This is a genomic window from Tardiphaga robiniae (assembly GCF_001618955.1).
Lineage (GTDB): Bacteria > Pseudomonadota > Alphaproteobacteria > Rhizobiales > Xanthobacteraceae > Tardiphaga > Tardiphaga robiniae_A.
Window position 1 is genome coordinate 56,411 of record NZ_LVYV01000054.1, and the last position, 57,671, is coordinate 114,081.

Annotated in this window: 51 protein-coding genes (2 of these 51 running past the window's edge); 24 read left to right on the forward strand and 27 right to left on the reverse strand. The window is 62.8% G+C overall.

All coding sequences use genetic code 11. The features are described 5' to 3' along the window. The 3 genes from A4A58_RS25740 to A4A58_RS25750 form a co-directional block, all read right to left on the reverse strand. On the reverse strand, positions 1–430 hold the 5' end (the start) of the coding sequence (locus A4A58_RS25740; RefSeq protein WP_068737591.1) for an Hsp33 family molecular chaperone. 569 nt of this gene lie to the left of the window's left edge; only the first 430 of its 999 coding nucleotides appear in the window; it begins with the start codon at positions 428–430; its stop codon lies off the left edge, out of view. A gap of 272 nt (positions 431–702) precedes the next feature. After that, the gene (gene argF, locus A4A58_RS25745) at positions 703–1,641 is read right to left on the reverse strand and encodes an ornithine carbamoyltransferase (RefSeq protein ID WP_068737593.1); all 939 of its coding nucleotides are present in this window, start codon (positions 1,639–1,641) and stop codon (positions 703–705) included. Continuing rightward, positions 1,641–2,879 carry an aspartate aminotransferase family protein gene (locus A4A58_RS25750; RefSeq protein WP_068737595.1) on the reverse strand — a complete coding sequence of 413 codons (1,239 nt, stop codon included), beginning with the start codon at positions 2,877–2,879 and terminating at the stop codon, positions 1,641–1,643. Before A4A58_RS25750 ends, argF begins: the two co-directional genes overlap by 1 nt. A 446-nt stretch (positions 2,880–3,325) precedes the next feature. Here A4A58_RS25750 and A4A58_RS25755 point away from each other — a divergent pair, with 446 nt between their 5' ends. After that, on the forward strand, positions 3,326–3,835 hold the full coding sequence (locus tag A4A58_RS25755; RefSeq protein ID WP_068737968.1) for a GcrA family cell cycle regulator: 510 nt from the start codon (positions 3,326–3,328) through the stop codon (positions 3,833–3,835). A 104-nt stretch (positions 3,836–3,939) separates the two neighbouring features. On the opposite strand, the gene phoB is transcribed toward A4A58_RS25755, so the two are convergent. The 6 genes from phoB to pstS all read right to left on the reverse strand — a co-directional run bounded on the left by phoB (position 3,940) and on the right by pstS (position 9,253). After that, entirely contained in the window at positions 3,940–4,644 is a 705-nt protein-coding gene (phoB, locus tag A4A58_RS25760; RefSeq protein WP_068737970.1) for a phosphate regulon transcriptional regulator PhoB, read from the reverse strand. A gap of 37 nt (positions 4,645–4,681) precedes the next feature. Next, positions 4,682–5,395: a phosphate signaling complex protein PhoU gene (gene phoU / locus A4A58_RS25765; RefSeq protein WP_068737597.1), complete on the reverse strand. Its 714-nt coding sequence runs from the start codon at positions 5,393–5,395 to the stop codon at positions 4,682–4,684. Between the two features lie 28 nt (positions 5,396–5,423). Beyond that, positions 5,424–6,251, reverse strand: a complete 828-nt coding sequence (gene pstB / locus A4A58_RS25770; RefSeq protein WP_068737599.1) for a phosphate ABC transporter ATP-binding protein PstB — start codon at positions 6,249–6,251, stop codon at positions 5,424–5,426. Beyond that, positions 6,248–7,093, reverse strand: a complete 846-nt coding sequence (pstA, locus tag A4A58_RS25775; RefSeq protein WP_068737601.1) for a phosphate ABC transporter permease PstA — start codon at positions 7,091–7,093, stop codon at positions 6,248–6,250. Before pstA ends, pstB begins: the two co-directional genes overlap by 4 nt. A 1-nt stretch (position 7,094) precedes the next feature. After that, positions 7,095–8,093 carry a phosphate ABC transporter permease subunit PstC gene (gene pstC, locus A4A58_RS25780; RefSeq protein ID WP_086937148.1) on the reverse strand — a complete coding sequence of 333 codons (999 nt, stop codon included), beginning with the start codon at positions 8,091–8,093 and terminating at the stop codon, positions 7,095–7,097. Between the two features lie 149 nt (positions 8,094–8,242). Then, positions 8,243–9,253 (reverse strand): phosphate ABC transporter substrate-binding protein PstS, encoded by a 1,011-nt coding sequence (gene pstS / locus A4A58_RS25785; protein ID WP_068737605.1) that lies wholly within the window; start codon positions 9,251–9,253, stop codon positions 8,243–8,245. Positions 9,254–9,420: 167 nt separating this feature from the next. Here pstS and A4A58_RS30515 point away from each other — a divergent pair, with 167 nt between their 5' ends. Then, the gene (locus A4A58_RS30515; RefSeq protein WP_158005745.1) at positions 9,421–9,612 is read left to right on the forward strand and encodes a hypothetical protein; all 192 of its coding nucleotides are present in this window, start codon (positions 9,421–9,423) and stop codon (positions 9,610–9,612) included. A gap of 81 nt (positions 9,613–9,693) precedes the next feature. Here the strand turns inward: A4A58_RS30515 and A4A58_RS25790 are convergent, their stop codons facing one another. The 4 genes from A4A58_RS25790 to A4A58_RS25805 form a co-directional block, all read right to left on the reverse strand. Continuing rightward, positions 9,694–11,010: an ATP-binding protein gene (locus A4A58_RS25790; RefSeq protein ID WP_068737607.1), complete on the reverse strand. Its 1,317-nt coding sequence runs from the start codon at positions 11,008–11,010 to the stop codon at positions 9,694–9,696. Positions 11,011–11,049: 39 nt separating this feature from the next. Next, the gene (locus A4A58_RS25795; protein ID WP_068737609.1) at positions 11,050–12,096 is read right to left on the reverse strand and encodes a lysylphosphatidylglycerol synthase domain-containing protein; all 1,047 of its coding nucleotides are present in this window, start codon (positions 12,094–12,096) and stop codon (positions 11,050–11,052) included. Between the two features lie 329 nt (positions 12,097–12,425). Next, positions 12,426–12,725 carry a hypothetical protein gene (locus tag A4A58_RS25800; protein ID WP_068737611.1) on the reverse strand — a complete coding sequence of 100 codons (300 nt, stop codon included), beginning with the start codon at positions 12,723–12,725 and terminating at the stop codon, positions 12,426–12,428. Next, complete coding sequence (locus tag A4A58_RS25805) at positions 12,722–14,125, reverse strand: OmpA family protein (protein WP_068737613.1); 1,404 nt, start codon at positions 14,123–14,125, stop codon at positions 12,722–12,724. The genes A4A58_RS25800 and A4A58_RS25805 overlap by 4 nt, the downstream gene beginning before the upstream one ends. A 162-nt stretch (positions 14,126–14,287) precedes the next feature. Between A4A58_RS25805 and A4A58_RS25810 the strand changes: the two genes are divergently transcribed. Beyond that, positions 14,288–15,346 carry a polysaccharide deacetylase family protein gene (locus A4A58_RS25810; protein WP_068737615.1) on the forward strand — a complete coding sequence of 353 codons (1,059 nt, stop codon included), beginning with the start codon at positions 14,288–14,290 and terminating at the stop codon, positions 15,344–15,346. Positions 15,347–15,394: 48 nt separating this feature from the next. Here A4A58_RS25810 and A4A58_RS25815 read toward each other — a convergent pair whose 3' ends face one another. Further along, positions 15,395–16,120: a CBS domain-containing protein gene (locus A4A58_RS25815; RefSeq protein WP_068737618.1), complete on the reverse strand. Its 726-nt coding sequence runs from the start codon at positions 16,118–16,120 to the stop codon at positions 15,395–15,397. 182 nt (positions 16,121–16,302) lie between these two features. Between A4A58_RS25815 and A4A58_RS25820 the strand changes: the two genes are divergently transcribed. The 4 genes from A4A58_RS25820 (at position 16,303) to atzF (ending at position 21,611) form a co-directional block, all read left to right on the forward strand. Further along, positions 16,303–17,109, forward strand: coding sequence for an SDR family oxidoreductase (locus A4A58_RS25820; RefSeq protein ID WP_068737620.1), 807 nt, complete (start codon positions 16,303–16,305; stop codon positions 17,107–17,109). Positions 17,110–17,376: 267 nt separating this feature from the next. Next, positions 17,377–18,111, forward strand: coding sequence for a cysteine hydrolase family protein (locus A4A58_RS25825; RefSeq protein ID WP_068737622.1), 735 nt, complete (start codon positions 17,377–17,379; stop codon positions 18,109–18,111). Beyond that, on the forward strand, positions 18,108–19,751 hold the full coding sequence (locus A4A58_RS25830; RefSeq protein WP_068737624.1) for a regulator: 1,644 nt from the start codon (positions 18,108–18,110) through the stop codon (positions 19,749–19,751). The genes A4A58_RS25825 and A4A58_RS25830 overlap by 4 nt, the downstream gene beginning before the upstream one ends. 54 nt (positions 19,752–19,805) lie before the next feature. Continuing rightward, positions 19,806–21,611, forward strand: coding sequence for an allophanate hydrolase (gene atzF, locus A4A58_RS25835; RefSeq protein WP_086937151.1), 1,806 nt, complete (start codon positions 19,806–19,808; stop codon positions 21,609–21,611). A gap of 181 nt (positions 21,612–21,792) precedes the next feature. Here the strand turns inward: atzF and A4A58_RS25840 are convergent, their stop codons facing one another. The 3 genes from A4A58_RS25840 to A4A58_RS25850 form a co-directional block, all read right to left on the reverse strand. After that, positions 21,793–23,838, reverse strand: a complete 2,046-nt coding sequence (locus A4A58_RS25840) for a methyl-accepting chemotaxis protein (RefSeq protein WP_068737625.1) — start codon at positions 23,836–23,838, stop codon at positions 21,793–21,795. A gap of 315 nt (positions 23,839–24,153) precedes the next feature. Then, the gene (locus tag A4A58_RS25845; protein ID WP_068737627.1) at positions 24,154–24,858 is read right to left on the reverse strand and encodes a 3-oxoacid CoA-transferase subunit B; all 705 of its coding nucleotides are present in this window, start codon (positions 24,856–24,858) and stop codon (positions 24,154–24,156) included. Next, positions 24,855–25,523 carry a 3-oxoacid CoA-transferase subunit A gene (locus A4A58_RS25850; protein ID WP_199712009.1) on the reverse strand — a complete coding sequence of 223 codons (669 nt, stop codon included), beginning with the start codon at positions 25,521–25,523 and terminating at the stop codon, positions 24,855–24,857. Before A4A58_RS25850 ends, A4A58_RS25845 begins: the two co-directional genes overlap by 4 nt. 383 nt (positions 25,524–25,906) lie before the next feature. On the opposite strand from A4A58_RS25850, the gene A4A58_RS25855 reads away from it, so the two are divergent. From A4A58_RS25855 to A4A58_RS25870, 4 genes are all read left to right on the forward strand, one after another. Continuing rightward, entirely contained in the window at positions 25,907–26,392 is a 486-nt protein-coding gene (locus tag A4A58_RS25855; protein ID WP_068737631.1) for a (2Fe-2S)-binding protein, read from the forward strand. Between the two features lie 88 nt (positions 26,393–26,480). Continuing rightward, positions 26,481–28,835, forward strand: a complete 2,355-nt coding sequence (locus tag A4A58_RS25860; RefSeq protein ID WP_068737633.1) for a xanthine dehydrogenase family protein molybdopterin-binding subunit — start codon at positions 26,481–26,483, stop codon at positions 28,833–28,835. Between the two features lie 12 nt (positions 28,836–28,847). Further along, complete coding sequence (locus A4A58_RS25865) at positions 28,848–29,648, forward strand: FAD binding domain-containing protein (RefSeq protein WP_068737635.1); 801 nt, start codon at positions 28,848–28,850, stop codon at positions 29,646–29,648. A gap of 264 nt (positions 29,649–29,912) precedes the next feature. Then, positions 29,913–31,022, forward strand: coding sequence for a CaiB/BaiF CoA transferase family protein (locus A4A58_RS25870; RefSeq protein ID WP_068737637.1), 1,110 nt, complete (start codon positions 29,913–29,915; stop codon positions 31,020–31,022). A 179-nt stretch (positions 31,023–31,201) separates the two neighbouring features. On the opposite strand, the gene hppD is transcribed toward A4A58_RS25870, so the two are convergent. Further along, the gene (gene hppD, locus A4A58_RS25875; protein ID WP_068737639.1) at positions 31,202–32,326 is read right to left on the reverse strand and encodes a 4-hydroxyphenylpyruvate dioxygenase; all 1,125 of its coding nucleotides are present in this window, start codon (positions 32,324–32,326) and stop codon (positions 31,202–31,204) included. Between the two features lie 133 nt (positions 32,327–32,459). Here hppD and A4A58_RS25880 point away from each other — a divergent pair, with 133 nt between their 5' ends. The 3 genes from A4A58_RS25880 to A4A58_RS25890 all read left to right on the forward strand — a co-directional run bounded on the left by A4A58_RS25880 (position 32,460) and on the right by A4A58_RS25890 (position 35,912). Further along, positions 32,460–32,936 carry an Lrp/AsnC family transcriptional regulator gene (locus tag A4A58_RS25880; RefSeq protein ID WP_068737641.1) on the forward strand — a complete coding sequence of 159 codons (477 nt, stop codon included), beginning with the start codon at positions 32,460–32,462 and terminating at the stop codon, positions 32,934–32,936. 140 nt (positions 32,937–33,076) lie between these two features. Continuing rightward, complete coding sequence (locus tag A4A58_RS25885) at positions 33,077–35,509, forward strand: methyltransferase domain-containing protein (protein ID WP_068737643.1); 2,433 nt, start codon at positions 33,077–33,079, stop codon at positions 35,507–35,509. A gap of 91 nt (positions 35,510–35,600) precedes the next feature. Further along, positions 35,601–35,912 (forward strand): DUF1272 domain-containing protein, encoded by a 312-nt coding sequence (locus tag A4A58_RS25890; RefSeq protein WP_068737645.1) that lies wholly within the window; start codon positions 35,601–35,603, stop codon positions 35,910–35,912. Positions 35,913–35,941: 29 nt separating this feature from the next. Here the strand turns inward: A4A58_RS25890 and hmgA are convergent, their stop codons facing one another. From hmgA to A4A58_RS25910, 4 genes are all read right to left on the reverse strand, one after another. After that, the gene (gene hmgA / locus A4A58_RS25895) at positions 35,942–37,288 is read right to left on the reverse strand and encodes a homogentisate 1,2-dioxygenase (RefSeq protein WP_068737646.1); all 1,347 of its coding nucleotides are present in this window, start codon (positions 37,286–37,288) and stop codon (positions 35,942–35,944) included. A gap of 1 nt (position 37,289) precedes the next feature. Beyond that, positions 37,290–38,243, reverse strand: coding sequence for an MBL fold metallo-hydrolase (locus A4A58_RS25900; protein ID WP_068737649.1), 954 nt, complete (start codon positions 38,241–38,243; stop codon positions 37,290–37,292). Positions 38,244–38,427: 184 nt separating this feature from the next. Next, positions 38,428–38,643, reverse strand: a complete 216-nt coding sequence (locus A4A58_RS25905) for a DUF2783 domain-containing protein (protein ID WP_068737650.1) — start codon at positions 38,641–38,643, stop codon at positions 38,428–38,430. Beyond that, positions 38,640–40,253, reverse strand: a complete 1,614-nt coding sequence (locus tag A4A58_RS25910; protein ID WP_068737652.1) for an FAD-dependent oxidoreductase — start codon at positions 40,251–40,253, stop codon at positions 38,640–38,642. Before A4A58_RS25910 ends, A4A58_RS25905 begins: the two co-directional genes overlap by 4 nt. Positions 40,254–40,397: 144 nt before the next feature. Here A4A58_RS25910 and A4A58_RS25915 point away from each other — a divergent pair, with 144 nt between their 5' ends. Continuing rightward, positions 40,398–40,871, forward strand: a complete 474-nt coding sequence (locus tag A4A58_RS25915; RefSeq protein ID WP_081422068.1) for a MarR family winged helix-turn-helix transcriptional regulator — start codon at positions 40,398–40,400, stop codon at positions 40,869–40,871. A 4-nt stretch (positions 40,872–40,875) separates the two neighbouring features. Here the strand turns inward: A4A58_RS25915 and A4A58_RS25920 are convergent, their stop codons facing one another. Beyond that, a complete protein-coding gene (locus tag A4A58_RS25920) occupies positions 40,876–41,688 on the reverse strand; it encodes an N-acyl homoserine lactonase family protein (protein WP_068737656.1) in 813 nt (270 codons plus the stop codon). 267 nt (positions 41,689–41,955) lie between these two features. On the opposite strand from A4A58_RS25920, the gene A4A58_RS25925 reads away from it, so the two are divergent. The 5 genes from A4A58_RS25925 to A4A58_RS25945 all read left to right on the forward strand — a co-directional run bounded on the left by A4A58_RS25925 (position 41,956) and on the right by A4A58_RS25945 (position 49,449). Further along, the gene (locus A4A58_RS25925; RefSeq protein ID WP_068737657.1) at positions 41,956–43,449 is read left to right on the forward strand and encodes a caspase family protein; all 1,494 of its coding nucleotides are present in this window, start codon (positions 41,956–41,958) and stop codon (positions 43,447–43,449) included. A gap of 224 nt (positions 43,450–43,673) precedes the next feature. Further along, positions 43,674–44,330 carry an OmpA family protein gene (locus A4A58_RS25930; RefSeq protein ID WP_068737975.1) on the forward strand — a complete coding sequence of 219 codons (657 nt, stop codon included), beginning with the start codon at positions 43,674–43,676 and terminating at the stop codon, positions 44,328–44,330. 230 nt (positions 44,331–44,560) lie between these two features. After that, entirely contained in the window at positions 44,561–45,424 is an 864-nt protein-coding gene (locus A4A58_RS25935; RefSeq protein ID WP_068737977.1) for an efflux RND transporter periplasmic adaptor subunit, read from the forward strand. Beyond that, complete coding sequence (locus A4A58_RS25940; protein ID WP_068737659.1) at positions 45,424–48,534, forward strand: efflux RND transporter permease subunit; 3,111 nt, start codon at positions 45,424–45,426, stop codon at positions 48,532–48,534. Before A4A58_RS25935 ends, A4A58_RS25940 begins: the two co-directional genes overlap by 1 nt. A 9-nt stretch (positions 48,535–48,543) precedes the next feature. Continuing rightward, complete coding sequence (locus tag A4A58_RS25945; protein ID WP_068737661.1) at positions 48,544–49,449, forward strand: efflux RND transporter periplasmic adaptor subunit; 906 nt, start codon at positions 48,544–48,546, stop codon at positions 49,447–49,449. 15 nt (positions 49,450–49,464) lie between these two features. On the opposite strand, the gene A4A58_RS25950 is transcribed toward A4A58_RS25945, so the two are convergent. Then, on the reverse strand, positions 49,465–50,331 hold the full coding sequence (locus tag A4A58_RS25950) for a caspase family protein (protein ID WP_068737663.1): 867 nt from the start codon (positions 50,329–50,331) through the stop codon (positions 49,465–49,467). 350 nt (positions 50,332–50,681) lie between these two features. On the opposite strand from A4A58_RS25950, the gene A4A58_RS25955 reads away from it, so the two are divergent. The 4 genes from A4A58_RS25955 (at position 50,682) to A4A58_RS25970 (ending at position 55,427) form a co-directional block, all read left to right on the forward strand. Next, complete coding sequence (locus tag A4A58_RS25955; protein ID WP_068737669.1) at positions 50,682–52,418, forward strand: hypothetical protein; 1,737 nt, start codon at positions 50,682–50,684, stop codon at positions 52,416–52,418. A gap of 114 nt (positions 52,419–52,532) precedes the next feature. Then, on the forward strand, positions 52,533–53,258 hold the full coding sequence (locus tag A4A58_RS25960) for a thermonuclease family protein (protein WP_068737979.1): 726 nt from the start codon (positions 52,533–52,535) through the stop codon (positions 53,256–53,258). A gap of 53 nt (positions 53,259–53,311) precedes the next feature. After that, positions 53,312–54,163 carry an LssY C-terminal domain-containing protein gene (locus A4A58_RS25965; protein WP_086937149.1) on the forward strand — a complete coding sequence of 284 codons (852 nt, stop codon included), beginning with the start codon at positions 53,312–53,314 and terminating at the stop codon, positions 54,161–54,163. An 85-nt stretch (positions 54,164–54,248) separates the two neighbouring features. Beyond that, positions 54,249–55,427: a pyridoxal-phosphate-dependent aminotransferase family protein gene (locus tag A4A58_RS25970; protein ID WP_068737671.1), complete on the forward strand. Its 1,179-nt coding sequence runs from the start codon at positions 54,249–54,251 to the stop codon at positions 55,425–55,427. Here A4A58_RS25970 and A4A58_RS25975 read toward each other — a convergent pair. From A4A58_RS25975 to A4A58_RS25985, 3 genes are all read right to left on the reverse strand, one after another. After that, positions 55,424–56,689: an MFS transporter gene (locus tag A4A58_RS25975; RefSeq protein ID WP_068737983.1), complete on the reverse strand. Its 1,266-nt coding sequence runs from the start codon at positions 56,687–56,689 to the stop codon at positions 55,424–55,426. The two genes, A4A58_RS25970 and A4A58_RS25975, sit on opposite strands and share 4 nt — an antisense overlap. Before the next feature lie 87 nt (positions 56,690–56,776). Further along, entirely contained in the window at positions 56,777–57,433 is a 657-nt protein-coding gene (locus tag A4A58_RS25980; RefSeq protein ID WP_081422069.1) for a PRC-barrel domain-containing protein, read from the reverse strand. Positions 57,434–57,492: 59 nt separating this feature from the next. Next, a protein-coding gene (locus A4A58_RS25985; protein ID WP_068737673.1) for an amylo-alpha-1,6-glucosidase crosses the window boundary here: on the reverse strand, positions 57,493–57,671 show its final stretch. Its footprint extends 2,026 nt past the window's final position; the window shows 179 of its 2,205 coding nt (coding positions 2,027–2,205); its start codon lies beyond the right edge, outside the window; it ends in the stop codon at positions 57,493–57,495.

The window sequence follows — 57,671 nt, forward strand, 5'->3', positions numbered from 1 at the left end:
TCATGTCCGGCCCCTGATCGACGGTCATCGCGAGATGGCCTTTGCCGAGCAGCGCCGCGGTGCCGAGACCGGGCACCAGGCGCTCGGCATCGAACCGCGCATAGGCGCGCATTTTGTCGGGCGCGCGGAAGTCAACGATCATCAGCGATACCGGACCATCGGTCTGAGTCTGCAGGATGAAGCGGCCGTCGAATTTCAGCGAGGAGCCAAGAAGCGTGGTCAGCACGATGGCCTCGCCGAGCAGCTTGGCCACCGGCGCGGGATAATCATGCTTGGCGAGCAGCTCGTCGAGCGCCGGGCCAAGTCGCGTCAGCCGCCCCCGCAGATCGAGCGGGGCAACCTCGAAGGGCAGCACCGCGTCATCGACCGGAACGGAGGACGGCGCGCGGATGGGGGCGTCGGGCTGGAGATTTGGATTTGATGGGGTCATGGCGCTCTATTTGGGGGCGGAGGGCCGCAAGTGAAAGGTGCAGGGAACCGGGAAAATGGAGCGTATGCAGCTGCGCTTTTCTTCCCTCTCCCCCGCGCGAAGCGAAGCTTCGCCAGGTGGGAGAGGGTGGATCGAACATGCGAAGCATGTTCGAGACGGGAGAGGGGGCGCCACAAACACCGCGCTTTGCCGCTACCCCTCTCCCGCCCTCGCTTCGCTCAGGCACCCTCTCCCGCAAGGGGAGAGGGGAAGAAAGAAAGCTCCGTGCTGTCTCACGCCACCGCGTTGAGGCACCAGGCCAGAATGCCCTTTTGCGCATGCAGACGGTTTTCGGCCTCGTCGAACACCACCGACTGCGGACCGTCGATCACCTCGTCGGTGACCTCCTCGCCGCGATGCGCCGGCAGGCAGTGCATGAAGAGTGCGTCCGGCTTGGCCAGCGACATCAGACGCGCATTGACCTGATAGGGCTTGAGCAGGTTGTGGCGGGTCTCGCCGTCCTTGTCGCCCATCGACACCCAGGTGTCGGTGACGACGCAGTCGACGCCCTTCACCATCGCATCGGGATCGTCGCTGAAGGTGATCGGCGCGTTTGCCGCCTTGACCCAGTCCTTGAATGGCTTCTTCGGCGACAGCTGCGGCGGCGTCGCGATATTGAGTTTGAACTGGAAGCGCTCGGCCGCATGCGCCCAGGACATCAGCACATTGTTGTCGTCGCCGGTCCAGGCCACGGTGCGGCCCTTGATCGGACCGCGGTGCTCCTCATAGGTCATGACATCCGCCATGACCTGGCAGGGATGCGAGAAGCGCGTCAGGCCGTTGATGACCGGCACGGTCGCATTTTCCGCGAGCTCCATCAGCGAGTCATGATTGAGGATGCGGATCATGATGATGTCGACGAAGCGCGACAGCACGCGCGCGGTGTCGGCAATGGTCTCGCCGCGACCGAGCTGCATTTCGGCGCCGGTGAGCATCACGACTTCGCCGCCGAGCTGGCGCATGCCGACCTCGAATGACACGCGGGTGCGCGTCGAGGGCTTTTCGAAGATCATCGCCAGCGTCTTGTTCTTGAGCGGACGATCGGGCTCGGCATTCGAGCCATCCCGCCCCTTCAGCTTCGCCTTCATGGCGGCAGCCGCGTTCATGATATTGCGCAACTCGCTGGCCGGCACGGCCGTGAGATCGAGGAAGTGCCGCGGTGACGTGCTCATCACGCGGCTCCCTGCGTCTTTGCAGATGTCTTGGCGGATGAGCCGAGAGCCACGCAAGCCTGTTCCAGCCGCTGCACGGCCTGCTCGATCTCGGACTCGCTGACGATCAGCGGCGGCAGGAAGCGCACGACATTGTCGCCGGCGCCAACCGTCAACAGCTTCGCGTCACGCAATGCGGCCACGAGATCGCCCGCCGGCACCACAGCCTTGAGGCCGATGAGAAGACCTTCGCCGCGCACTTCGCTGAGCACGTCTGGATGGCCGTCGACCACGCCCGCGAGTTTCTGTTTCAGCAGCAGCGACATCTTCTTCACATGGTCGAAGAAGCCGGGCTTCAGCATGATATCGAGCACGGAATTCGCAGCAGCGACCGCCAGCGGATTGCCGCCGAAGGTCGAACCATGGGAGCCGGGCGCCATGCCTTCGGCCGCTTCCGCCGTGACGAGGCACGCGCCGATCGGGAAACCGCCGCCGAGCGCCTTGGCCAGCGACATGACATCCGGCGTCACACCGATGCGCTGATAGGCGAACAACTCGCCGGTGCGGCCCATGCCGGTCTGCACCTCGTCGAAGATCAGCAGGATGCCGTTCTTGTCGCAGAGTTCGCGCAGCGCGCCGAAGAACGCGTTGCTCGGCGCGCGCACGCCACCCTCACCCTGCAGCGGCTCGATGAGAATGCCGGCGGTGTTCGGACCGATCGCCTTCTTCACGGCTTCGATATCGCCGAGCGGCAACTGATCGAAGCCGTCGAGCGGCGTGCCGTAGCCTTCGAGATATTTGGCAGCGCCGGTCGCCGCCAGCGTGCCGAGGGTCCGGCCATGGAACGCGCCTTCAAAGGTGATGATGCGCGTGCGCTCGGGGTGGCCCTTGGAGAAATGATAGTGGCGGGTCACCTTGATCGCGCATTCCATCGCTTCCGCACCCGAATTGGCGAAGAACACGAAGTCGGCAAAGCTCTGTTCGCACAGCCGCGCGGCGAGGCGCTCACCGTCCGGGCTCTTGAACAGGTTCGACATGTGCCAGAGCTTGGTGGCCTGCTCCTGCAATGCGGCGACCATATGTGGGTGCGCATGGCCAAGTGCGTTCACGGCGACGCCGCTGGTGAAATCGAGATAGCGCTCGCCATCGGTTCCAATCAGCCACGCGCCTTCACCGCGCTCGAAAGCGACATCCGCACGCGCGAAAACAGGCAGCAAGTGAGCCTGAGAGAGGGGCGAAGACGTTGCGTTGCTGGTCATAACCGATCCGATCGAAAAGACTGCGGCCGCGTCGATGACAACTGTGCGAAATCGAACAACGGACCCTAGAAACGAAACGTGCCGCCCTTCTCGGGCGGCACGTGGGCATTATTCTATGTGTGCTGTGAAGACTGTCAACCGCGCACTGCGGCTTTCGAGTCACACGGAGTCGCAGAAAAAGCCGATTTTGCAGCTTTATTTGCAGAAGCATGTGGACGCGGCATGCCCGACTCTTGCGCGCGAGTCACGGCATATTGTAGCTTTTGCCTCGTCGGATACGACATCTCGTGCGGCGGTAGATCCTTTTGACACATCCAGTGCGGCGTAACAGCCGGACGCGAAATTCGCGCCCGGTGAGCGCTAAAGGATTCTGACCGCAGGGATTTTTGAAGTCTCAACTCGCAGCGCTGCCCGGTCAGGCCGGCGCTCACGAAGGGAAAACGGCGATGACGGTAATGACATGGACCGACGATCGCGTCGAACAGTTGAAGAAACTCTGGGAAGGCGGCCTTTCCGCCAGCCAGATCGCTGCGGAACTCGGCAACGTGACCCGCAACGCCGTGATCGGCAAGGTTCACCGCCTTGGCCTGTCCGGCCGTGCCAAAAGCCCCTCCTCGGCAGCTCCGCGGCAGCGCAAGGCGCGCCCGGCGCAGCAGATGGTGCGCGTTGCCCGCCCGATGGCACGCGGCAACACCGCGCTGGCCCATAATTACGAGATCGAGGCCGAGCCCGACCCGATCGCCTATGACAACATCGTGCCGATCAGCCAGCGCCTGTCGCTGGTCGAACTCAACGAAGCCACCTGCCATTGGCCGATCGGCGATCCGTCGAGCGCGGACTTCTATTTCTGCGGCGGCAAGGCCCTGGCCGGCGCCCCCTATTGCGCGCATCACTCGCGCATCGCCTATCAGCCGGCAAGCGACCGCCGCCGCGCGGTGCCGAAGCCGACGCGCTGAGGTGGAAAGCATCTAAACCAAATGAAAATGCCCGGTGATGAGCCGGGCATTTTTTTGTTTGGGGGCTTCTAACCTCTCCCCGCAGGCGGGGAGAAGGAAGATACCTACTCCGCCGCCTTGTCGAACCGGTCGTCCAGCGCGTAGCCGGCACCGCGCACGGTGCGGATCGGATCCGGCTCACCGGCGGGATTGAGCAGCTTGCGCAGGCGGCCGATATGCACGTCGACGGTGCGCTCGTCGATATAGATGTCGCGGCCCCAGACGCTGTCGAGCAACTGCTCGCGGCTGAACACGCGGCCCGGATGTTCCAGGAAGAACTCCAGCAGGCGATATTCGGTCGGACCGAGATCGATCGGGCGGCTCGAGCGCACAACGCGGCGCTTGTCACGGTCGAGTTCGATGTCGCCAAACGCCAAAACCGTGGCGAGACGCTCGGGAGCTGCACGACGGAGCAGGCCCTTCACGCGGGCCAGGAGCTCCGGCACCGAGAACGGCTTGACGATGTAGTCGTCAGCGCCGGTGGCGAGACCGCGAACGCGCTCGCTCTCTTCGCCGCGCGCCGTCAGCATGATGATCGGCAATGCCTTGGTTTCAGGCCGTGCGCGCAAGCGGCGGCACAGTTCGATGCCGGACAGACCCGGCAGCATCCAGTCGAGCACCACGAGATCCGGCACCCGCTCCTTCAAGCGGGTGTCGGCATCGTCGCCGCGCGCGACGGTTTCGACGTCATAGCCTTCGGCGTCGAGGTTGTAACGAAGCAGCGTCGTTAGTGCCTCTTCATCTTCCACAACCAGAATGCGTGCATTCACAGCCATTTTGATCAATACCCTCAGTGTACCCGATCGGTCAGACCGTCGGCGTATTCGCGAATGTGGTCATGTCGCCCTTCGGGCGCTTGTCGAGGATCTGTTGGCCCTCGATCATGTAGAACACGGTTTCCGCAATATTGGTGGCATGGTCGCCGATCCGCTCGATGTTCTTGGCGCAGAACATCAGGTGGATACAGAACGAAATGTTACGCGGGTCTTCCATCATATAGGTCAGGAGTTCGCGGAACAGCGAGGTGCAGATCGCGTCGATTTCCTCGTCGCCCTTCCACACCGTCATCGCGGCGGGCAGATCGTGTGCGGCATAGGCGTCGAGCACGGCCTTGACCTGGGTGGTCACGAGGTCGGTCATGTGTTCGAGGCCGCGGATCAGCTTCAGCGGATGGAAGTCGCTGTCGAGCGCATTGACGCGCTTGCCGATATTCTTGGAGAGATCACCGATCCGCTCCAGATCGGTGGCGACGCGCAGCGCGCCCACGATCTCGCGCAAATCGACAGCCATGGGCTGGCGCTTGGCGATGGTCAGCACGGCGCGCTCTTCGATCGTGCGCTGCAACTGGTCGATCTCGGCATCGGTGGCGACGACGCGTGCACCGAGTGCGACGTCCCGGCGGACCAGCGCATCGACGGATTCGACGATCTGCCGTTCTGCGAGGCCACCCATCTCGGCGACGAGACGGGTCAGCTCCTGCAGATCGTCGTCAAATGCCTTGGTGGTGTGTTCAAAAGCCATTTCTAAATCCTCCCGCGAATATGTCGCGTCAGCCGAAGCGGCCGGTGATGTAATCCTGGGTGCGGCGATCGGTCGGCGACGTGAAGATCTTGTTGGTCTGATCGAACTCGATCAACTCGCCGAGATACATGAAGGCTGTGCTGTCGGAGACGCGGGCAGCCTGCTGCATGTTATGGGTCACGATCGCGATCGTGTACTGATCCTTCAACTCGTCGATCAGCTCCTCGATCTTCGCGGTCGAGATCGGATCCAGCGCCGAGCACGGCTCGTCGAACAGGATCACTTCCGGCCGAACCGCGATGGTGCGCGCGATGCACAGACGCTGCTGCTGACCACCCGACAGGCTGAGGCCCGAGGCGTTGAGCTTGTCCTTGACTTCGTTCCACAGCGCACCGCCGCGCAGCGCCCTCTCGACGCGGATGTCCATCTCCGACTTGGAGATCTTTTCGTAGAGGCGGATACCGAAGGCGATGTTTTCGTAAATCGTCATCGGGAACGGAGTCGGCTTCTGAAACACCATGCCGACGCGGGCGCGCAGCAGGTTGAGATCCAGCTTCGGATCCAGAATGTTCTGGTTGTCGAGCATGAGCTGACCTTCGGCGCGCTGGCCGGGATACAGATCATACATCCGGTTGAAGATGCGCAGCAGCGTGGACTTGCCGCAGCCCGACGGGCCGATGAACGCGGTCACGCGGTTCGCCATCAGCGTCAGGTTGATCTTCTTCAGGGCGTGGTGTTCGCCATAGTAGAAGTTCAGGTCGCGCACGGTGACCTTGGGACGGGTCTCGCCCTGCAGGGCCGACGGCGGCGGCATCGAGACGGAAGGAACGCCAGACGACACAGAAAGCTCACTCATTTTGCTGTCCTCTCGGCGCCGAGAATGCGCGCGCCAATGTTAAGGGCAAGTACGGTCAAGGTGATGATCAGGGCACCGCTCCAGGCGAGCTGCTTCCAGTACTCGTAGGGGCTCTGCACGAAGTTGTTGATGGTCACCGGCAGGTTGGCCATCGTCTTGGTGAGATCGAGGCTGAAGAACTGGTTGCTCAGCGCAGTGAACAGCAGCGGCGCCGTTTCGCCGGCGACACGCGCGGTCGCCAGCAGCACGCCGGTGATGAGACCGGCGCGGGCTGCACGATAGGCGATCCGCTTGATGACCAGGGAGCGCGGCAGGCCGAGCGCCGAGGCCGCTTCACGCAGCGGGTTCGGCACGAGACCAAGCATATCTTCAGTGGTGCGGACCACGACGGGGATCACGATCACGGCGAGCGCAAGCGAACCGGCGAGAGCCGAGAAGCCACCCATCGGAACCACCACCGCACCATAAACGAACAGGCCGATGATGATGGACGGGGCCGACAGCAACACGTCGTTGATGAAGCGGATCACCGAGGTGAGTTTGTCGTGCTTGCCGTATTCCGCGAGATAGGTGCCGGCAAACAGGCCGAGCGGCGCGCCGATGCCGACGCCGATGACGGTCATGATGACCGAACCGACGATGGCATTGAGCAGGCCGCCTTCCATGGAGCCGGGCGGCGGCGTGTTCTGGGTGAAGATCTGCAGGCTGATGCCGGCGATACCGTTGTAGAACAGCGTGAACAGGATCAGCGCGAGCCAGGTGACGCCAAAGAGAGCGGCACCCATGCAGAGCCCGCGGATGATCGTGTCGTTGCGACGGCGTGAAGCGTAAATCGGGTTCATATTAGTTGCCCGCCTTCTTTTCCAGACGCAGCAGCATCAGGCGCGCTGCCGAGAGCACGAAGAATGTCAGCACGAACAGCAGGAGACCGAGCAGGATCAGACCCGATTGATGCAGACCGTCGCTCTCCGCGAACTCGCTGGCGATCGCCGCCGAGATCGTGGTGCCCGGGCCAAAGATCGAGCCTGTGATCCGGAACGAGTTGCCGATGATGAAGGTCACCGCCATCGTTTCACCGAGCGCACGGCCGAGCGCCAGCATGACGCCGCCGATCACACCGACGCGGGTATAGGGGATGACGACGTTGCGGACGACTTCCCAAGTGGTGCAGCCGACGCCGTAAGCGGCTTCCTTGAGCACCGGCGGCACCGTCTTGAACACGTCGACCGAGATCGAGGTGATGAAGGGCAGCACCATGATGGCGAGGATCAGCGACGCGTTGAACAGGCTGAGATAGGACGGCGGGCCGGCGAAAATCACGCCGAGGACCGGGACGCCTTCGAAGGCGTTGATCATGAACGGCTGCACATGGTTGGCCAGGAACGGGCCGAGCACGAAGAAGCCCCACATGCCGTAGATGATCGAGGGAATACCCGCGAGAAGCTCGACCGCCATGCCGATCGGGCGGCGCAGCCAGTTCGGGCACAGTTCGGTGAGGAAGATCGCGATGCCGATGCCGACCGGGATGGCGATCGCCATCGCGATCACCGAGGTGATCAGCGTGCCGTAGATCGGGCCCAGCGCGCCCAGCACCGGCGGATCAGCCGACGGTGCCCAGCGCTGCGTCGTCAGGAACGAGAAGCCGAATTCGCGGAGCGCCGGCCACGCACCAACGATAAGCGACAGAATGATGCCGCCGAGAATAAACAAAACGGACAGCGCCGAGATGCGGGTGATCCAGTAAAACGCCTGGTCCCCCGTCTTGAAGGCATTCAAAGCCTTCGCACGATCATAAGGTCCGGCAGCGTCCATCGAAGAGCTCTGTACGGCCATGTCTGCCACGCCAGTCCCCTGTAATTGTTACAATACCCAAAAGCATTGCCCTGGATGGGCTTGTCAGGGCGCGAAGTCAGAAGAGAAGATAAAGATAAGAAATTCAGTCCTGTAGCAAGCGGAGGAGAGATGCCCCTCTCCTCCGCCCACACACCAGATCAGCTCTTGATGTCAGCCGACCAGGTCTTTTCGATCAGCTTGACGACGGGTTCCGGCATCGGAATGTAATCGAGCTCTTCAGCCATCTTGGCGCCCTTCTCGAACGACCACTTGAAGAACTTGATCGCTTCAGCCGAGGCCGCCTTGTCGGTCGGGGTCTTGTGCATCAGGATGAAGGTCGCGGCAGTGATCGGCCACGAGGTTTCGCCCGGCTGGTCGGTCAGGATGACATAGTAGCCAGGAGCCTTGGCCCAATCGGCGTTCGACGCAGCAGCCTGGAAAGCCGCGACGGTCGGCTGCACGGCCTTGCCAGCCTTGTTGATCATGCCGGCATAGGTCAGCTTGTTCTGCTTGGCGTAAGCATATTCAACATAACCGATGGCATTCTTGGTCTGGCCGACGTTGCCGGCAACGCCTTCATTGCCCTTGGCGCCGACGCCAACCGGCCACTCGACAGCCGTACCGGTGCCGACCTTGGTCTTCCAGTCAGCCGAGGCCTTCGACAGATAGTCGGTGAAGTTGAAGGTGGTGCCCGAACCGTCCGAACGACGAACGACGGTGATGGCGGCCGAGGGCAGCTTCAGCTTCGGGTTCAGCTTGGCGATGGCAGCGTCATCCCACTTGGTGACCTTGCCGAGATAGATGTCGCCGAGCACTTCGCCGGAGAGAACCAACTCGCCCGAGGCGATGCCTTCGAGATTCACGACGGGAACGATCGCGCCCATCACCATCGGCCACTGAACCAGGCCGTCCTTCTCGAGCTGCTCAGCCTTGAGCGGCGCATCCGTGGCGCCGAAGGTCACGGTCTTGGCCTGGATCTGCTTGATGCCGGCGCCCGAACCGATCGACTGGTAGTTCAGACCATTGCCAGTCTCTTTCTTGTAGGCGTCGGCCCACTTCGAATAGACCGGGAACGGGAAGGTTGCGCCCGCACCCGTGATGTCGGCGGCAAATGCCGAGGTCGAGGCGGCAACGAGGCCGGCAGCGACGATCGCTTTGAGGAATTTCATGGGATGTCTCCAATCTCGTGAGCGACCGCGCCGGATGCGCCAGTTGTGCTCACGCCGCCCGTTTAGGGGTGGTCGATTGTGCTTTTATGATAGTTCCGTGACACTTGGATGACGACGTCAAGCATCTGTAAATACTTCGTTTTTCTGCCTCTGCGGATAATTTTACCGTGCAAATGACATCGAAAATGCCCTGCCATAAGGTTTATGCCAAGCCGTCAAAATCCACCGTCATAGGGGTTAACAATATGTTTCAGCAGGCGGAATCCGGCCTCGCGAGCATGCGCGCGTATGACAGCGGCGGGCACGGTATTGAGGTTGATCGGACGCAATGCCGCACCACCCGCCAGGGCTTTTTTTGACTGCCTGAGCGATGCGCAGCGATACGGGACCGCCCGAGGGCGGTCGCTATGGGCGCAGGAGAACGAAGGGAGTTTAAGGCGTCAGGACGCCGCGGAGGCGGGAGGCGCCGGTGGCGCCTTCACCTGCGGAAAGGCGGCGGTAAAAGTCGCGCCGTTCTTCGGCACGCTTTCGATCAGCAGCCGGCCGCGGTGCCGGTTCAGGATGTGCTTCACCAGCGAGAGGCCGAGGCCCGTACCGCCCTGTGCCCGGCTGTCGCCGACATCGACCCGGTAGAAACGTTCGGTCAGGCGCGGCAGATGCTCGGGGGCGATGCCCGGGCCATAGTCCCGCACGGCGACGCGGATTTCCGGCACACCCTCCGAGGTCGACTCCATGGTCAGCGAGACCTCGACCTTGCCGCCGGACGCGCCGTATTTCAGCGCGTTCTCGATCAGGTTCTCGAACAGCCTCAGCAATTCCTCGCGATCGCCAGCGATGGACACCGGCGTCTCCGGCAGCGCCATTTCGATCCTGACGTTGCGCTCATTGGCCAGCGGCTCCAGCCCGTCGCCGACCTGACGGATAATGGGGAGAATATCCACCAGCGTATCCGGCCGCACGTGCGCCGACAGTTCGACGCGCGACAGCGACAGCAGATCGTCGATCAGCCGTGCCATGCGGGTCGCCTGCGCATGCATGATGCCGAGAAAGCGCTCGCGCGCCTTGGCGTCGTCCTTGGCCGGTCCCTGCAACGTATCGATGAAGCCGGACAGCGCCGCCAGCGGCGTGCGCAGCTCGTGGCTGGCATTGGCGACGAAGTCGGCACGCATTTCCTCGACGCGGCGCAGCGGCGTCTGGTCGTGGAACGTCATCAGCATGCAGGTGTCGGTGCCGCCAAAGGCAGTCGGAACCGGCACCGGCGTGATCATCAATTCCATCCAGCGATCGACGGGAACGTGATCGAGATAAGTCGCGCGGCGCGGCTCGGTGGTGGCGATGGCCTCGCGCAAGGCGGTAATGATCTCCGGCGAACGCAGCGCGAATTGCGCCAGCTCGTTCTTGCGGAGTGCCGGCGCGAGCTGCGCCGCTGCGGCATTGAGATGGATGACGCGGCCGGCACGGTCGAGCAGCACGGCGGGATCGGGAATGCCGGCAATGATGGCGCGCACCGCGGGCGCCTCGACAGGATTGGCGGCCAGCGCCTCGTCGCGCGCCGTCACCACGTCATGCAGCCGCCATGGCACCAGCGCTGCGCCGGCGATGCAGACGAACACGATGCCCGCGCGCAGCGGCGACAGTTCGCCGAAAAACACCAGTGCGGCCAGCGCCAGGCCGGCTGCCAGCAGGATGATCGCCGAATGCCGCAGCCGATCAGGCCACGGCGAAAACATGGTCGATGGAGAAGCTTCAATGGCCATCTGAACCGGATCTCTTCCTGCTGCGAATGCGAACGTATATCAGGCGCCGGAGCGACCATGTTCCTTGAGCGGGTGGCCGACGCCGGGCTTGGCGTCCGCCGCGACCGCCTGCAGCTTCTTCGATCGCGAACCGATAATAAGCTCGCGAAGCGTCAGTAACATGACTGATATAAAGAACGGCGCGAGGTAATAAAGCACCCTGAACAGCAGCATGCCAGCCAGCAGTTGTTCCTGATCCATCATTTCGAGGCCGACCAGCATGGCGGCGTCGAACACGCCAAGACCGCCGGGCGAATGGCTGGCGAAACCCAGCAAGGTGGCCGAGACGAAAACCACCGCCACCACGACGAAACCGACGTCAGGCTCGGCAGGCACCAGCATGTACATCGCGAGCGCGCAGAAGCCGAGATCGATGATGCCGATGGCGATCTGCAGCAAGGTGAGCGGACCGCCCGGGAGCACCACCGACCAGGGGCCACGGCCGACGCTGCGCGGTTTCATCCAGACCCAGACCACATAGCCGACGAGGCCGGCGAGGATGATATAAGCCAGGATGCGGTTCATCCATGGCGGCACCTGGTTGATGGCGCTGGCCGCTTCCGGGTGATAGGCGATGCCCATGCCGAGCACCGCGAGATTGCCGAGCCAGAAGGTGAGGCCGGCGAGAAAGACGATCTTGGCGACATCGACGGCGCTGAGATCCCAGGCCGAATAGATGCGATAGCGCACCGCGCCGCCGGTGAAGACACTGGCGCCGACGTTGTGACCGATCGAATAGCTGGTGAAGGCCGCCAGCGCGTTGATCCGGTACGGCACGTCGCGGCGACCGATCGTGCGCACCGCAAACCAATCATAGAATGTCAGCGTGAAATAGCCGGCGGCAACCGACAGCGCCGACAGCATGATCAGCCGCGGCTCGGTCTCCTTCATCGCCCGGAAAACGGCAGCAGCGTCGATGTTGCGCAGCTTGTGATACAGCATGTAGCAAGCGATGCCGATCACCGCGACGCTGATCAAGACACCGAGCTTGTGCAGGATTTGCTTCTCGCGCAGAAACGAGATCGCCCTGCGTATTGCTTCCAGCATCTCAACCTCGAATGCGATCCCCTGACCAGAGAGATCTGGACCAGGAAGTCAGACTAGCCTCGGCGGAACCGCCACATCAGTTGTCTCCGGCACAACCGTCGTAGCGCGTTTTGCGGCAAAGTGGAATTCGCCGGCTGTGAATAAAAACAAGCCACATCAGTATATTAGGTCACTCCTAACAAACCACCAGCCTCTCGGGCGCATTCGCTGCGGCAAAATGCCGACGTCCTGACGCGTCTCACGTCACAATGAGGCTTTCGTGACCTCATGCCGCCGATTTGGCGGCGAGACGTTGATAAAAAAGACGGCAGCGGCATGCACCACAGACCTCACGTCGCGCGGGCCTGCTGCCTGACCACCACGATGTCGCGCAGCCACGACCCGATGGCGCAGCCGACGAGATAGAAGCCGAACAATGCGAGGCCGAGGTCGAGCCAGTAGCCGAAGCGGCCGGGCACGACTTTAGCAATCGCGATGCCGACGATGACCGCAGCGATCACCGACAGGCGCTGGATCCATACCCGCGACACCGAACGTCCGCGATAGACCACGGCGATCCAGCCCATGCAGAAGCCGATCAGGAACGCCCCGAGCAGCCAGCCCCAGTGAAACATTGCAAGATAGGTCATGGCGCTTGCCTCACAACGAATTCGATCCGGCGATTCTGCAGCTTGCCTTCGTCGGTATCGTTAGTGGCGATGGGTTGGGTGCTGCCGTAGCCGATGGTGGAGAAACGGTCCGCCGGCAGGCCGGCCTTCACGAGATATTCTTCGACGGCGAGCGCGCGCTTTTCCGAGAGCGACTGGTTGAACGCTGCGTCGCCATCGCCGTCGGTGTGACCGGCGATCTCGACCCGGACATTGGGGCAGCGCATGGCGATTTCCACGAGGCGATCGAGCAAGCCCGCGGAATCCACATTGATGCTGGCGCTGGAGGGCTCGAACCGGATGCGGCCCTTGGTCAGGTTCTGCACAAAGAGCTGCTGGCACACGCTGGCATCGACCGGCGCCGCGGCGGGCTTCACCGATACTTCGGCCTTGGCCTGCCACCCCTGCGGGAGCTCGCGCGCCAGACTTGCGCGTATCTGGTCCGCGGCCACTTCGTAGAGCGCGTCACCCGACAGCTTCACCTCGCGGTCGGACACCACCAGCGTGCCGGTCGACAGCCGCGACAGCGCACCCAGTGCCGTCGTCACCGCGGCGGCAAAACCACCGGGCGCTCCGATGCTGGCCTTGAGGTTGTCGACGATCTTCTCATTGCCGAACTTGCGTCCGGCAGCCGACGCAAGCGCGGCGTGGATGGTGTTGTCCGGGACATAGCCGCTCAGCGTCAGCGTATTCGTCACCGGGTCCTTGTTGGCCTGGACCACATAGGGCGGCGCCTTGACGTCATTGGCCGCGACCGTGAAACCTTCCGGCAGATTCTTCAGCGCGGCCGCAATGGCTTCGCGGCCACCGAGGTCGCGCGCCATGCCGGAGAGGCTGATATTCGTATCCGAAATCACCGCCTTGCCTTCCTTCAGCTTGGCGACCTGATCGAGCAAGAGCACAGCTGCGGCATCGAAGCGAACAGGCGCGCCGCGCTTCAGACCCATGCGGTCGGAGACCTCGGTTCCGCTGAGCGCGGCGCGGGCCGCTTCCACGATGCGCCCCCTGCTGGCCGGCAATGGCGCAGTCCCCCACAGCGTGACGCGGACATTGTCGCGCTCCGCGACCCAGACGAACGGCTTGGCTTCCGCGACGAGACGGGTTTCGTCATTGACCAGGCGAACGCCCGGCGTGGCCTCGACCGACGAGACCGCGCTGCGGCGACCATCTTCAGAAAATGCTTCGGCAGAAAACGATACGTCACGGCCGGCAACCGTGATCTGGCTCTTGTCCAGGATCGTGTTTTTCAGCGCGGCAGTGCTACGCGCCGTTAAATCCGTTTCAAGCGGAATCGTGCTAACCCAGGCAGCAACCACCCAAAGGATGGCAAGCGGGATGAGCCCGGGCCACCATTTGGCACTCCACCTGTAAAATCCGTGCATTCGACGTCCTGCGGGTCTGGAAACAGAGAGAAAACAAACCCTTGCGGGACTGTCAAATTGAAATCAAGGCAAACCTCTGGCGTCGCCGCGGGTATTCGAATAACGCTTTGTTCAATCGTTTCTGATCATTTCCGTGGGTAGCATCAATTGCTTGGTCATACGATGAAGCAGATTCGCAACACGATTATTCGTGCCGGCCTGGATGCGCTGTATTTCAGCGGCGCCCACCGGGTGTTGCGGCCGATCTTCGGCGGCGTCGGCACCATTTTCATGCTGCACCATGTGCGCCCTGCGCATGCCGGCCCGTTCCAGCCCAACCGCCACCTCGAGATCACGCCCGATTTCCTGCGCGCCACCCTCGCTTATCTGCGCGCGACCGACGTCGATATTGTAACGCCCGATGAAGTGCAGCGGCGGTTGACGGAGCGGGATTTCTCGCGCCGCTTCGCCTGTTTCACCTGCGACGACGGCTATCGCGACAACCGCGACCATGCATTGCCCGCGATGCGGGATTTCGACGCGCCCTTCACGGTCTATGTCACCAGCGACTTCGCCTCCGGCACAGGCCGGCTGTGGTGGGTGGCGCTGGAGCGCGTCGTTGCCAGGGCCGATGCGATCGAGGCCCCGATCGACGGACGGATGGTGCGCCTGGACACATCGACGCTCGCCGGCAAGGACATGGCGTTCGACCGCCTGCATGGCTGGCTGCGCGGGTTGCCGGAAGAAGCGGATATCCGCCGCGAGGTCAGCGCACTCTGCGCTGCGCATGGCATCGACGAAGGCGCGGTCAGCCGCGAGCTGTGCATGTCGTGGGACGAACTCAAACCGTTCGCCGCAGATCCGCTGGTGACAATCGGCGCGCATACCGTAAGTCACTGCAATCTCGCCAAACAGACCGAAGCGATGGTCGTGCATGAGCTGTCAGCCAGCCGCACCGATATCGAAAACGTTCTGCAGCGCCCGGCCGTGCATCTTGCCTATCCCTATGGCGACCGCTGCGCCGCGGGCACACGGGAATTCGCACTGGCGAAAAGCGCCGGCTTCGAGACAGCCGTGACGACGCGCCCCGGCGTGATCGCCTCGGAGAACTCCTCGCAGCTCACAGCGCTGCCGCGGGTCTCGCTGAACGGCAACTATCAGGACACCCGCTATCTGCCGGTGCTGACCTCCGGCGCGGCCACCGCGATGTGGAACGGCTTCCAGCGCGGCGGCGTCGGATAATCTGGCCATGCGCTGCAGGCGAACTGCAGCGAAGCGTCCCGCACCGGATCAGACCGGCTTTTGCGGCAGATCGGTCTCCGGCGGAAAATACACGCCCGACATCGGATCGACCCAGCACAGATGCTCGTTGACGCGGGTTACGCCAGTCACATTTTCAGCAGCCACGACGATCGCCCGACGGACATTCTCATCCGTGATGAAGCCGTCGATGTCTACGACGCCATCCTTCACCCGGACGTCGAGGCCGAATGGCGTCCATTCATTATGCCTGAGCACAGCGACGATGCGGCGGCGGATCAACGCATCACTCGACCCGACATCGGACACATCGTGCATGACATCGGCGATGGCCTCGACGAAATTCTGCCGGCTGACGATACCCACGAGCTTGTCGCCCTGCACCACCGGCACGCGCTTGATGTGATACTTCTCCATCACCTCGACGATATCGGCCAGCCCGGTCTCCTCGGTCACCGTGCGGACCTCGCGGGTCATGATCTCGTGCACCTTGCGGCCGGCTTCGCGGACATAATCGATGGCCTGCAGGCTGGGGCCACGCACGAATTCGAGCCAGCGCGGACGCCTACGCTGCGTGCCGACCTCGTGCCGACGCAGGAAGTCCCGCTCGGTCACAATGCCAACCAGCTTGCCGGCCGCATCCACCACAGGCAATCCGCTGACGTGGTAGTCGATCATCAGCCTCGCAGCTTCGCTGATCGACGCGTCTGGCGACACGGTGACGAGCTTGCGGGTCATAATTTGATGGGCTCTCATGACACTCTCCCGTTGGGTTGAGGTCCGTTAGCTGGACGAACCAACGCAAGAAGCCTACGCCAGCCACCGGTTCCGGCCTTGATCTGGCTCAACCGCAGCGGCGCTTGTTGACTCGCCTTGTTGACTCCCCTTGCCCGCCGCCGCACACAATCGGCCCAACGACAAAACAAACGGGAGGCATCATGTTCACCAATCTGTTTTCGCTCGATGGCCGCATTGCACTCGTCACCGGCGGCTCGCGCGGCATCGGCAAGATGATTGCAGCCGGATTTCTCAGCCAGGGCGCAGCGAAGGTCTACATCACCGCGCGCAAGGCCGGGCCGTGCGAAGCGACCGCAAAAGAACTCTCCGCGCAGTATGCCGGTGAATGCATCGCACTGCCGATCGACATTTCGACCATGGCCGGCATCGAGATGCTGGCTGCCGAGATCAAGAAGCGCGAACCCAAGCTCGACATTCTCGTCAACAATGCGGGCGCCGCCTGGGGCGCGGACTTCGATGAATTTCCGGAGAGCGGCTGGGACAAGGTGATGACGCTGAACGTCAAGACGCCGTTCTTTCTGACCAAGGCGCTGGCCGGACCGCTGCGTGCAGCAGCCAGCGCGGACAAGCCCGCCAAGGTCATCAATATCGCTTCCATCGACGGCATCTTCGTCAATCCGATGGAGACCTATTCCTATGCGGCGAGCAAATCCGGCCTGATCCACCTGACGCGGCGGATGGCCGTCAAACTGATCCAGGATCACGTCGTCGTCACGGCCATCGCGCCGGGCCCGTTCCAGTCCGACATGAACAAGGCCGCACGCGACAATGCCGATGAGGTGGCGACCCGCGTGCCCGCCGGCCGGATCGGCACCGACGAGGACATGGCGGGCGCCGCGATCTATCTCGCCTCGCGCGCCGGCGACTATGTGGTCGGCGCGACCATCGCGGTGGATGGCGGCATCGTCTATGCGAATCCAGGCATCAAGGGCGACGGCTGGGATTGATGATGGACAACGATGGCCCCCCGGGATGGAGCATCAGCCACATCCGGGGGACCGGCTGCCGCCATAATCAGCCGCGGTTATAAAATGAGCAATTAACGAATTCCAGTCTCGCTCGAGACCGGTATGTTGCAAAGCTATTTTCTAACAAGCTCCTGAAATACCCCGCAATTAGCTCCGAAGCATGTCGCCGCTTGTCATTGTACACAATGGCACGCGCCTTGCTTCGTTAACTCCTGAGAGACCCATAGCCTTGGGGAGAGACGGCAAATGGCGGACTCACCACACTCAGCAACGGTTGTTGCCGAACCCGGCCCGATCGCCGTCGACTGGGCCGCGACGGCGCTCGTCATCATCGACATGCAGCGCGATTTCATGGAGCCCGGCGGCTTCGGCGAGACGCTGGGTAATGACGTGTCGCAACTCGCCAGCGCCGTCGCCCCGATCGCCGCGGTCCTAAAAGCCGCGCGCGAAACCGGGATGATGGTGGTGCACACCCGTGAGGGGCACCTGCCCGATCTCTCCGACGCACCGCCCGCCAAGATCGAACGCGGCGCGCCGAGCCTCCGGATCGGCGATCCCGGTCCGATGGGACGCATCCTCATTCGCGGCGAGGCTGGTCACGACATCATTCCCGCGCTCTATCCGGTCGAAGGCGAGATCGTCATCGACAAGCCCGGCAAGGGCGCGTTCTACGCCACGACGCTCGGCGCCGATCTCAAGGCGCGCGACATCGACACACTGCTGGTCTGCGGTGTCACCACGGAGGTCTGCGTCAACACCACCGTCCGCGAAGCCAATGACCGCGGCTATCGCTGCATCGTCATTTCTGACGGCTGCGCGTCCTACTTTCCTGAATTCCACGAGATGGGCCTGAAGATGATCAAGGCCCAGGGCGGCATCTTCGGCTGGGTCGCCTCATCCGCCGCAATCCTTGAAGCAATGACACTTTCTGAAAATGCACCGGAGACTTCCAACAAACTTGCAGCAGGAGCATCACGATGAGCACGACCGCGGGGACGTTTTCTAAAGATTCTGCCGGCAAATCCGACTTCAAGCCCGCTCTATGGACGCCGGGCGACTGGAATGCGTTTTTCGGCTTCGGCACCAACATCCTCGTCAACATGCTGGTGCTGACCGGCCTGCTGCGCTTTGTCCTGAAAATGCCCGACAACATCGTGTTCGGCCGCATCCTGCCGGCGATGGGCCTGATGATGTGCATGTCGACGATGTACTACGCCTGGCTTGCCTACAAACTGGCGCAGAAGACCGGCCGCAGCGATGTCTGCGCGCTGCCCTCGGGCATCAGCGTGCCGCATATGTTCATCGTCACCTTCGTGATCATGCTGCCGATCTCGATCACCACAGGCGATCCCATCAAGGGCTGGGAAGCTGGCCTCGTCTGGGTGTTCTTCCAGAGCTTCATCCTGATGATCGGCGGCTTCATCGCGCCGTGGATCCGCAAGGTGACACCGCGCGCCGCGCTCCTGGGCACACTGGCGGGCGTTTCCATCGCCTTCATCGCGATGCGTCCGGCGCTGGAAATGTTCATGACGCCGGTGATCGGCCTCACATGTTTTGCCATCATCATGCTGAGCTGGTTCGGCGGCTATAAATATCCCAAGGGAATTCCGGCCGGCCTCGTCGCGATCGGCGTCGGCATGGTGATCGCCTGGGGCTCAAATCTGTTCGGTATCGGTATCGGCGGCGTCAGCGTCGCCGGGGTGAAGGCCGCCTTCACCAATTTCGGCTTCTCGGTGCCGATCCCGGCCTTCGATCACGTGTTCTCGGGATTCCAGTTCCTCGGCATCATCCTGGTCACCGCCATTCCCTATGGCATCTACGATCTGGTCGAGGCGATGGACAACGTCGAGAGCGCGGAAGCTGCCGGCGACGAATATCCGACCACCCGCGTGCTGACCGCCGACGGCGTCGTCTCGCTGATCGGCTGCCTGATGGGCAACCCCTTCATCAACGCGGTATATATCGGCCATCCCGGCTGGAAGGCGATGGGCGGCCGGATCGGCTACTCGGCGGCGACTGGCTTGATGGTGATCGTGTTGTCATGGTTCGGCGTCATCTCGCTGATGCTGGCCGTCATCCCTGTGGTCGCGATCTCACCGATCCTGCTCTATATCGGCATGCTGATCTGTGCGCAGGCCTTCGAGACCACGCCACGCGAACACGCGCCGGCCATCGCGCTTGCGCTGACGCCGCATCTGGCGGCCTGGGCCACGGTGCTGCTGTCGGGCGCACTCGGTGCCGCCGGTATGAATTTTGGTGCGATCCATTCGCCTGAATTCATCGCCAAGATGGGACAGAACGGCGTGTTGTTCCACGGCCTCGAAGTCATGGGCGGCGGCTCGATCCTGGTCGGCCTGGTGCTCGGCGCCATCACGGTGTTCGTGATCGAGCGCAAATTCCTCAACGCTTCGGCTTTCGCTCTGGCCGGTGCGGTCCTGACCTATTTCGGCTTCATGCATGGCGAGGCGATCGGGATTGGCGGCGGATTGGGGGTGACGCCCGGCGTCGCTCTCGCTTATGCTCTTGTTGCAGCCGGGCTCTTTGCCGCGGACAAGTTCGGCGCAACCAGCCTGTCTTCTGTCCCGCAATCGGAGCCGCCACTTGCCGTGCCTGCTGAATAACATCGTCTCAACCTGCGGGTGGCACACCCGTGCCATCCGCAGCAGGTTCGCATCGTGAGTGAGTCCGTTCCCGAGACCATCGCCGCCATCGTCGCCGCGCATCGCGCTGGCACCGTGACGCCCGCACAGACAGTCGCCCGCAGCTATCAGCGCATCCGCGACCGCGGTGACACGGCGATCTTCATCACGCTCCGCAACGAGGCCGAGGCGATCGCCGAAGCCGAGGCGCTCGCTGCGAAGGATCCTGCAACGCTGCCGCTCTACGGCGTGCCGGTCGGCGTGAAGGACAATATCGACGTCGCCGGTCTGCCGACCACGGCGGCCTGTCCCGCTTTCGCCTATAACGCAACGCGCGATGCCAGCGCCGTGGCGCGGCTGCGTGCCGCTGGCGCGATCATCATCGGCAAGACCAATCTCGACCAGTTCGCGACAGGTCTGGTCGGCGTGCGCTCACCCTATGGCATTCCCAAGAACGCGATCCGCGACGATCTCATACCGGGCGGATCGAGCTCCGGCTCTGCCGTTGCCGTGTCGGCTGGCCTCGTGCCGCTGACGCTGGGGACTGACACTGCGGGCTCCGGCCGCGTGCCGGCGATGCTCAACAATATCGTGGGCCTCAAGCCGAGCCTCGGCCTGATTCCGACCGCCGGCGTCGTGCCGGCCTGCCGCACGCTGGATTGTGTGTCGATCTTCACGCTCACGGTGGACGATGCCGTTGCCGCGCTCGATGTGATGGGCGGCTATGACGCGCATGATCCCTATTCGCGCAAGCGGGTGCCGGGTTCGCTCACGGAATTTCCGAAGGGCCTCAAGCTCGGCGTGCCGCGCAATGGCCAACTGATCTTCTTCGGCGACAAGGCCTCGGAGAAAGCCTATGCGGACGCGCTGAAGCGCTGGACCTCGCTCGGCGCGACGCTGGTCGAGTTCGACCTCGAGCCGTTCTATGAGACCGCGCGGCTGCTTTACGATGGACCATGGGTCGCCGAACGCCTGCTGGTGATCCGCGACCTGCTGGCGTCGGCGCCGGATGCGATCCATCCCGTCACGCGCGAAATCACCATCGCCGGTGCACGCCAGAGCGCGACCGATACGTTCGCGGCCCTGTACAAGTTGCAGGAGCTGAAGCGTGTCGCCGAGCAGGCTTTCACTGCTATCGACGCGCTGGTGCTGCCGACCGCACCGACCGCCTATACGACCGCGCAGGTGCTCGCCAACCCCATCGAGCTCAATTCGCGGCTCGGCACCTATACCAACTTCGTCAATCTGCTCGACCTCTGCGGCCTCGCCATCCCTGCAGCGATGCGTGCCGACGGCATCCCGTTCGGCATCACGCTGCTGGCGCCGGGCGGCGAAGACGCCTTGCTGGCCAGCATTGGGCGGGTGTTTCATGCCGATACCAAGCTGCCGGTCGGCGCCAGAGCCCTGCCGCAGCCGGCGCTCGCGCTGCTGTCCACTGAGTTGGCCGCCGGCGAAATCGCGATCGCCGTCGTCGGCGCGCATCTCTCCGGCATGGCGCTGAATGGCGAATTGACGGCGCTGAACGGTCGCCTGCTGAAAGCCACGACGACGGCGCCGGACTACAAGTTCTATGCGCTCAACGGCACGACGCCGGCGAAGCCCGGCCTGCTGCGCGTCGCGGATGGTACGGGTTCGGAAATCGCCGTCGAAGTCTGGGCGTTGTCGGCAGAGGCCTTCGGCAAATTCGTTGCATCGCTTCCGCAGCCGATGTCGATCGGCACGCTGACATTGTGCGACGGGTCGAACGTCAAGGGCTTCCTCGTGGAAGCCAAGGCGACGGAAGATGCACGCGATATTTCGTCGTTTGGCGGATGGCGGGCTTATATGGCGGAGAAGAAGTAGCAGCATCGCGCCGACCGTGCGCTCCCTCGCCCCGCTCTTGCGGGGAGAGGGCTGGGGTGAGGGGCTCTTGCAAGCCACAAATGATGTCGATGAGATGAGGTCCGCGCGCTGCCCCTCACCCGCCGCGAAGACGCGGCGACCTCTCCCCGTGCAGAACGGGGAGAGGTAAGAAGAAGCCCCTTTACGCCGCCCGGATATTCCCCATGAACCGGTCCAACTCGGCCCGCAGGCGCGCGCTTTCGCTCGACAGGGTCTGTGCCGAATTCAGCACCTGAGCCGATGCAGCGCCGGTTTCGGTCGCGCCGCGGTTGACGTCGACGATATCGCCGGCGACCTGCTGGGTGCCGTGGGCAACCCGCTGGACGTTCTGTGCGATTTCGCGCGTGGCAGCGCCCTGCTGCTCGACGGCGCTGGCGATCTCCGAGGCAATACCGGAAATCTCGCCGATGGTGTTGCCGATCTGCTTGATCGCCGCTACCGAGTCCTGCGTGGCGCTCTGCATGCCGGCAATCTGGGTCGAGATTTCCTCGGTCGCCTTTGCGGTCTGGCTGGCCAGCGACTTCACCTCGGACGCCACAACCGCGAAGCCGCGGCCAGCATCGCCGGCACGGGCAGCCTCGATGGTCGCATTGAGCGCCAGAAGGTTGGTCTGTTCGGCAATCGCCGTGATGAGATCGACGACGTCGCCGATGCGCTGTGCGGCGCGCGACAATTCGCCGATGCGGGCATCGGTCTGCTGCGCCTGCACGACTGCGCTGTCCGCGATCTTGCTGGAGGTCTGGACCTGACGGCCGATTTCGTTGACCGACAGCGAGAGCTCCTCGGTCGCGGTCGCGACCGACTGCATGTTCGAGGAGGCCTGATCCGATGCGCCGGCGACGCGGCTCGACAATCCCTCGGTGGTCTCGGCGGTGCGCGTCAGCGTGCCCGCTGCGGTTTCCAGCTGCCCTGCCGATGCCGACACGTTCGAGACGATCGCGCCCACGGCGGCCTCGAAATCGTCGGCAAAGCGGATGAGTTCGGCACGGCGCGCCGCACCGGCCTCGCGGCTTTGCTCTTCCTGAGTCGCGGCATCCCGCTCGGCCTTCGCGATGGCCTGTACCTTGAACTCTTCCACGGCGGACGCCATGTCGCCGAGTTCGTCACGGCGGCCAAGACCCGGCAGCACGACCTCGAAGTCGCCGGCTGCGAGCTTGCGCATCGCTGCGCACATCGCAATCATCGGACCGGCAATGCTGCGGCCCAGCAGCAGCGCAAGGATGGCACCGACGATGAAGCCGCCAACGCCCAGCACCATCACCTGGCGCTCGGTATCGTGGATCGTGGTGTCGGATTCGATTTCAAGACGCTGCTGATCGGACAGCAGATCCCCCTTCATCGCCGTCGACAGCTTGGTGATCGCTCCCGCCGTCTCCGACATTTCCTGAACGAGACCGTCGACCTTCTTGGTGTTCTCGACGAATTTGACGAAGGCATCGGCGTAGAGCTTCGTCTCCGCGGTGATCTCCTTCACCTTGTTGTTGATCTTGTCGTCATTGGCATAGATCGTCGCAAACGAGTTCTGCAGGAACTTGATGCGGGCCGTCGCGGCATTCGAGGTCTTGTCCTCGGCCTTGCCGATATAGGTGTTCACGAGCGAGGTCGCGGTGATGAACTGGGTGGTGATTTCCTTGACCTGATCCTGCACGGAGGCAAGGCCGGCCATGGTCGCGGTGTCGCCGAGATCGTCGATCTTGTTACGCAGCATCAGGCTGGTGCGCGACAACTGGGTCGAGGCGATGGTGTCGTTCTGTCCCTTGACGGTGAGGATGTCGGCGAACACCTTGGTGAACGTAATGAATTCGCGGGACAGTTTGGTGATCTTGTCGAGCCGCGCGGAGTCCTTGGTCACCTTCATCGACTGGTCGATGGCGTCCTTCAGACTGGTTTCCGCCGCCTTCGCTGCCTTGGCGTCCGCTTCATTGCTGGTGAGGACGTAATAGCGCGTCAGTGCCTGATAGGAGGTCAGTTCGCGATCAATATTGCGGGCCAGACCCGACTCCGCAACGCTGGTGCGATACGACACTACGCCGGCCGAGATACGCTCAAAGCCGACATAAGCGAGCACCATGCTGAGCGCGGATATGGCGAGCACGGCCCCAAAGCCCAGCGTCACCTTGGCGCGGAACCTGAGGGCAGGAAACTTAAAAGAAGCCGGCTTCTTCCGGACAAGCGTCGTCGTTGCCACGTGGGGCCCCCGTTCATCACTCCCAACATCCCGGTCATCGCGCGCAAGCGCGCGCAAAGCCGATGCCCAAACCTACGGCACATTGGCTAAGGACGAGTAAACGGATACCGGAACTTCTGGAGGTTGCGCGGCAGGCGAACGGGGGATGCCCCCTCAGGGGTGGCTGTTGCTTTAAAGCTCCGTCATGCCCGCGCTCGTCGTGGGCATCCACGTCTTTGCCACAAGGAAGGCGTGGATGGCCGGGACATCCAGCGAAGCCGCGCTTCGCGCTTTGCCCGGCCATGACGGTGGAGAGGCGGGTGTTTTAGGAAGTCCCTACGCCGCCATCGCGGGCGGGGTGAGCGACTGCCAGTTGTTGGCGAGCTGCAGCTTGGGCTCGGTGAGCGCCTGCAACTGCTCCAGCGTCATGCCCTCGACCATCTCGCGCACGAACAGGCCCTGCTCCGTGACGTCAATGACCGCCAGATTGGTGTAGATGCGCTTGACGCAGCCCGGTGCCGTGAGCGGCAGCCGGCACGTCTTGAGGATGCGCGGCTTACCGCCCTTGTCGGTATGATCCATGATCACGCGGATTTCCTTGGCGCCGACCGCCAGATCCATCGCGCCGCCGACACCGGGCGGGAAGGATGGATCTTCCGTGGTCCAGTTGGCGAGATCGCCGGCTTCGGAGACTTCAAAGGCGCCGAGCAGGCTGACATCGAGATGCTTGCCGCGGATCATCAGGAACGCGTCGGCGTGGTGCATGAACACGCCGCCCTTGATCAGCGTCGTGTAGTTCTTGCCGGCATCGATCAGGTTCTCGTCTTCCGTGCCTGGCTCCGGCTTCGGACCGAGACCGAGAATGCCGTTCTCGCTGTGGAAGATCACCTCGCGCCCATCGGGCACATAGCTCGCCGCCCGCGTCGGCATGCCGATGCCGAGATTGACATAGGCGCCTTCCTGCAGGTCCTGCGCGGCGCGCCAGGCCATCTGGTCGCGATTGAGCGGCTTGTATGTTGCGGTCTTGTCAGACGACGTCATGCCTTTGCTCCCACTACCACCACACGATCGATGAAAATGCTCGGCGTCACCACCGCTTCCGGATCGAGACTGCCGAGTTCGACCATTTCATTGACCTGCACGACGCTGAGATCGGCAGCCATAGCCATGATCGGATTGAAGTTACGCGCCGACTGGTCATAGACGAGGTTGCCCCAGCGATCCGCCTTCTTGGCGCGCAGCAGTGCAATGTCGCCCTTCAGCGGCTTCTCGAACACATACAGCACGCCGTCGATCTCGCGGGTCTCCTTGCCCTCGGCGAGTTTCGTATGCGCCGTGACCGGGGAGAAGAAGCCGCCGAGCCCCGCGGCATGGGCATGCATGCGTTCGCTGATGATGCCCTGCGGGACGAGTTCGAGTTCCAGCGTCTTGGCACGATAGGCATTCAGGAAGGCGCTGTAGTCGCCGGAGCGCGGATAGGAACAGATCACCTTGGCTACGCGGCCGGAGTTGATCAGCCGGGCCAAACCAGTATCGCCATTGCCGGCATTGTTGTGGACGATGGTGAGATTGGTCGCGCCCTGCTCGTGCAGCGCCTCCAGCAGATCATCGGCAATGCCGACAGTACCGAACCCGGCCACCAGGACGACTGCCCCGTCCTTTACCCCAGCCACGGCCTCGGCCGGGCTGGCTACGCTCTTATCGATCACTCCCGAAAACTCCTCGTCGCGGAATTGTTATTGTCCGCAATCGCTTGCGGCATTTATTGCGCCGCGACTAGAGCATTGCGGCCTGCGGATATAAAGGCACAAATTTGCAGGAGGGATACGCGCGTTGCTTACTTCCCTCTCCCCCAGCGCAGCGAAGCTGCGCGCAGTGGGAGAGGGTGGATCGAACACGCGAAGCGGGTTCGAGACGGGAGAGGGGCTAGCCTCTCAGTATGCCGCTCCCCCTCTCCCGGCACGGACTTCGTCCGCGCCACCCTCCCCCACAAGGGGGGAGGGGAAGAAAGACCCCACCAAATTCCCAGTTGCAAACTTTCCGGACCGCGCTTCTAATTGGAATAATTAAAAAATACCGGGAGGTCTGCGTGTCCACAGTCAAGCTGACGGTCAATGGCAAATCTGTCTCTGCCACGGTCGAAGACAGAACCCTTCTCGTCCATTTGCTCCGCGAAAATCTCAACCTGACCGGGACCCATGTGGGCTGCGACACCAGCCAGTGCGGCGCCTGCATCGTGCATATCGACGGCAAGGCCGTGAAATCCTGCACCACGCTGGTTGGCCAGATCGACGGCGCCAATGTCACCACCATCGAGGGCATCGCCAAGGGCGACCAGCTGCATCCCATGCAGGCGGCGTTCCGCGACAATCACGGCCTGCAATGCGGCTACTGCACGCCTGGCATGATCATGTCGGCGATCGACATCGTGAATCGCCACGCGGGCGATCTCGATGAAGAGACGGTGCGCCACGAGCTCGAAGGCAATATCTGCCGCTGCACCGGCTACCACAACATCGTCAAATCGGTGCTCGACGCCGCCGGACGCATGAAGGTTGCGCAAGCGGCTGAATGAGCCGCAGCGCATTGATCTGAGCTGAGCCAACCGCGCCTTTCGATGGAAAGCGCGGACAATCAAAAACTCCGGCAGGGAGACCCATGAGATGGGCGTTGAAGGCATCGGCGCACGCGTTGCGCGCAAGGAAGACAAGCGATTCATCACCGGCCGCGGCCGCTATGTCGACGACGTCAAGATCGTCGGCCTCACCCACGCGCATTTCATCCGCAGCCCGCATGCCCATGCGAAAGTGAAGGGCATCGATGCTTCCGCGGCAAAGGACATGCCCGGCGTGGTCGATGTGCTGACCGCACAGCAACTGGTGGACGACAAGATCGGCAATCTGATCTGCGGCTGGGCGGTGTCCTCCAAGGACGGCACACCCATGAAGATGGGCGCATGGCCGGCAATGGCGCCGGACACGGTGCGCTTCGTCGGTCAGGCGGTCGCCGTGGTGATCGCCGAGACCAAGAACCAGGCGAAGGATGCGGCTGAGGCCGTGGTCGTGACTTATGAAGAACTCCCTGCCGTCAGCAGCATGACCGCAGCGCTCGCCTCAGGCGCACCGCAACTGCATCCGGAAGCGCCGGGCAATGTGGTCTATGACTGGGCTATCGGCGACGAGAAGCTGACCAATGACGCCTTCAGCAAGGCCGCCAATGTCGTCTCACTGGACCTGACCAACAACCGGCTGGTGCCGAACGCGATGGAGCCGCGCGCAGCCGTCGCGGAATATGACGACGCAGAAGAGCACTTCACGCTCCATACGACATCGCAGAATCCGCATGTGGCGCGTCTCGTGCTCTCGGCCTTCTACAACATCGCACAGGAACACAAGCTGCGCGTGATCGCCCCCGATGTCGGCGGCGGCTTCGGGTCGAAGATCTTCATCTATCCCGAAGAAATGGTCGCACTCTGGGCCTCCAAGAAAGTGCGTCGCCCGGTGAAATGGACCGGCGACCGCACGGAGGCGTTTCTCACCGACGCGCATGGCCGCGATCACATCTCACATGCCGAGATGGCGTTCGATGCCAACAACAGGATCCTGGGCCTGCGGGTGAAGACCCACGCCAATTTTGGCGCCTATATGTCGCTGTTCTCGTCCTCGGTGCCGACCTATCTCTACGCCACGCTGCTGTCGGGCCAGTACAATATCCCGACCATCTATGCCGAGGTGATGGGCGTCTATACCAACACCACGCCGGTCGATGCCTACAGAGGCGCCGGACGCCCGGAAGCGAGCTATCTGGTGGAGCGGCTGATGGAGACATCGGCGCGGCAGTTGAAGGTGGATCCGGCCGAGCTGCGCCGCATCAACTTCGTTACGCAATTTCCACATCAGACGCCGGTGATCATGGCCTATGACATCGGCGACTTCGGCGCCTCGCTCGACGCGGCGCTGAAAGCGATCGACTATGCCGGCTTCCCGGCGCGGAAGGCCAAGGCGAAAGCCGCCGGCAAACTGCGCGGGCTTGGCTTCTCCTGCTACATCGAGGCCTGCGGCATCGCGCCGTCCAAGGCGGTCGGCTCGCTCGGCGCCGGCGTCGGCCTCTGGGAATCCGCGGAGGTCCGCGTCAATCCGGTCGGCACCATCGAAGTGCTGACGGGCTCGCACAGCCACGGCCAGGGCCACGAGACGACCTTCGCGCAGCTGGTCGCTGACAGGCTCGGCATCTCCGTCGACCAGGTGCAGATCGTGCACGGCGACACTGATAAAGTGCAGTTCGGCATGGGCACCTATGGTTCGCGCTCGGCGGCGGTCGGCATGTCCGCGATCTTCAAGGCGATGGAGAAGGTGGAAGCCAAGGCGAAGAAGATCGCCGCGCATCTGCTTGAGGCCTCCGAAGGCGACATCGTCATCGAGAATGGCGAGTTCAAGGTCGCCGGCACCGACAAGGCGATCGCGCTGCCGATGGTGGCACTCGCGGCCTATACCGCACACAATCTGCCTGATGGCATGGAGCCCGGCCTGAAGGAAGGCGCGTTCTACGATCCCACCAACTTCACCTTCCCGGCCGGCGCCTATATCTGCGAGGTCGAGATCGATCCCGGGACCGGCAAGACCGACATCGTCGACTTCGTTGCTGTCGATGACTTCGGCCGGCTGATCAATCCGATGATCGTCGAGGGTCAGGTCCATGGCGGCCTCGCCCAGGGCATCGGGCAGGCGATGCTCGAAAGCGCTATCTATGACGACAACGGCCAGCCGGTGACGGCGTCGTTCATGGATTATGCCATGCCCCGCGCCGACGACGTGCCATCGTTCCGGGTCTCGCACACCACGACGCTCTGCCCGGGCAATCCGCTCGGCGTCAAAGGCTGCGGCGAGGCCGGCGCAATCGGCTCGTCACCCGCCGTCATCAACGCCATCACCGATGCACTTGGCCACAACAAGATCGAGATGCCGGCGACGCCCGGCCGCGTCTGGGAAGCGCTGCAATTGCAGCAAGCAGCGGAATAAGGGAGAGCGATCATGTATGAGACCACTTATCACCGCCCCGCCAGCATCGACGAAGCCGCGGCCCTGTTCGCCAAACATCCGGAGGCCAAGTATCTCGCCGGTGGCCACACGCTGATCCCCGTGATGAAGCAGCGTCTTGCGGCACCATCGGATATCATCGACCTCGCGAAGATCAAGGACTTGATCGGTATCGAGGCAACATCCGACGCGCTGATTATCAAGGCGGCGACGACCTATTACGACATCACGCAGAGCCCCGCGGCCAAGAAGGCGATCCCGGCGATCGTGCATCTGACGTCAGTGCTCGGTGACCCTGCCGTGCGCTATCGCGGCACCATCGGCGGCTCCATCGCCAACAACGATCCCGCCGCTGACTATCCGGCGGCCGTGCTGGCGCTGAATGCCACGATCAAGACCAACAAACGCGAGATCAAAGGCGACGATTTCTTCCAGGGCCTGTTCTCGACGGCGCTGGAAGAGGATGAGATCATCACATCCGTGTCGTTCCCCATCCCGGCCAAGGCCGGCTATGCCAAGATGCGCCACCCGGCGTCGCGTTTCGCACTCACCGCGGTGTTCGTCGCCCAGACCAGATCCGGCGAAGTCCGCGTCGCTGCCACCGGAGCATCGCAGAGCGGCGTGATGCGCGTGCCGGCGATCGAGGCGGCACTGAAAGCGAACTGGTCGGTGGGAGCGCTGGATAGCGTGAAGATTTCCGCCGACGGCTTGATGGGTGATATCCACGGCTCGGCGGAATATCGCGCCAATCTCATCAAGGTGATGGCACAGCGCGCGGTGGAAGCGGCGGGGTAAGCTCAGTCGTCCCGGCGAAAGCCGGGACCCATAGCCTCCGACGTCAAAGTTGGAACGGCAGAGCAACAATTGCTTTGCCTTCACCACATCGACAGCGTGTATGGGTCCCCGCCTTCGCGGGGACGATATCGAGTTTTTGTGCACCGCCCGCGCATGGCCGCATGCATTGCTGCGGCCACAAGGCGCTTGCCCTCTCGGCATGGCCCGGTAACAGTTTTCCGCAATGAACCGGCACCACGCCGGACCACAAAACGGGAAACGCAAGTGCAGGACACCACCCTCGCGTCGTCGCGACCACAGACCAAAGCCACCGGCCCGCTCAAGGGTACACGCATCGTCGAATTCGCCGGCATCGGTCCCGGTCCGTTCGCCTGCATGCTGCTGGCCGATATGGGTGCGGAAGTGATCACGCTGGTGCGGCCGAAGCAGATGCCGAAAGGCGCTGCGTCACGCGGCCGCAAGGTCATCGAGGTCGATCTCAAGGACAAGGCCGCCATTACGCAGGTGCTGTCGCTGCTGGATAGCGCCGATGCGCTGGTGGAGGGCTATCGTCCGGGCGTGATGGAACGCCTCGGCCTCGGGCCGGATGTCGTCCTCGGCCGCAACAGGAAGCTGGTCTATGGCCGCATGACCGGTTGGGGTCAGGAAGGCCCGCTGGCGCAGGCCGCCGGCCACGATATCAACTACATCTCCATCACCGGCGCGCTGGCTGCCATCGGCGGCGCCGACAAGCCCGTGCCACCATTGAATCTGGTCGGCGATTTCGGCGGTGGCTCGATGTATCTCGTGATGGGCATGCTCGCCGCCATGCTGGAAGCCAGCCGCTCCGGCCAGGGCCAAGTGGTTGACGCCGCCATGTGCGACGGCGCGGCATCCTTGATCACCATGTTCTTCGACATGACCGCGGCCGGTCGCTGGAAGGAAAGTCGCGAGAGCAACATGCTCGATGGCGGAGCGCATTTCTACGGCGTCTATGAATGCAGCTGCGGCAACTTCATCTCGATCGGCTCCATCGAGCCGCAATTCTATGCCGAGTTGCGCGAACTCGCCGGGCTTTCGGAGGCCTGCTACGACAATCACATGGACCCGACAAACTGGGCCGCGGTGAAGGACAAGCTCACCGCGGTGTTCAAGACCAAAAGCCGCGACGAGTGGTCAAAGATCATGGAAGGCACCGACGTGTGTTTCGCGCCGGTGCTGACCATGTCGGAAGCGACCAGGCATCCGCATATGGTTGCGCGCGAAGTGTTCATCCAGCACGAGGGTGCGACACAGCCCGCACCCGCACCACGGTTCTCGCGCACGCCATCGGCGGCACGGCCGGCAGTGAAGGTGGAACTGGGTGATGCGGTGAAGGAGTGGCAAGGCGCGTAGCGCCTCTTCTTATCCCTCCCCCGCGCTTGCGTGGGGAGGGTGGCCGGCCGAAGGCCGGTCGGGTGGGGGTAACCCCACGTGACGGCGGTGTGTGGGGAAACACCCCACCCGTCTCGACCGCTTCGCGGTCGATCCACCCTCCCCACTGCGCAGCTGCGCTGCTTGGGGGAGGGAGAAGACTACGCCGCCGTCTTATCGCCGACGTGCAACACGCCGCGCCTGATCTGATCTTCCTCGATCGACTCGAACAGCGCCTTGAAATTCCCCTCGCCGAAGCCATCATCGCCCTTGCGCTGGATGAATTCGAAGAAAATCGGCCCGATCGCATTGGCCGAGAAGATCTGCAGCAGCACCTTGGTTTCGCCGCCTTCGACCACACCCTCGCCGTCGATCAGGATGCCGTTCTTCTGCAGACGCGGCACGTCCTCGCCGTGCTTGGGCAGCCGCGCATCGATCTTCTCGAAATAGGTCTGTGGCGGCGCCGGCATGAAGGGCAGGCCATCGGCGCGCAGCTTCTCGATGGTCGTGTAGATATCCGTCACGCCGCAGGCGATGTGCTGGATGCCCTCGCCGTGATAGGTGTTGAGATATTCCTCGATCTGGCCGGCATCGCCGGCATCCTCGTTGATCGGAATCCGGATCTTGCCGTCCGGACTGGTCAGCGCACGCGAGAACAGGCCGGAAGCGCGGCCCTCGATGTCGAAGAAGCGGATCTGGCGGAAATTAAACAGCTTCTCGTAGAAGCCGGTCCAGACATCCATGCGGCCGCGATGGACGTTGTGAGTGAGGTGATCGAGATAGAACAGGCCGGCACCTTCGGGGCGCGGATTCTTCGCGCCCAGCCATTCGAATTCATGGTCATAGGCCGAGCCCTTGGCGCCGTAGCGATCGACGAAGTACAACAGGCTGCCACCGATGCCCTTGATGGCCGGCACGTCGAGCGTCTTCTCCGCGGACGACGCATCGGCCGGTTCCGCACCGAGCGAAATCGCGCGCTCATAAGCCTTCTGCGCATCGACCACGCGGAACGCCATCGACGGCGCACAAGGTCCATGCGCGGCGACGAAATTGAATCCGTGCGTGCCGGGCTCCTCATTGACGAGATAGTTGATGTCGCCCTGGCGATAGACCGTGATCTTCCTGGTCTTGTGCTTCGCGACCGGCGCGTAGCCCATCAGCTTGAACAGCGCATGCAGCTCAGCGGGGTTCGGATGTGCGTATTCGACGAATTCAAACCCGTCGGTGCCCATCGGATTGTCAGCCGAGATGGTGGCAGCCGGCGCGTCGTGCGGAAACGGACCCATGGTGATCTCCCGAAGCTGATTTGCATTATCGCTTGCCTGGAGTGTCGGTCGTTTGCGACGCAAGGTGCATGCAAATTCGGATGGAATATGCGATATTCATGCACGGTTCACGCATGAAAAAGGCTTTTGACGCATGATCCCGGTGGATGCTTTCGATCTCAAGATGCTAGCCGCACTGCAGAACGACGGCCGGCTGACCAATCAGCAGCTCGCCGATGCCGTCGGCCTGTCTGCCTCGCAATGCTCGCGGCGCCGGATGCGGCTCGAGGAGGAGAAGGTGATCTCCGGTTATCACGCCGACCTGTCATCGGATGCGCTCGGCTTCAACGTCATCGCCTTCATCCAGGTAACGCTCGCCACCCACTCGCCGGACAATGCCAAGAAATTCCGCACGCTGGTGCAACGGGTCGACGAGGTGCAGGAGGCTTACTCACTGACCGGCGATGCCGACTATGTGCTCAAGGCCGTACTGCGCGACCTGAAGGGACTGTCCGATCTCGTGAACAACGTGCTGATGCCGCATCAGAGCGTCGCGCATGTGCGTTCGTCGATTGTGCTTGATCGTTTGAAGGAAACATCGCGGCTGCCGCTGAAATCGGCGCTCGCCTGAGCGAAGAAGCGCGCAACGCAGCGGAATCTGCAACCTTCAATTGATCAAATCTTAATTCAAAGCACCTACAAGCCGGGTCTGGATCCGATACGAGTTGGTCGGACACTCGATACTGCCAATCATTGCAGAAGAGAGCAGACATGGGCGGAACCGACACGGGCTGGACCGAGAACGCCAATCATCGACTCGTCCGCTTCTTCTGCATCTGCCTCGGCACCCTCGTCTTCGCATATTCGCTGCTGGCGCTGCGCCTGCAGTTCGAGAGCGACAGCGTCACGGCCGTCGACATCCTGCTGACGCTCGTCCGCGTGTTGATGGGCGCAGCCGCGCTGGCCATCATCATCCATCCACCCAGGATCGCCCAACCGCTCGGCCGCCAGATCGCACTGCTCGGCACGGATTTCGAAGCCGGCTATGCGCGCATGGCCACCCAAGAGAAGGTGCGCCTGATCGTACTCGTCACCATGGTGAGCCTGCTGCTCGAACTGGTGATGATCCGCTGGCTCGCGTCGGTCTTTCCGGTGTTCTCGTTCTTCAAGAATTTCACGCTGCTGGCCTGCTTCCTCGGGCTTGGCGCAGGCTATGCCGTCGCCGAGAAGCAGCCTTGCGCACCGGCGCTGGTGCTGCCGATGCTGGCTCTGTTCGTCAGCCTCATCACGCTGCTGCGCTATGACGTCGGCGCCGGCAACGGCTTCTTTACCGGCCTGCCCATGCACGAACAGACCTCGATCAATATCGATATGGACCGGTTCGACTGGCCGTCTCTGTTTGCCCACAGCCTTCCGGTGTACCTGCTGCTGGCCATGAGCTTCGTGCTGTGCGCCTGCATCTGCTACCCGGTCGGTCAGCTCTGCGGAAAGCTGCTGCACGCAACCGACGCCCTGAAGGCCTATGGTCTCAATCTGCTGGGCAGCATCCTCGGCGTGCTCGTGCTGTTCGTGATGAGCCTGTTCTGGCTGCCACCGGTGATCTGGTTTACCGCGGCTGGCGGCATTCTGTTGTTCTTCGTGCTATCGCGCGATATCCGCTCGCCGATCGGCATTGCGAGCTTCTGCGTGCTGCTCACGGTGCTGGCCTGGCCGGTGCAGCCGGAGACGCAGCGAATCTACTCGCCCTATCAGCTGCTGGAGCGCATGGCGAAGTCCGACGGATTGATGAACATCCTGTCGGGCGGCGCCTATTATCAGAAAGTGTTCAATCTTTCGGAGAGCCATCGCAGCATCGAAAGCGCCGCGGACCGCTATGTGCGGACCTATTACGAGTTCCCGTTCAACTTCAAGAAAAAGCCGGAACGCGTCGCCATTGTCGGAGCCGGTAGCGGCAACGACATCGCTGCAGCCCTGCGGATGGGTGCCGCCCATGTGGATGCCATCGAGATCGATCCCGCCATCGTCCATCTCGGCCGCAACAATCATCCCGAACATCCCTATGACGACCCGCGGGTGACGGTGCACATCAACGATGCGCGCAATTTCTTCCGCACGGCGCAGCAGCAATACGATCTGATTATCTATGGCGTGCTGGATTCGCACACCGCGCTCAGCCACGCATCGAACCTGCGGGTCGACTCCTATGTCTACACCCGCGAGGGCATCGACGAGGCCTTCCGCCTGCTCAAGCCTGACGGCGTGATGTCCATTGCTTTCGCGCTGCCGAACGAGTCTCTCGGCTTCAAGCTGTCGCATATCCTGCAGGGCCTGCCCGGCGCCGGCAAGCCGCTGGCCATCCGCGTGCGTTACGATTCCAGCACGACGACAGCCTTCGTCGTCCAGAAAGGCCGCGACGCGGTGCTGCCGAACATCGAGGCCTTTGCCGCTATCGGCTTCACGGACGTGTCGCAGCGCTATGCGCAGCCCTATCCCGAATCCAGTATCCCGACCGACGACTGGCCGTTCTTCTACATGATCAACCGGACCTACCCCGTCAGCTACCTGATCGCGCTCGGCATGGTGATGCTGCTGAGCACGATGTTCGTGCGCAAGACCATCGGCCTCAATGACCCGATCGAGCGCGGCTACCTGCCATTTTTCTTTCTCGGCGCCGGCTTCATGCTGGTCGAGACCAAGGCCATTACCGAACTGGGCCTGCATCTCGGCGGCACCTGGTTCGTGATCGCAGCGACCATCATCATGGTGCTGGTGATGGCCTTCCTGGCCAATCTCATCGTGCAGCGAAACGCATTTCAGCGCACCAATCTCGCTTATGTGGGCCTGATCGTCAGCCTGCTCGTTGGCTACTTCTATGCGCGTAACCACACGCTGATCGCCTTTGCATCGCCATGGGCGAATCTCGCGCTCAGCGGCGTCCTGCTGACGATCCCGCTGTTCTTCTCGGGCATTATCTTCTCGAGCCTGATCGGCAGGGCGAGCGTCAATATCTCGACCGCACTGGCCTATAACCTGATGGGCGCTCTGTTCGGCGGCTTGATGGAATACAATTCGATGTATTTCGGCTTTGCGTTCCTCTATCTGCTGGCGATCGGCTTCTACGCCCTCGCCTGGCTGTTCTCGCGCAATCCCGGCATTGCCTGGGCGCGACGGCTCAACATCCCGCGCACGGATGCGGCATCGTAGCATCCACCTCCCGGCGTCAGGTCTTCTGGCAGTTCACGAACCATCGCGGTTCTGCCAAGATCGACGCAACGAACAGATTGGGGAGTGAACCATGGCACTGGCGCTGCGGCCAAACTGCGAATATTGCGACAAGGACCTGCCGCCCGCGGCACGCGATGCGCGCATCTGCACCTTTGAATGCACTTTTTGTGCGGACTGCGTGGAGACCAAGCTCCACAATGTCTGTCCGAACTGCGGCGGAGGCTTCGCCCCGCGCCCGATCCGGCCCGCCACCGAATGGCGGCCGGGTTTGTCCGTAGCCAAGCGCCCGGCGTCGGACAAGCGCGTACATCTGTCGCGCAGCCTTGAGGACATCGCGGTGCATTCGGCCCGCATCAAGGACATTCCGCCCGAGGATCGCTGATCCCTTGGGATCGCTGAACCCCGGCGCACCTAGCGCTTGTTCGGATCGAACCGCTTCTCCAAACCCTTCCAGCAATCCGCATAGTCGCTCTGCAGTGTCGCCGTCGTCGCCGCGTGTTCCGTGACGCGCTGCGGGTAGCGGGTCTCGAACATGAAGGCCATGGTGCCGGTGAGCTTGACGGGCTTCAACTCGCCATTGCTGGCGTGATCGAAGGCCTCGCGGTCCGGCCCATGGGGCAGCATCATATTGTGCAGGCTGATTCCGCCCGGCGTGAAGCCCTGCGGCTTGGCATCATAGACGCCGTAAATCAGGCCCATGAATTCCGACATGATGTTCATGTGATACCACGGCGGACGGAAGGTGTTTTCGGCGACCGCCCAGCGCTCCGGAAAGATCACGAAGTCGATATTCGCCGTGCCCGCGGTTTCGGACGGCGAGGTCAGCACCGTGAAAATCGACGGATCCGGATGATCGAAGCCGATGGCACCCACGGGCGAGAAGGTGCGCAGATCGTATTTATAGGGCGCATAGTTGCCGTGCCATGCCACCACATCGATAGGCGAATGCGGCAGCACCGTCTTGAACAGCGAGCCGCCCCATTTCACATAGAGCTCGGTCGGCGTGTCCTTGTCCTCATAGGCGGCCACCGGCGTGAGGAAATCACGCGCATTGGCGAGGCAGTTGGCGCCGATCGGCCCGCGCTCCGGCAGCGTGAAGGCGCCGCCATAATTCTCGCAGAGATAGCCGCGCGCCGCACCACCCGTGAGCTCGACGCGAAACTTGACGCCGCGCGGGATCACCACAATCTCGCCTGGCTCGGCATCGATGCGGCCAAATTCGGTGACGAACTTGAGGTTGCCCTGTTGCAGCACGAACATCATCTCGCCGTCGGCATTGTAGAAATGCTGGTCGACCATCGATTTGGTGATCAGATAGACATGCGCCGCCATGCCGGCCTGGGTGCCGGCATCGCCCGCCGTGGTCATGGTCTGCACGCCTTGCAGGAAGGTCATGTCTTCTTTCGGGATCGGCGCCGGATCCCAGCGCAATTGCGCGATCGGCAGATCGTTCTCGTGGCATGGCGCGGTGCGCCACAGTCTGCCATCCGCTTTCTCGAAGCGGCCGGAATGTTTCACTGACGGGCGGATGCGATACAGCCAGGACCGCTCATTGGTGCCGCGTGGCGCGGTGAAGGGCGAGCCCGAGAGCTGCTCCGCATAGAGCCCATAGGCCGCACGCTGCGGCGAGTTGCGGCCGATGGGTAGCGCGCCGGGCAGAGCCTCCGTTTCAAAGCTGTTGCCAAAGCCGGACATGTAGCCCGGCGTGACGTTGACGGTGTTGCGGCTGATCAGATCGGGATTGGTGGTGATGTTCATCTCATCCTCCTTGGAGCGCGGCCCACATTTCGCGGTCGCGCTTGTCGGTCCAGATCACGGGATCGTCGATCCCCGAGGCTTCATCGAAGGCGCGGGATACATTGAAGGGCAGGCAGTGCTCGTAAATCGCAAAGCTCGAAAACTTCTTGTCCATGACGTCGCGGGTCGCCGCCATGGTCTCCTTCAGGCTGCGACCCTTGGCGACCGACAGCTCGGCCGCGCCATAGAGCGACATCACGAAGTCACGCGTCATCGCGATCGCCTCGCGGGTGGTCTCCAGCCCCTTCAACGCATCTCCGCGGCCCGGCGCAATCGCCTTCGGGTTAAAGGCACGGATCTCATTCAGCGTCGACGGCCATTCGCGCAGCAGCGCATCGCCGCAATAGCAGGCCGAGTGATATTCGATGAGATCGCCGGAGAACATCACCTCGGCATCTGGCACCCAGGCAACGATATCGCCGGACGTATGACCGGCACCGAGCTGCATGAGACGTACCTCGCGCTTGCCGAGGAAGATCGACATCTCGCCCTCGAAGGTCAGTGTCGGCCAGGTCAGGCCGGGGATGCTCTCGGCATCCTGGAACAGGCGCGGAAAACGACCGAATTCTGAATCCCAGTCCTGCTGGCCGCGCTCTTCCACCAGCCGATAGGTCTCTTGGGACGCGACGACACCCTGCGCCTTGTAGGCGGACGCACCGAGCACGCGCACCGCGTGATAATGCGACAGCACGACATATTTGATCGGCTTGTCGGTGACCGTCCGCACCCGCTCGATCACCTTGTTGGCCATCGCCGGCGTCGCCTGCGCGTCGAACACGATGCAACCGTCATCGCCGACAATGACGGCCGAGTTCGGATCGCCTTCAGCCGTAAAGGCATAGAGATCGGTGCCGATCTCCGAGAAGGTGACCTTCTTCTCGGTCATGTCGGTCGTGGATGCGAAACCTTTGGTCATCTATCTATTCCTTTCGAATTCCAAAACCGTCATTCCGGGATGCACGTAAGTCGGCAGAGCCGACTGCAGTGCAGACCCGGAATCCCGGAGTGATGAACATATCGGGATTCCCAGCCACTCCAATTGGAGTGGCTGAGGTTCGCGTGCGGCTGACGCCGACCACGCCCCGGAATGACGAGTTTTGTCATTTCTCGTCCCTCACATTCGGCAACCGCCGCTTCGCCAGCGCAATCGCTTCATCGAGCACACTGGCATCGCCGATATGATTGGCGAGGATCAGCACCAGCGCCGTATCGAGCGCCGCGCTTTGATCGTCGGTCAATCCGCGATGCGCCTCAACGATCGCACGATAGGCGTTGTCGGGGCTGGCGAAATTGGACGTCGTCGACAGCGCCGTCATGACGACCTCCCGCTGGCACGCGCTACCGCAGTCTTGATCGCCTGCGGCGTCGGATGCCGGAAACGCGCGGCGACATAGCCATCGGGACGCAGCAGATAGGCGGCACCCGGATCGGCACCGTAGCGCGCCTTGAACAGCCCGGTCTCGTCGCGCAGCGCCGCATCATCGCCGACAACCAGACGCGCCACGCCCTCGGGCAGCTCAATCGCCTGACCATCCGACTGCAGCACGGTAAAGCCACGGCCGGCCCCAGCGAAACATTCAGAGAGAAATACATGCGCGCCGTCATCAGTCGCGAGCGGCGCGTCCGGCATATGCGCGCCCGGCCGCGGACCAACAGACCAGTCGTCGCTATCGGCGGTCGAGAGCGGCGTCTGATAGACCGACGGCACGGACAGTCGCCCGCCATTGATCATGCGCTTGGCGAAATCGGCTTCCCTGGCGAGCGACAGTACCGCGTGCCGCATGCGCTGCTCCTGCTTCGAATGCGGCGCGATGAAATCCGTCGCATGGGTCGATGCTCGGATGTTCTCGTCCGCGGCCGGGCCACGCTCGGCATCATAGCTTGCCAGCAGCGACGCCGGCGCATTGCCGGCCAGCACCAGTGCGAGCTTCCAGGCGATATTCTCGGCGTCTTCAAGGCCGGAATTGGCGCCCCGCGCGCCGAAAGGCGACACCTGATGCGCGGCGTCACCGGCAAAGATCACGCGCTCATGCAGGAAGCGTTGCATGCGGCGGCACTGGAACTTGTAGACCGAGATCCACTCGAAATCGAAATCGTCGTGGCCGAGCATGCGCGCGATGCGCGGACGCACCTTCTCCGGCCGCCGCTCCTCGGCGGGGTCTGCATCCGGCCCGAGCTGCAGATCGATGCGCCAGACATCGTCGGGCTGGCGATGCAGCAGCGCGGACTGGCCGGAATGGAATGGTGGATCGAACCAGAACCAGCGCTCGGTCGGGAACTCCGCGGTCATCTTGACGTCGGCGATCAGGAACTGATCCTCAAACACCTCGCCGGAAAAATCCGCGCCAACCATGCCGCGCAACCCGGAACGCGCACCATCGCAGGCGACGACATAGTCAGCGCGCAGCGTGTATGGCCCATCGGGCGTCTCGATGGTGAGTTCGGCGTGATCGTTGTGCTGCGCCAGCGCGATGACCTTGTTGCGCCAGCGTAGATCGATCTCCGGCAGTTGATGCACGCGATCTACCAGAAAGGATTCAGCGTAATATTGCTGCAGATTAATGAAGGCCGGCATCTTGTGGCCGGTCTCCGGCAGCAGATCGAACTGGTAGAGCATGTCCGGTCCGAGAAAGATCTTGCCGACCTTCCACACCACGCCCTTGTCGATCATGCGATGAGCGACGCCAAGGCGATCCCATAATTCGAGCGAGCGTTTGGAGAAACAGATGGCGCGCGAGCCATCGCCGATCCGATCGGCGTCGTCGAGCAGCACCACGCGCTGGCCGCGCTGCGCCAGATCGATGGCCAGCGACAGACCGACCGGCCCGGCGCCGACGACCACAACGGGATGACGCGCTGCATCAACAGCAGAGCGTGCCTGATCGGCATGGCGGCGATAGGCAAACTGGCGGACATGCTGCGCCATGGCTCAACCCCTGCCCTGCAACCGGATGCATTTTCGGATCAACGCTGGTCTGGCCAACGGATCGCACTCCCTCTAAGATAGTCTCATTTGCAACCATCTAAACGCCGGACCCGTGGCGGCGTCAACAGCAGAATTGGTGGCTCCGTGGCGAAATTCGACCTGTTTCAGTTCGTTCCGTTCCGGCTCAACCGGCTGGCCGCGGAGGTCAGCGCCGCACTGTCCGACGAATATCAGGTACGCTATGGGCTCGACATTCCGGAATGGCGCGTCATCGCCACGCTGGGCTTTCGCGACGACGCCTGCAGCGCGCAGTTCATTTCGCAATGCACACGCACGCATAAATCCACCATCAGCCGCGCGGTCACGGCCCTGCTGGAACGCGAACTCATCGAACGGGTGGAGAATGAGGATGACCGCCGTGCCTTCGAATTGCGTCTCTCCGCGAAAGGCACCGCGCTCTATGAAGAGCTGATCCCGCGCCTGCTGCACAAGGAACGCGACATCCTGTCATGCCTGACAGCGCAGGAACGCAAGGATTTCGCCGCCGCACTTGGCAAGATCGAGCGCAGCCTCGACCTCGTGCAGACGCGGCATGGGCAAAAGGCTGGCGCGTATTGAGTGCCTAGTCGCGCACGAAAGAGCGCGACGGCAGCACATGCAATGCATAGGCATCGGCCTTGCTGCCCTCGACGCGAGGATAGAGTTCACGCACCAGCGGATCGTGACCGGGAATGATGCGATCGGGATGGCCCGCGAGGCGCTCGCAGGTGGTCCAGCCGTCGCACATGTCGCCGATATTGTAGACGATCGGAAACGGGCTGCGGCGCTGCATGTTGCCGTAATAATGCGAGGCATCCGAGGCGAGCACCACTGGGCCCCGCGCGGTTTGCACGCGCACGATCTGCAAACCATCGGAATGGCCGCCAACGCGGTGCAGCGTGACGCCCGGAGCAACCTCGCCATCGCCATTGTGGAACGTCACCCGCTCGTTGAAGACATGCCGCACCATCAGCGTGACATCCTCCGCCGAGAACGGATGCCGCAGCAGCCCGTTGCACATGCAGCGGCCCGTCGCGTAGCTCATCTCGCGGTCCTGCAGATGGAACCTGGCATTGGGGAGACGATCGAGATTGCCGGCATGGTCGTAATGCAAATGCGTGACGATAACGTCCCGAATGTCTGCGGCGCGCACGCCGAAATCGGCCAGCGCATCGATAGGATTGATCGTGAGTTTGCGGCTGCGCTCCTTCGAGGCGGCCTCGTTGAAGCCGGTATCGACAAGGATGTCGCGGCCACCGCCGCGGATCAGCCAAACGAAATAATCGAGATCGGCCGCTGCGGTCTCATGGGGATCGGGTGCGAGATAGTTCATCTGCGGCGTCCGCGGCGTCATCGTGGCATAGCGGATCGCATAGATTTCGTAAGTCACGCTCATTCGTCCCGTCCCATTCCCGATCGTTGTTATGCGCAACAAGCCATTGCTGCCGGGAAAGGTCAAACCGTTCCAGCCACAGGAATGACCGGGAACCGGGACTGTAGCGATAACGCCCGACGCGTGGTGAATTGACGCGATAGCTGGCGCCCACACAGCACGTTGACAGCCGCGATCACGCCGGTTTGATAATGCGAATGGCGTGGATTAGTGTCGTTGCGGCGCAAGCCGCAGCTTGGACAGCGCCCTCAAGTGTGGACCGGTTTCATTATGAAAATGCGCATTGCTCTGATCGCTCTCCTGACGTTTGCCGCCACGCCCATCCGGCAGGCCTCCGCCGCGGAAGATCGGACCCACCGGATCGCACTGGTGATCGGCAATGCGAAATATCCGGACGCCGAGGCTCCACTCAAGGAGCCCATCAACGACGCCCGCGACGTCGCCGCCGAATTGAAGCGTGACGGATTTGAGGTCGATACCGGGGAAAATCTCGGCGGCGATGGCATGCGCCGGGCGCTCGACAAATTCTACGGCAAGGTGAAGCCCGGCTCGGTAGCCCTGGTGTTCTTCAGCGGCTTCGGCATCCAGTCCGCGCGCCAGAGTTACATGATCCCGGTCGATGCCCAGATCTGGACCGAGCCCGACGTGCGCCGCGACGGCTTCAGCCTCGAGACCGTGCTGGGCGAGATCAACGGCCGCGGCGCCGGCGTCAAGATTGCGCTTTTGGACGCATCCCGCCGCAATCCGTTCGAACGCCGGTTCCGCAGCTTCTCCGCCGGGCTTGCTCCGGTGATCGCACCAAGCGGCACGCTTGTGATGTATTCGGCAGCTCTGAGCTCGGTCGTCAGCGATGGCGGCGGCGATCACGGGTTGTTTGTCAGCGAGTTGCTGAAGGAAATCCGGGTTCCAGATCTCACCGCCGAGCAGACGCTGAACCGGACCCGCGTCAGCGTCACCCGGGCGTCGCGCAGCGAGCAGGTGCCGTGGATTTCTTCGTCGCTGGCAGAAGACTTCTCTTTCATAGCGGGAACGCGCCCGGCATCGGCCGCTGTGGCGGAAGCCAAACCGGCCGATCCAGCGCCGGCTGCGACACCGCGCCCCGCTGCTGTGGCCAAGCCGGAAGTCGTCGCCGCAGCTCCTGCACCTGCACCTGCTGCACCCACGCCGGCAGCTCCAGCAGCGCCTGCGCCGGCCGCGGCACCGACTCCTGCCCCCGCCGTCGCCGCCGAAGTTCCCCGCGACGAAAACAAGATCTTGCTGGCGCTGGCGGAGGATCCGACCGTCAAATCGCTGAACGTCAAGCTGACCGATAATCCGGAAGACGCCGGCGCGCTGTATCGCCGCGGCCAAGTCTACGCCAGCAAAGGCGCCTATTCCGCTGCGATCAAGGATTTCGACGCCACGATCAAACTGAATCCCAAGGATGTCGAGGCCTACAACAATCGTTGCTGGGCGCGCACCGTGACTGGCGATCTCGCCGCCGCGCTCAAGGACTGCAACGAAGCCCTGCGCCTGCGCCCGAATTTCGTCGATGCGCTGGACAGCCGTGGCCTGGTCAACCTCAAGAACGGCCAGAGCAAGAATGCGATTGCGGATTTCGACGCTGCGCTGAAGATCAATCCGCAGCTGACCTCATCGCTCTATGGCCGCGGCCTCGCCAAACATCGCCTTGGCCAGACGGCTGAAGGCGATCTCGACATCACCAATGCCAAGGCCATGGACCCGGACATCGTCAAGGAATTTGCCGGCTACGGCGTCCGATAGAACGGCGTGCGATAGCACGGCATCCGGCGATCCCCAGAGGTCACCAGGATTTCGCAGGAAAGTCGCAAGAAAATCGTAGGAAAGTCGCAAGCCCGGTTTGAACCTGCGGCGCGCGAGCGGACACTATTGATGGCAAGCCGGAAGCCATCCTGAAGCGATCCGGCACCAGATTTTGTTGGATTTGATTCAAGCGCGTTTCGCGCGACTAAATGAAGGATGCACCCATGCCGAACACATCCGCACGCCCCGGCTTCAAGGCACTTCGCACGATCGCCATGATCAGCGTCGCCCTGTCGCTGACCGCAGGCATCGCTGCCGCAGCCGAGGAAGTGACCTCCGACCAGATCCTGCGCGCATTGGCGCCGAAGAAGCCGTTGACCCGCGGTCTGTCGATGACGCCGCCGGCCGAGCCGGCCGTCAACGCCGCGGAAGGCAAATTCGTCGACTCCCTTCGCAATCGCAGCACGCGGTCGCTGTCGATCGGCGAGCGCGAGCAGATCGCCGCTGTCGCCCAGACCAAGCCGGCGATCGATCTGGAAATTACCTTCGACTACAACTCGGCGAATATCAGCAAGAAGTCGCTGTCCTCAGTGCAAGCCCTCGGCAAGGCGCTGAGCAGCGAAGACCTCAAGGGCGCGACCTTCGTGGTCGCCGGCCATACCGACGCCGTCGGCGGCGAAGAATACAACCAGGATCTCTCCGAGCGCCGCGCTGACGCCATCAAGCGCTATCTGACGGACAAATACGGCATCGCCGGCGCCGACCTCGTCACCGTCGGGTATGGCAAGGGCAAGCCGAAGGCCGGCGTTGCGCCGACGGACCCATCGAACCGCCGCGTTCAGGTGGTGAACATGGCGAACAAGACCACCGCGTCCCAATAAGGCTCGGTGGTACCTTCGAGCTTGCTGCGGATTGCCGCACCACAGCGTTCCGCGCCACGCGGGACGCTGTTTGCTGTGGTGATCGCGGATATCCTGTATAGATTGCCCCGACCTGCCGCCGCACCGATCGAATGCCCCTGGTGCTCCGTAATACCAAGTGGATCGATCTCGCAATGAAGGCTTTTGCCTGCTTCTCCCCCTCTCTCGCATGTCTGTCGCTGGCGGCCACCATGGTCGCAACCACCTCTATCGGCTTCGCCGCTGAACCCGCACCCGCCGGCTCCGCCTCGCCGAATGGCGCCATGGTGATCGTTGCCAAGGCCACCAATGCCTGCTTCTCCGATCTCGTGCGGGTGACCGGCTTCGTGGTGCCGCGCCGCGAAGCGGTAGTCGGCGTAGAGACCGAAGGTTCAAAGGTCTCCGAAGTGCTGGTCCGCGAAGGCGACACCGTCACCGAGAACCAGGAACTGGCCCGGCTGATACCGCCGCCGACGGCAGGCAATGCACGCCCGAATCCTGTGACGCTGCGCGCGCCCGCGGCAGGTCTGATTACCTCCGTGAACACCATCGTCGGCGCACCGGCCTCGCCGCAGGCCGGGCCGATGTTCAGGATCGCCATCAACAACGAGCTCGAGCTCGATGCAGAAGTGCCGAGCATCCACATCCTAAAGCTCAACCCCGGCGTCACGGCGCGGATCAGCCGCGACGATCAACCCGATATTTTCGGCAAGGTGCGGCTGGTGTCGCCACAGATCGACCGCGTGACGCAGCTGGGCCATGTCCGGCTATCGCTGGCCAGCAACCCGTCGCTCAAGGTCGGTGTCTTCGCCCGCGCCAGCATCGACGCCAAGCGCAGCTGCGGCGTCGCGATCCCGCGCTCGGCGATCGAACACTTCACCGTGCAACTGGTGAAGGGCAATACCATCGAGACGCGCCGCGTGAAGGTCGGGCTGGTGTCCGACACGTCGGTAGAAATTCTCGAAGGCGTGGAGGTCGGCGACATCGTAGTCGCCGATGCCGGCACATCACTTCATGACGGCGACAAGGTCCAGACCATGTTCGTCGATGACCTCGATCGATCGCGGGTGCGTTAATGGCAATGAATATCTCGGCATGGTCGATCCGCCATCCGCTTCCGTCCATCGTCTTCTCGATCATTCTTCTGGTGCTCGGTTGGATCAGCTTCACCAAGCTGGCGATCACGCGGCTACCGAGCGCGGACATTCCGGTGATCTCGGTCGCCGTCTCGCAATTCGGCGCGGCGCCCGCGGAACTTGAAGCGCAGGTGACCAAGACCATCGAAGACGGCGTCTCCGGCGTCGAAGGCGTGCGGCACATCTCGTCGTCGATCACCGACGGCCTGTCGGTCACGACGGTGCAATTCGCGCTGGAAACCAATACCGACCGCGCGCTGAACGACGTCAAGGACGCCGTGACGCGCGTTCGCGCCAATCTCCCCCAGAATGTCAACGAACCGCTGATCCAGCGCGTCGACGTGATCGGCCTACCGATCGTCACCTATGCTGCGATATCGCCGGGCAAGACGCCGGAGCAGCTGTCGTGGTTCGTCGACGACGTGGTGAAGCGCGCATTGCAGGGCGTGCGCAACGTCGCGCAGGTCGAGCGTATCGGCGGCGTCGAGCGTGAGATTCTGGTGTCGCTCGATCCCGACCGTTTGCAGGCCGCAGGCCTTACCGCCGTCGATGTCTCCAGGCGTCTGCGCGGCACCAATGTGGACCTTGCCGGCGGCCGCGCCGAAATCGGCAAGAACGATCAGGCCATCCGCACACTGGCCGGCGCCAAAACCCTGAATGAACTCGCCGGTACCATGATCAGCCTGCCCTCCGGCGGCGAAGTGCGGCTCGAAGACCTCGGCACCGTCACCGACACCATCGCCGATCGACGCACCTTTGCGCGCTTCAACGGCGAGCCCGTGGTGGCGCTGGGCATCAAGCGCTCCAAGGGCGCCAGCGACGTGGTTGTCGCGGCGGCCGTTCAGAAACGCATCGATGCGCTGAAGGCCTCCTATCCCGATGTCGATCTCAAGCTGATCGATACGTCGGTGGACTTCACCAAGGGCAATTATGAAGCCGCGATCTCGACATTGTTTGAGGGCGCGGCGCTTGCCGTCATCGTCGTGTTCTTCTTCCTGCGCGATCTGCGCGCCACAGTCATTGCGGCGATCTCGCTGCCGCTGTCGATCTTCCCGGCCTTCTGGGCGATGGACCTGCTCGGCTTCTCGCTCAACCTCGTGAGCTTCCTCGCCATCACGCTCTCCACCGGCATTCTGGTCGACGACGCCATCGTCGAGATCGAGAACATCGTGCGGCACATGCGGATGGGCAAATCGCCCTATCGCGCGGCGTTGGAAGCGGCCGACGAAATCGGCCTCGCCGTGATCGCCATCAGCCTGACCATCATCGCGATCTTTGCCCCGGCGAGCTTCATGTCGGGCATCGCCGGACAATTCTTCAAGCAGTTCGGCATCACCGTCTCGGTGCAGGTGTTCTTCTCGCTGCTGGCGGCACGCTTCGTCACACCTGTGCTGGCGGCCTACTTCCTCAAGGATCACAAGCACGACGATCCACCGCCGGGGCGCCTGCTGCAAGCCTACAACAAGCTCGTGACCCTGTCGGTGAAGCGCTACTACGTGACGGTTCTGTTCGGTCTCGCCGTCTTCGCACTGTCGATCTGGAGCATCCAGCTGCTGCCGCAGGGCTTCCTGCCGGCCCAAGACACGGCGCGTTCGCTGATGGCGATGGAGTTGCCGCCGGGATCGCAGCTCGCTTACACCGAAAAGGTCACCGAAGACATCGTCGCGCGGCTCCGCAAGCGACCTGAAGTGAAGAGCGTGTTCGTCGATGGCGGTCACGTCCCGCCCGGCACTTATGAAGTGCGGCGTGCAGCTCTGATCATCAACTACACCCCAAAGAGCGAACGCGACAGCGCACATACACAGCGCCTGCTCGAACTCGAGATCAGCAAGGAACTCGAAAGCGTTCCGGATATTCGCTACTGGTTCCTCGACGAAAACGGGCTGCGCGCCATCTCGCTGGTGGTGACCGGCACCGACAGCAATATCGTCGCCAATGTCGCCAGCGAACTGGCGACGCAGATGAAGCGCATTCCACTGATCTCCAACGTGATCTCGGAAACTTCGCTGGATCGTCCTGAGCTGCGCGTGCAGCCGCGTGCCGATCTCGCGGCACGGCTCGGCGTCTCCACCGAGAGCCTGTCGGAAACCATCCGCGTCGCCACCATCGGCGACGTCGGCCCGGCCCTGGCGAAATTCGATGCCGGCGATCGCCTGGTGCCGATCCGCGTGCAGCTCGAAGACACGGCACGCGCCGACTTCCAGATCCTCGAACAATTGCGGGTACCACTTGGCGGCGGGCGCGGCGGCGTGCCGCTATCCGTCGTTGCCGACATCAAGCTCGACCAGGGACCGACCAGCATCAACCGCTACGATAGAGAACGTCAGGCCACCGTGGCCGCGGATCTCGTGGGCACCGCCGCGCTCGGCGATGCCCTGAAGAAGATCTACGAACTGCCGGTCATGAAGAGTCTGCCGAAGAATGTCAGTGTCAAGCAGTCCGGCGACGCCGAAAGCCTGAACGAACTCGCGGATGGTTTCGCCACCGCGATCTCGGCAGGCCTGATGATGGTCTATGCGGTGCTGGTGCTGCTGTTCGGCACTTTCCTGCAGCCGATCACCATCCTGTTCTCACTGCCCCTATCCATCGGCGGCGCGATCCTGGCGCTGCTCCTGACGGGCAAGCAACTGACGACGCCTGTCTGGATCGGCATCCTGATGTTGATGGGCATCGTCACCAAGAACGCCATCATGCTGGTGGAATTTGCAGTGGAAGCCATTCGCGAAGGCAAACCGCGAGAGGTCGCGATCATCGATGCCGGCATGAAGCGCGCGCGGCCGATCGTGATGACCACCGTTGCCATGGTCGCTGGCATGATGCCGTCCGCGTTGGCCTTCGGCGCCGGCGGCGAGTTCCGCTCGCCGATGGCGCTTGCTATCATTGGCGGGCTGATCTTCTCGACGGCGCTGTCGCTGCTGTTCGTGCCGGCGATGTTCATGATGATGGACGATGTCGGACAATTGGCATGGCGCTTCGGGCGCAAGCTGCTGGTGTCGAGCGGCGAGGAAGACCCGCAGAACGGTCAACCACCCGCCGTCCCGCACAAATAGGCAAATGCAATGACCCTGTCCGTCGCATCTTCCAAGCGAACCACCACATGGGCCAGATTGCTGGTCGCCGCATCACTCTGCGTGTTCACGCAGCCGGCTCTGGCCGCCGACGATCCTGCTGATGCCCCGAAGGGTGCAGCAGTGACCGTGCTGACCGCCGCGAAGTCCTGCTTCTCCGCGACCGTCGAAGTCTCCGGCATCCTGATCCCGCGCGAGGAAGTCTCGATCCGTCCCGATCGTCCGGGCCTCAAGGTCGCAGAGGTCATGGTCGATGCCGGCGAGAACGTCACCGCGGGCCAGATTCTCGCACGCCTGACGCCGCCCGAAGGCGGCTCGCTGCAAGTTCAGGCGACGGTTGCAGGATTGGTCAGCGCCTCGTCCGCCGTGATCGGATCACTCGCATCGGCCAAGGGCGAGGCTCTTTTCAGCATCATCGCGCGGAGCGAGTTCGAATTCATCGGCCAGGTGCCGACGCGCGACCTGCCGAAGCTGAAAGTCGATCAGCCGGTCAGGGTCAAAGTGATCGGCGCTGGAGAGCTGGACGGTAAAGTGAAACGCGTCGCCTCCACTGTGGAGCCCAACAGCCAGCTCGGCCAGGTCGTGGTCTCGATCACCTCGGCCCGGCGGCTGATGAGCAATTCCTACGCGCGTGCCATCATCAAGACTGGCGAAAGCTGCGGCGTCGCAGTGCCACTGACCGCCGTTCTCTACAGTGCCGGCGGGACCGTCGTGCAGGTGGTCCGGCGGCAGCGCATCGAGACGCGCCGCGTCGAGATCGGGCTGATGTCGGGCGGACGCGTGGAGGTACGCGAAGGTTTGAGCGATGGCGATGTGATCGTCGCGCGGGCCGGCGCATTGCTCCGCGAAGGCGATCCGGTTCGGCCGGTGATGGCGAACGCAGACGCTAAAAAATAATCGCGACGGGGAAGTTTAGCTGCCGGCTTTGGCCGTTGCGCTGTCACCGAGCAGGATGTCCTCAACGAGCGACGACGACACGGCAGGAACCTGCTCACCGGCGGTCGCACGGCTGACGGCAACGCGGGTGTTGGTGAAGACGGACTCGGCACTCGCCGGCTTGGCCTTCATATTCTTCAAGAGTTCAGTGGCGAGCAGGCTGTTCTGACCATCCACATCGTCGGCAACCTTGCCCGGTGTCGCCGAGGTCAGGATCAGCGTATTCTCCGGCACGTCGATCGGCGCGAGACCACGGGAGTAACCGCGGAAGCGACGCTCATAGGGATTGCGCCGGGACGCATCCAGCACGACCAGCTTGGCCTGGGCACCCTGCTCCTTCATGATATCGAGAACGGCCTCGACGCTCATGCCGTCGCGGCGGATGTCACGCTCTTTCCAGATCGCGGCATCGACCGGGATCATATAGCTCTGGCGGCCAACCTGGACGCCATAGCCACCGAAATACAGCATCACGACGGTTTCAGGTTTGATCTTCGCCTTCAGGCGCTCGACAGCGCGGGTCATGTCATCGCGGGTCGCGTCTTCCACCACATCGACGTCGAAACCGTCGCGGCGGAGTGCGCTCGTCATGGCACGTGCATCATTGATCGGCTGGCTCAGCGGCGCGCCAGCGTCGGGGTAATGACCGTTGCCGATCACCAGCGCGATGCGCGACGCCTTCGTCACGGGATTGATCGTCCCGGTCACCGTCTCGGCCTGTGCGGCTTCCAGCGAGCGCTTGTTCAGCGCGGCATTGGCGCCAAGCACCAGCGAGACCAGACCGACAAAGGCTGCGGCCACGGTGATCGAGCGACGGGATACGCGAAACTGCCGTACGTTCATAACGTCATTCCTGCTCATCGTTCAGGCGCAACCGTGGGTCGCGCGAACGTCGAAATAGGTTTGAAGGGATGCCAAACCAATGAGTATTAAATGCGCTCAATTTGCGGCATCGCAGCAAACTGGTTGTTAACCCGTCGGGCCCACCCGGGCAACCGGTAAAGGTCGGGATTTAAGACAGGGTTACTGACTGACCGGGCTAAGGTCTTGAACGGGCTTGCGCTTCACGCAATTGTAATCCCGACCGATTCGTGCAAGTTTTCAAAGACTTGCAGGTGTCGGGAGGCGATTGCGCCGCAGCAGCGGCGGGCGGTTTTCGAAGCGTGCGCAGGGGCCGCACTGAAAGAAACCTTATGGGTGTGACTTATTTTGCCGGCGCCGCATACCACGCGCTGACTGCCAGCAAGGACGGCCCGTCGCTTTACGACCTCTGCGACCCCCTCTTCCACAAGCACACCGGCGGCGACGCCCATATCGTCAAGTTCTACAAAACTGCGCTCGGCAATCCTGCGCTCCGTCCATTGCTCTGTCGCGCCGGCCTGCCCGAATTGCGCGATCCTGCCCGGTTCAAGGCAGTGCAGCAGGCCCTGACAGCGGCGCGCGATGAGGCCAATCCCGATTGGGATGCCATCGGCCGTCCTATCGCCGAGCTGCTCGACACCGTCACCCTGAGCCATCCGGCGCCGAAACCCGTGGCCGCTTCAGCGCAGGCACCGACGCTCGGCGAAATCGACGATGTCATTCGGGCGTGCGGCGCGCATCTGCTGCGCTCGTTCGACCGCAACGGGTTCATTCCCACTTACGCGGCGTTCAACCTGATCGGCGATCCCGACATGCATGGCCGCGATTTCCTGATGGCCCTGACCGGGCTCAATTCGCGCGGCTACAAGAACTCGACACTGCTGTTCACCCTCGCCCGCATCTTCATCGCGCGGTCGCCCGCCGGAAAGCTCATCAACCCGCCGTGGACCGGAATTGCCGAACCCATGTGGGAGCCGGTGCAAATCAGACATCGCTCGGCCTATTACGATGCCTTCTTCACCGAGGCGCTGCTGAGCTTTGGCGACACCGGGCTGCCGTCGCCCGACCAGACGACATCCTCGCGCCGCGCTATCGATGCGATGGTGGAGTTCTGCCTGACCACCAGCCGCGAGGACGTCCGCGCGCATGACGGCACGACGGTCAGCGTGGTCACCGCGCTGGCGCCGCCGCCGCATCCGCGCTTCAGCCGGCTCTTCGCGCAGATCAAGCAGGACCTCGGCTTCGGCATCTATGTGCCGGACTGTGACACCACCGCCTGCTCGTTCTCCGCCGCCACACAGGCCGGCTCGACCGATCCGATCCTCGATCAACCCCTACTCGACTTCTATGCCGGTTATCAGGTCGGCAACGGCAGCAACGAGCCGATGGTCACCGTGCCGCTCAACGACCACATCGACTATGACGGCGCCATCGTCACCTGGATCGACAACCTCGCGGGCGAACGGCCCTATGGCAACGACCTCGACCCGACGCTCAATCTCGACGTGCTCGAAGTGTCATTCCGAAATCTGGTTCGCTGGAAAGTCATGGAGACGCCGAAGCGGCTGGAAACACTGCAGCGGATCATCGGCTTCCAGCGCCGCCTCGTGGCATCAGGTGCCTTCGCCGATCCGAAATCGCACATCTATTATCTGCCAGAACTCTACAGCGCCTATTTCGGCCGCTGCTATGCGGCTTTCCGTGAGCTACCGGCCGCAACACAACAGGCCATCGATACCGACGGCACGTTCGAATTCATCCGCCTGCGTGTGCTCGCTTATGTGCAGGGCGAGTTGATCGCGCGCGAGATGAATAGCTTCGATGCGGCACTCGCACTGATCGCGCTCGGACATCTCGGCGGCGAGCTCGCGCATTTCGCACCTGCGCTGCGCTGCATCATCACGGCAACAGGCGAAGGCGGCCGCAAGGGTCCGTTCAAGGCCTATGAATGGAACAAGATGAAAACGCCAACACGGATTCTCGTCGGCGGTCCCGAAGTGACCTCAGCCTTCGTGCTGATGGGTCTTGCGCTGGCGCGGCGGAGAATGATGAACGGCCACGCCGCATAGTTCATCGCGCGAAGTTGAAGGTATGAAGGGGCGACCGTGCTGGCATGCGCGGCGAAATGCCCGCACTGTCTCCGGATTGTCGTCATGATTTTGCAATCAAACGGTTCGATGCGCATGTTCCGCACCTTCTCTCTTTTTGTCGCGATGCTTTGCATTCCCGCACTGGCACAGGCCGCCGACGTGACCGGCGTGCCGAAGATCCGCGATGGCGACCAGATGACCATTGGCGCGACCCGCCTCCGGCTCGCCGGCATCGATGCGCCGGGCCTTGACCAATTATGCCTGAATGCCGCTGGCGAGCGCTGGACCTGCGGCGTCGCGGCACATGAAGCGCTTGTTGAACATGCCGGCGACAAGAGCTGGACCTGCCACGTGCTACGGACCGATCGCTTCGGTCGCTCGGTCGCCAAATGCGAGGTGGACGGCGAGGACATCAGCCAATGGATGGTGAAGAGCGGCTGGGCGCTCTCCTATGTGCGCTTCTCGCATGCCTATGATGCCGACGAGAAAGCCGCACGTGAGGCCAAGGCCGGACTTTGGGCTGGCGCGTTCTTTGCGCCCTGGGACTGGCGCGTACGCAACAAGAAAACCACCATTCTCGGCTCGGTCAAGCCTCCGGAGGATGCCTTGCCGATCCTGCTGGCCTCGGCATCCGGCCACGTGGCGCCGTCTCCAGCCTGCCGGATCAAGGGCAACGTCAACCGGGCCGGCGTCTGCATCTACCACACGCCCGAAAGCCGCTGGTATGCCAAGATCAGCATGCGGATCAGCAAGGGAACACGCTGGTTTTGCTCTAAAGAAGAGGCCGAAGCCGCCGGTTGCCGCGAGACCCGACGATGACATCGTGGCGCTGACGTGGCAGGTTCCCCGCTCAGATTCGATCGAGCGGAACCGTGGCTGACCTGCAGACGGATGTCATTGCGCAAAAACAACGCCGCAGCCGGACATTCCGGGCGGCGCGGCTGACCCTGCTCGCTTTGATCATCTATGGCGGCATCGCCTATCTGTTGCTCCCGGAGCTCTGGACTCATTACGAGCACCAGAAGAGCCTTGCCGGATTGCCGATGACGACGATGACCGCGCAAGGTATTCCCGGCGACCCCATCAATGTCGGCCTGATCGGCGACAAGAAGGACGTGCTGTGCGCGATGCATGCTGCCGGCTGGTATCCTGCCGATCCCATAACTTTACGCTCGTCCCTGGAGATTGTCGGCAGCGTCTTGCTCGACCGGCCCTATCGCGATGCACCGGTGAGCCCGCTGGTTTATCTTGGCCGTCGCGAGGATCTCGCTTTCGAGAAGCCGGTCGGCAACAGCGCTGATCATCGCCACCATATCCGGCTCTGGAAGGTACTCGACAAGGGGCAGGAAGATCGCCCGGTCTGGCTTGGCGATGCGACTTTCGATCGCAGCGTCGGGATCAGCAAATACACCGGCGCGATCACGCATCACATCGCCGCCGATATCGACGCCGAGCGCGCGGTGCTCGCGGGCGACCTCGAAAAGGCCGGCATGGTCGAGGCCAAATATCAGGTCACCGGAATCGGCCCAACCGTCGCCGGCCACAATGGCGGCGGCGACCTGTACTACACTGATGGCGAAGTCTGGATCCTGCGGCTGGTGGTCGCCTGCGCCAAACACGACGGCCCTCCCGAGACGATCCCGAGCCCGGCGGCGACCGAGATCAAGGACCAGATCTTCCAGGCCATCGCGAATGTGATCGGGCGTGATGCGCTGACTCACTAAGCGTCAAATTCAAACCACCTCACACGCGCTTTGATTTCGCGCTGCGCCATGGCACCATGGCCGAAAATACCAATAAGGATTGAAAATGGTCGTTCGTGCAGGTCGTGAATTTCTCGCCATCCCCGGCCCCACCACGATGCCAGACGAAGTATTGCGGGCGATGCATCGTCCGCCGCTGGATATCTACTCCAAGGAAATGGTGCAGCTCACATTCGGGCTGCTGCGCGATATCGGCACGTTGTTCGCCACTAAAGGCAACACCTATATGTATATCGCCAACGGGCATGGTGCCTGGGAAGCGACGCTCAGCAATGTGCTGTCGCGCGGCGACAAGATCCTGGTGCTGGAAAGCGGGCGTTTCGCGGTCGGCTGGGGTCATGCTGCGCGCGCCATGGGCGTCGACGTGCAGAGCCTGAAGGGCGACTGGAATCGCGCCATTCGTCCTGCCGAGGTTGAAGCAACGTTGCGACAAGACACCAAGCACGAGATCAAGGCTGTGCTTGCAGTGCAGATCGACACGGCGTCAGGCGCGTTCAACGACATTGAAGCCATCGGCAACGCGATCAAGGCCGCCGGTCATCCCGCATTATTCATGGTCGACACCGTGGCGTCGCTCGGCTGCATGCCGTTCGAGATGGATGCATGGGGCATCGATGTCGCCATGTCCGGCTCGCAGAAAGGCCTGATGACACCCCCTGGCCTCGGCTATGTCGCCGCGAACGATCGTGCGCGCGAAGTGCACAAGACCGCGAATCTGCGCACGCCCTATTGGGACTGGACCGAGCGCGACGGCGACGAGCACTACCGGAAACATTCGGGCACCGCGCCGGTGCACTTGATGTTCGCACAGCGTCAGGCCATCGACATGCTGTTCGACGAGACGCTGGTCAACGTGTTCCAGCGCCATCGATTGCTGGCGGAAGCCGTCCGCCGCGCCGTTGCAGTATGGGCCGATGGCGGCGTGCTGAGCTTCAACATCACCGAACCAAAAGAACGCGGCAACACCGTCACCACGGTGAAGATGGAGAATCCGACACCGCTTCTGGATTATTGCCGCGATAAATGCGGCGTCATTCTCGGCGTCGGCATCGGCGACCTGCACGGCAAAGCATTCCGCATCGCCCATATGGGCCATGTCAACGCGCCCATGATCCTCGGAACGCTCGGCGTGATCGAGATGGGATTGCAGGCGCTCGGCATTCCGCACGGCAAGGGCGGCGTCACGGCCGCGGTCAACTTCCTCGGCGAGAGCGTCGCGCCCTAAGGTCCGCCCTCAACCTCGCCGTGGTCGCGGCGGGTTTCCGGCATCACCAGCCAGATCAGCAACAGACCAAGCCCTGCGACGCAGGCCAGGCCGACAAAGGCAACCGGCGCGCCGAGCTTGTCGGCGACGAAGCCGGCCGTCACCGTGCTGAGCGACGCACCGATGCCGGTGGCGGTGCCGACAATGCCTTGCGCAAGGCTGAAGCGACCGCTGCCAAAGGCGATGTCGGCGACGATCAGCGGGATCATCACGCTGAACACGGCAGCAGTGACGCCGTCGAAGACCTGCACGGCGACCAGTGCAAACGGATCGGTGACCACGGCGAATAGCAATCCGCGGATCGCGAGCGCGGCGAAAGCGACCAGCAGCAGCGGCCGACGGCCCCATTGCTGCGCCTTTCGGCCGACCGTCGGCGAGGTCGCCGCAACGATGGCCTGCGGTACCACGATGCAGAAGGCGATCAGCGCCGGCGCCCAATCGGCCGAGCGTGTCGTGACGACACCAGCCATCAAAGGCAGCATCGCAGCATTGGCGAGCTGCAGCAGCAGCACAGCGCAGGCAAAAATCAAGAGCGGCTTCTGCCGCACCAGATCGCGAAAACGGATCGGCTTTTTGATCTCGGCTTCTTTGGTGCCGGCGCCATGCGCCTGTGCGGAATTGATCTCCTGAGGCCGAATTCGCGACAGCGCATAAAGCACCGGCAGCGCCAGCAAGAAGGTGACAATGAACACCGAGCGGCTGGACAGCAGATAGCCGCAAGTGCCCATGACGGCGGCAGCGACGCCATTGCCGAGCGACGCGAAGCGCGCATTGCGCCCCAGCCGTTCACCGATCCGCATCGGCCCGACCAGCCCGAGGCTGATAGCGGCGATCGCAGGGCCGAGCACGCAGCTCGCCATCGCATGCAACGTCGCTGCCGCGACGATGACAGGAAACACTGGCAGCGCGGCATAGGCTAGCGCGCAGCCGCCGATCGTCGCGACCGCGGCGCCGGCGACCAGCCGCGTCGAGCGCGCCGCATCGATGATCGCGCCACCCGGAATTTGGCCGAGCAGCGCGACGATGCCGCCGATGGACAGCACGAAGCCGATCTCGACCTGCGTCCATTTCTGCGTGGTGAGATAGACCGCAACGAACGGACCGAACCCTGTCTGCACGTCGGCAAGAAAAAAGATGAACCAGTCGAGCCCGCGCAGGCTCTGTTTCGACGGCTCCGGACTCCGCTGCGGCTCCTGCTGGCCCGGCTCGGACTCCGGCGCGATCCCCGGTGCGCAGGCGACCTCAGGCACCGCAGCGACGTCGTCGCGGCGGGAGAGGTCAGCTGCGCGTGTGGTCGCGTGAACCGCCAATTAGCGCTCCTGCATGGTGAGAGGCGGAAACCTCAGCGGCGTCAGTGTGCCGGACGCACCAAGCACGACGATGGGCTGATCGTCCTTGTATTCCGGCGCGGCACGCACCTGTTCGCGCGTGAGATCCAGCGTGATGCTGGCGGTCTTGTCGGCCACGTTCCAGAAATGCAGCGCACCCCAATCGACCACGATCTTGCGCGAGCCGACCCCGAGGAATCCGCCGAAGTCGATGACCGCGCCGCGGATCTGCCCGGCGCGATCGACAACCACGTCAGCTATACGCCCCATGTTCTCGCTGGCCGGGCTTCGCACATCGCGGCCGAGAATGCCCTTGGCATCGAAGGCATCGATCACCGTAACCGATGGCGGCTTGGCGACAGGCGCAGGAGGCGCAGGTACGGCTGCGTCTGGTTTTGACGCCGTCTGCGGGGCGGGCGGCGATGGCTGTTTTTCGGGTGCGGACGCGACCGGGGGCGGCGCTGCCGGCTGCACGGCAGCCGCATCAGGTGCGGGCGACGGCACGGACGGCCGCGCTTCAGGAGTGGATTTCTCTGACGACGCGGGCGGAGGCACAGGCGCGTCCGCCGCCTGGCACACGGCCACGGCGTTCAACGCCAACGCTACAGCCAATCCGGCAACGAGGCGAATTGCAGGCATCGAAACTCCCTCACTCACGCGTTTCGCTGATGGGCACGACCCCAGCGCCAGGCGACGCGTCAATGCGTCAATACGATCGATACCTGGATCTGACCGCGGGTTCGCAGAACTTCCAGCGACACATCGTTCTCGTGTTTGCGCAGGCAGAGATCGACGCTGGATTCGCCGAGCCGAAGATCACGCAAAATGACGTATTGCAGGAAAGCGGGTAGCCGCGGATTGCGGAAACGAATCTCGC

Excerpts from the sequence above, each read along its gene's own strand:
- argF (WP_068737593.1), bottom strand. The coding sequence starts at position 1,641 with ATGAGCACGTCACCGCGGCACTTCCTCGATCTCACGGCCGTGCCGGCC.
- pstB (WP_068737599.1), bottom strand. The coding sequence starts at position 6,251 with ATGAGTGAGCTTTCTGTGTCGTCTGGCGTTCCTTCCGTCTCGATGCCG.
- A4A58_RS25940 (WP_068737659.1), top strand. The coding sequence starts at position 45,424 with ATGGCAATGAATATCTCGGCATGGTCGATCCGCCATCCGCTTCCGTCC.
- A4A58_RS25935 (WP_068737977.1), top strand. The coding sequence starts at position 44,561 with ATGGTCGCAACCACCTCTATCGGCTTCGCCGCTGAACCCGCACCCGCC.
- A4A58_RS25945 (WP_068737661.1), top strand. The coding sequence starts at position 48,544 with ATGACCCTGTCCGTCGCATCTTCCAAGCGAACCACCACATGGGCCAGA.
- A4A58_RS25825 (WP_068737622.1), top strand. The coding sequence starts at position 17,377 with ATGGCGGACTCACCACACTCAGCAACGGTTGTTGCCGAACCCGGCCCG.
- A4A58_RS25810 (WP_068737615.1), top strand. The coding sequence starts at position 14,288 with ATGAAGCAGATTCGCAACACGATTATTCGTGCCGGCCTGGATGCGCTG.
- A4A58_RS25925 (WP_068737657.1), top strand. The coding sequence starts at position 41,956 with ATGAAAATGCGCATTGCTCTGATCGCTCTCCTGACGTTTGCCGCCACG.
- A4A58_RS25845 (WP_068737627.1), bottom strand. The coding sequence starts at position 24,858 with ATGACGTCGTCTGACAAGACCGCAACATACAAGCCGCTCAATCGCGAC.
- A4A58_RS25820 (WP_068737620.1), top strand. The coding sequence starts at position 16,303 with ATGTTCACCAATCTGTTTTCGCTCGATGGCCGCATTGCACTCGTCACC.
- A4A58_RS25910 (WP_068737652.1), bottom strand. The coding sequence starts at position 40,253 with ATGGCGCAGCATGTCCGCCAGTTTGCCTATCGCCGCCATGCCGATCAG.
- A4A58_RS25800 (WP_068737611.1), bottom strand. The coding sequence starts at position 12,725 with ATGACCTATCTTGCAATGTTTCACTGGGGCTGGCTGCTCGGGGCGTTC.
- pstA (WP_068737601.1), bottom strand. The coding sequence starts at position 7,093 with ATGAACCCGATTTACGCTTCACGCCGTCGCAACGACACGATCATCCGC.
- A4A58_RS25885 (WP_068737643.1), top strand. The coding sequence starts at position 33,077 with ATGGGCGGAACCGACACGGGCTGGACCGAGAACGCCAATCATCGACTC.
- A4A58_RS25955 (WP_068737669.1), top strand. The coding sequence starts at position 50,682 with ATGGGTGTGACTTATTTTGCCGGCGCCGCATACCACGCGCTGACTGCC.
- A4A58_RS25950 (WP_068737663.1), bottom strand. The coding sequence starts at position 50,331 with ATGAACGTACGGCAGTTTCGCGTATCCCGTCGCTCGATCACCGTGGCC.
- A4A58_RS25900 (WP_068737649.1), bottom strand. The coding sequence starts at position 38,243 with ATGACCAAAGGTTTCGCATCCACGACCGACATGACCGAGAAGAAGGTC.
- A4A58_RS25930 (WP_068737975.1), top strand. The coding sequence starts at position 43,674 with ATGCCGAACACATCCGCACGCCCCGGCTTCAAGGCACTTCGCACGATC.
- phoU (WP_068737597.1), bottom strand. The coding sequence starts at position 5,395 with ATGGCTTTTGAACACACCACCAAGGCATTTGACGACGATCTGCAGGAG.
- A4A58_RS25890 (WP_068737645.1), top strand. The coding sequence starts at position 35,601 with ATGGCACTGGCGCTGCGGCCAAACTGCGAATATTGCGACAAGGACCTG.
- A4A58_RS25815 (WP_068737618.1), bottom strand. The coding sequence starts at position 16,120 with ATGAGAGCCCATCAAATTATGACCCGCAAGCTCGTCACCGTGTCGCCA.
- A4A58_RS25920 (WP_068737656.1), bottom strand. The coding sequence starts at position 41,688 with ATGAGCGTGACTTACGAAATCTATGCGATCCGCTATGCCACGATGACG.
- A4A58_RS25805 (WP_068737613.1), bottom strand. The coding sequence starts at position 14,125 with ATGCACGGATTTTACAGGTGGAGTGCCAAATGGTGGCCCGGGCTCATC.
- A4A58_RS25905 (WP_068737650.1), bottom strand. The coding sequence starts at position 38,643 with ATGACGGCGCTGTCGACGACGTCCAATTTCGCCAGCCCCGACAACGCC.
- A4A58_RS25880 (WP_068737641.1), top strand. The coding sequence starts at position 32,460 with ATGATCCCGGTGGATGCTTTCGATCTCAAGATGCTAGCCGCACTGCAG.
- A4A58_RS25795 (WP_068737609.1), bottom strand. The coding sequence starts at position 12,096 with ATGCTGGAAGCAATACGCAGGGCGATCTCGTTTCTGCGCGAGAAGCAA.
- A4A58_RS25830 (WP_068737624.1), top strand. The coding sequence starts at position 18,108 with ATGAGCACGACCGCGGGGACGTTTTCTAAAGATTCTGCCGGCAAATCC.
- A4A58_RS25980 (WP_081422069.1), bottom strand. The coding sequence starts at position 57,433 with ATGCCTGCAATTCGCCTCGTTGCCGGATTGGCTGTAGCGTTGGCGTTG.
- A4A58_RS25970 (WP_068737671.1), top strand. The coding sequence starts at position 54,249 with ATGGTCGTTCGTGCAGGTCGTGAATTTCTCGCCATCCCCGGCCCCACC.
- A4A58_RS25750 (WP_068737595.1), bottom strand. The coding sequence starts at position 2,879 with ATGACCAGCAACGCAACGTCTTCGCCCCTCTCTCAGGCTCACTTGCTG.
- hmgA (WP_068737646.1), bottom strand. The coding sequence starts at position 37,288 with ATGAACATCACCACCAATCCCGATCTGATCAGCCGCAACACCGTCAAC.
- hppD (WP_068737639.1), bottom strand. The coding sequence starts at position 32,326 with ATGGGTCCGTTTCCGCACGACGCGCCGGCTGCCACCATCTCGGCTGAC.
- A4A58_RS25790 (WP_068737607.1), bottom strand. The coding sequence starts at position 11,010 with ATGGCCATTGAAGCTTCTCCATCGACCATGTTTTCGCCGTGGCCTGAT.
- pstS (WP_068737605.1), bottom strand. The coding sequence starts at position 9,253 with ATGAAATTCCTCAAAGCGATCGTCGCTGCCGGCCTCGTTGCCGCCTCG.
- A4A58_RS25755 (WP_068737968.1), top strand. The coding sequence starts at position 3,326 with ATGACGGTAATGACATGGACCGACGATCGCGTCGAACAGTTGAAGAAA.
- A4A58_RS25860 (WP_068737633.1), top strand. The coding sequence starts at position 26,481 with ATGGGCGTTGAAGGCATCGGCGCACGCGTTGCGCGCAAGGAAGACAAG.
- A4A58_RS25865 (WP_068737635.1), top strand. The coding sequence starts at position 28,848 with ATGTATGAGACCACTTATCACCGCCCCGCCAGCATCGACGAAGCCGCG.
- A4A58_RS25960 (WP_068737979.1), top strand. The coding sequence starts at position 52,533 with ATGTTCCGCACCTTCTCTCTTTTTGTCGCGATGCTTTGCATTCCCGCA.